Annotated in this window: 52 protein-coding genes (1 of these 52 running past the window's edge); 39 read left to right on the forward strand and 13 right to left on the reverse strand. The window is 43.7% G+C overall.

Annotated elements, in window-relative coordinates:
- Entirely contained in the window at positions 1-1,977 is a 1,977-nt protein-coding gene (locus tag QV280_RS12965; RefSeq protein WP_152820203.1) for a replication initiator protein RctB domain-containing protein, read from the forward strand.
- Between the two features lie 48 nt (positions 1,978-2,025).
- Here the strand turns inward: QV280_RS12965 and QV280_RS12970 are convergent, their stop codons facing one another.
- A complete protein-coding gene (locus QV280_RS12970; protein WP_023403247.1) occupies positions 2,026-2,499 on the reverse strand; it encodes a hypothetical protein in 474 nt (157 codons plus the stop codon).
- Positions 2,500-2,766: 267 nt separating this feature from the next.
- Here QV280_RS12970 and QV280_RS12975 point away from each other — a divergent pair, with 267 nt between their 5' ends.
- The 6 genes from QV280_RS12975 to QV280_RS13000 all read left to right on the forward strand — a co-directional run bounded on the left by QV280_RS12975 (position 2,767) and on the right by QV280_RS13000 (position 6,954).
- Complete coding sequence (locus QV280_RS12975) at positions 2,767-2,964, forward strand: PA3496 family putative envelope integrity protein (RefSeq protein ID WP_152820205.1); 198 nt, start codon at positions 2,767-2,769, stop codon at positions 2,962-2,964.
- Positions 2,965-3,292: 328 nt separating this feature from the next.
- On the forward strand, positions 3,293-3,517 hold the full coding sequence (locus QV280_RS12980; RefSeq protein WP_021714478.1) for a DUF3283 family protein: 225 nt from the start codon (positions 3,293-3,295) through the stop codon (positions 3,515-3,517).
- Between the two features lie 115 nt (positions 3,518-3,632).
- A complete protein-coding gene (locus tag QV280_RS12985; protein ID WP_023403249.1) occupies positions 3,633-4,349 on the forward strand; it encodes a YebC/PmpR family DNA-binding transcriptional regulator in 717 nt (238 codons plus the stop codon).
- A 156-nt stretch (positions 4,350-4,505) separates the two neighbouring features.
- The gene (locus QV280_RS12990) at positions 4,506-5,399 is read left to right on the forward strand and encodes an NAD(P)-dependent oxidoreductase (protein ID WP_152820206.1); all 894 of its coding nucleotides are present in this window, start codon (positions 4,506-4,508) and stop codon (positions 5,397-5,399) included.
- Between the two features lie 132 nt (positions 5,400-5,531).
- On the forward strand, positions 5,532-5,888 hold the full coding sequence (locus tag QV280_RS12995; protein WP_152820207.1) for a YibL family ribosome-associated protein: 357 nt from the start codon (positions 5,532-5,534) through the stop codon (positions 5,886-5,888).
- A 100-nt stretch (positions 5,889-5,988) separates the two neighbouring features.
- Positions 5,989-6,954 carry a M23 family metallopeptidase gene (locus QV280_RS13000; RefSeq protein ID WP_023403252.1) on the forward strand — a complete coding sequence of 322 codons (966 nt, stop codon included), beginning with the start codon at positions 5,989-5,991 and terminating at the stop codon, positions 6,952-6,954.
- Between the two features lie 60 nt (positions 6,955-7,014).
- On the opposite strand, the gene QV280_RS13005 is transcribed toward QV280_RS13000, so the two are convergent.
- Positions 7,015-8,004, reverse strand: coding sequence for a hypothetical protein (locus QV280_RS13005; protein ID WP_152820210.1), 990 nt, complete (start codon positions 8,002-8,004; stop codon positions 7,015-7,017).
- Between the two features lie 172 nt (positions 8,005-8,176).
- Between QV280_RS13005 and QV280_RS13010 the strand changes: the two genes are divergently transcribed.
- Positions 8,177-12,913 carry a response regulator gene (locus QV280_RS13010; RefSeq protein WP_152820211.1) on the forward strand — a complete coding sequence of 1,579 codons (4,737 nt, stop codon included), beginning with the start codon at positions 8,177-8,179 and terminating at the stop codon, positions 12,911-12,913.
- A 49-nt stretch (positions 12,914-12,962) separates the two neighbouring features.
- Here the strand turns inward: QV280_RS13010 and QV280_RS13015 are convergent, their stop codons facing one another.
- On the reverse strand, positions 12,963-13,493 hold the full coding sequence (locus QV280_RS13015; RefSeq protein WP_152820213.1) for a DUF3332 domain-containing protein: 531 nt from the start codon (positions 13,491-13,493) through the stop codon (positions 12,963-12,965).
- A gap of 314 nt (positions 13,494-13,807) precedes the next feature.
- Here QV280_RS13015 and QV280_RS13020 point away from each other — a divergent pair, with 314 nt between their 5' ends.
- From QV280_RS13020 to QV280_RS13040, 5 genes are all read left to right on the forward strand, one after another.
- A complete protein-coding gene (locus QV280_RS13020) occupies positions 13,808-14,140 on the forward strand; it encodes a helix-turn-helix domain-containing protein (RefSeq protein WP_023403256.1) in 333 nt (110 codons plus the stop codon).
- 3 nt (positions 14,141-14,143) lie between these two features.
- Positions 14,144-14,266 carry a hypothetical protein gene (locus QV280_RS13025; RefSeq protein WP_301539986.1) on the forward strand — a complete coding sequence of 41 codons (123 nt, stop codon included), beginning with the start codon at positions 14,144-14,146 and terminating at the stop codon, positions 14,264-14,266.
- A gap of 20 nt (positions 14,267-14,286) precedes the next feature.
- Complete coding sequence (locus QV280_RS13030) at positions 14,287-14,643, forward strand: HipA domain-containing protein (RefSeq protein ID WP_240432779.1); 357 nt, start codon at positions 14,287-14,289, stop codon at positions 14,641-14,643.
- 11 nt (positions 14,644-14,654) lie between these two features.
- Positions 14,655-14,837 (forward strand): hypothetical protein, encoded by a 183-nt coding sequence (locus QV280_RS13035; RefSeq protein ID WP_253912537.1) that lies wholly within the window; start codon positions 14,655-14,657, stop codon positions 14,835-14,837.
- 143 nt (positions 14,838-14,980) lie between these two features.
- Complete coding sequence (locus QV280_RS13040) at positions 14,981-16,096, forward strand: Fic family protein (RefSeq protein WP_152820215.1); 1,116 nt, start codon at positions 14,981-14,983, stop codon at positions 16,094-16,096.
- Between the two features lie 85 nt (positions 16,097-16,181).
- On the opposite strand, the gene QV280_RS13045 is transcribed toward QV280_RS13040, so the two are convergent.
- Together QV280_RS13045 and QV280_RS13050 are read right to left on the reverse strand one after the other, a co-directional pair.
- Entirely contained in the window at positions 16,182-17,207 is a 1,026-nt protein-coding gene (locus QV280_RS13045; RefSeq protein ID WP_152820218.1) for an HD domain-containing phosphohydrolase, read from the reverse strand.
- A gap of 107 nt (positions 17,208-17,314) precedes the next feature.
- Positions 17,315-18,382 carry a sensor domain-containing diguanylate cyclase gene (locus tag QV280_RS13050; protein ID WP_152820220.1) on the reverse strand — a complete coding sequence of 356 codons (1,068 nt, stop codon included), beginning with the start codon at positions 18,380-18,382 and terminating at the stop codon, positions 17,315-17,317.
- Positions 18,383-18,683: 301 nt separating this feature from the next.
- Between QV280_RS13050 and QV280_RS13055 the strand changes: the two genes are divergently transcribed.
- The 3 genes from QV280_RS13055 to QV280_RS13065 all read left to right on the forward strand — a co-directional run bounded on the left by QV280_RS13055 (position 18,684) and on the right by QV280_RS13065 (position 21,159).
- Positions 18,684-19,691, forward strand: a complete 1,008-nt coding sequence (locus QV280_RS13055) for an AraC family transcriptional regulator (RefSeq protein WP_152820222.1) — start codon at positions 18,684-18,686, stop codon at positions 19,689-19,691.
- Between the two features lie 127 nt (positions 19,692-19,818).
- Entirely contained in the window at positions 19,819-20,475 is a 657-nt protein-coding gene (locus tag QV280_RS13060; protein ID WP_152820224.1) for an HAD family hydrolase, read from the forward strand.
- Between the two features lie 255 nt (positions 20,476-20,730).
- A complete protein-coding gene (locus QV280_RS13065) occupies positions 20,731-21,159 on the forward strand; it encodes a bactofilin family protein (RefSeq protein WP_023403263.1) in 429 nt (142 codons plus the stop codon).
- A 97-nt stretch (positions 21,160-21,256) separates the two neighbouring features.
- Here QV280_RS13065 and QV280_RS13070 read toward each other — a convergent pair whose 3' ends face one another.
- Entirely contained in the window at positions 21,257-22,216 is a 960-nt protein-coding gene (locus tag QV280_RS13070) for an ATP-grasp domain-containing protein (RefSeq protein WP_152820226.1), read from the reverse strand.
- Positions 22,217-22,468: 252 nt separating this feature from the next.
- Complete coding sequence (locus QV280_RS13075; RefSeq protein WP_152820229.1) at positions 22,469-24,820, reverse strand: fatty acid cis/trans isomerase; 2,352 nt, start codon at positions 24,818-24,820, stop codon at positions 22,469-22,471.
- Positions 24,821-25,244: 424 nt separating this feature from the next.
- Here QV280_RS13075 and QV280_RS13080 point away from each other — a divergent pair, with 424 nt between their 5' ends.
- The 4 genes from QV280_RS13080 to QV280_RS13095 are packed head-to-tail and all read left to right on the forward strand — an operon-like array spanning position 25,245 to position 29,907.
- Positions 25,245-26,633, forward strand: a complete 1,389-nt coding sequence (locus QV280_RS13080) for a TolC family protein (protein ID WP_052029579.1) — start codon at positions 25,245-25,247, stop codon at positions 26,631-26,633.
- A complete protein-coding gene (locus QV280_RS13085; protein ID WP_152820231.1) occupies positions 26,623-27,603 on the forward strand; it encodes an HlyD family secretion protein in 981 nt (326 codons plus the stop codon). The genes QV280_RS13080 and QV280_RS13085 overlap by 11 nt, the downstream gene beginning before the upstream one ends.
- 4 nt (positions 27,604-27,607) lie before the next feature.
- Positions 27,608-28,747: an ABC transporter permease gene (locus QV280_RS13090; protein ID WP_152820237.1), complete on the forward strand. Its 1,140-nt coding sequence runs from the start codon at positions 27,608-27,610 to the stop codon at positions 28,745-28,747.
- Entirely contained in the window at positions 28,744-29,907 is a 1,164-nt protein-coding gene (locus tag QV280_RS13095; RefSeq protein ID WP_152820239.1) for an ABC transporter permease, read from the forward strand. Before QV280_RS13090 ends, QV280_RS13095 begins: the two co-directional genes overlap by 4 nt.
- Positions 29,908-29,982: 75 nt before the next feature.
- On the opposite strand, the gene QV280_RS13100 is transcribed toward QV280_RS13095, so the two are convergent.
- Together QV280_RS13100 and QV280_RS13105 are read right to left on the reverse strand one after the other, a co-directional pair.
- Positions 29,983-30,540 (reverse strand): VC2662 family protein, encoded by a 558-nt coding sequence (locus tag QV280_RS13100; protein WP_023403270.1) that lies wholly within the window; start codon positions 30,538-30,540, stop codon positions 29,983-29,985.
- 393 nt (positions 30,541-30,933) lie between these two features.
- A complete protein-coding gene (locus tag QV280_RS13105; protein WP_152820240.1) occupies positions 30,934-31,896 on the reverse strand; it encodes a LysR family transcriptional regulator in 963 nt (320 codons plus the stop codon).
- 130 nt (positions 31,897-32,026) lie between these two features.
- On the opposite strand from QV280_RS13105, the gene QV280_RS13110 reads away from it, so the two are divergent.
- The 3 genes from QV280_RS13110 to QV280_RS13120 all read left to right on the forward strand — a co-directional run bounded on the left by QV280_RS13110 (position 32,027) and on the right by QV280_RS13120 (position 34,809).
- Entirely contained in the window at positions 32,027-33,514 is a 1,488-nt protein-coding gene (locus tag QV280_RS13110) for a DUF1254 domain-containing protein (protein WP_152820243.1), read from the forward strand.
- Positions 33,515-33,848: 334 nt separating this feature from the next.
- On the forward strand, positions 33,849-34,508 hold the full coding sequence (locus QV280_RS13115) for a hypothetical protein (protein WP_152820245.1): 660 nt from the start codon (positions 33,849-33,851) through the stop codon (positions 34,506-34,508).
- A gap of 28 nt (positions 34,509-34,536) precedes the next feature.
- Positions 34,537-34,809, forward strand: a complete 273-nt coding sequence (locus tag QV280_RS13120; protein WP_152820247.1) for a hypothetical protein — start codon at positions 34,537-34,539, stop codon at positions 34,807-34,809.
- Positions 34,810-34,889: 80 nt separating this feature from the next.
- Here the strand turns inward: QV280_RS13120 and QV280_RS13125 are convergent, their stop codons facing one another.
- The 4 genes from QV280_RS13125 to QV280_RS13140 all read right to left on the reverse strand — a co-directional run bounded on the left by QV280_RS13125 (position 34,890) and on the right by QV280_RS13140 (position 42,799).
- On the reverse strand, positions 34,890-36,650 hold the full coding sequence (locus tag QV280_RS13125) for an ABC transporter ATP-binding protein/permease (protein ID WP_152820249.1): 1,761 nt from the start codon (positions 36,648-36,650) through the stop codon (positions 34,890-34,892).
- 43 nt (positions 36,651-36,693) lie between these two features.
- Positions 36,694-39,486, reverse strand: coding sequence for a M16 family metallopeptidase (locus QV280_RS13130; RefSeq protein ID WP_152820252.1), 2,793 nt, complete (start codon positions 39,484-39,486; stop codon positions 36,694-36,696).
- A gap of 81 nt (positions 39,487-39,567) precedes the next feature.
- Positions 39,568-42,018 carry a TonB-dependent receptor plug domain-containing protein gene (locus QV280_RS13135; RefSeq protein ID WP_172972801.1) on the reverse strand — a complete coding sequence of 817 codons (2,451 nt, stop codon included), beginning with the start codon at positions 42,016-42,018 and terminating at the stop codon, positions 39,568-39,570.
- A 466-nt stretch (positions 42,019-42,484) separates the two neighbouring features.
- Positions 42,485-42,799 carry a hypothetical protein gene (locus QV280_RS13140; protein ID WP_253912538.1) on the reverse strand — a complete coding sequence of 105 codons (315 nt, stop codon included), beginning with the start codon at positions 42,797-42,799 and terminating at the stop codon, positions 42,485-42,487.
- Between the two features lie 537 nt (positions 42,800-43,336).
- Here QV280_RS13140 and QV280_RS13145 point away from each other — a divergent pair.
- From QV280_RS13145 to QV280_RS13220, 16 genes are all read left to right on the forward strand, one after another.
- Entirely contained in the window at positions 43,337-43,999 is a 663-nt protein-coding gene (locus QV280_RS13145) for a potassium channel family protein (RefSeq protein ID WP_152820255.1), read from the forward strand.
- Positions 43,996-45,363 carry a TrkH family potassium uptake protein gene (locus tag QV280_RS13150; RefSeq protein ID WP_152820258.1) on the forward strand — a complete coding sequence of 456 codons (1,368 nt, stop codon included), beginning with the start codon at positions 43,996-43,998 and terminating at the stop codon, positions 45,361-45,363. Before QV280_RS13145 ends, QV280_RS13150 begins: the two co-directional genes overlap by 4 nt.
- Positions 45,364-45,666: 303 nt before the next feature.
- Positions 45,667-46,950 carry an urea ABC transporter substrate-binding protein gene (gene urtA, locus QV280_RS13155; RefSeq protein WP_023403277.1) on the forward strand — a complete coding sequence of 428 codons (1,284 nt, stop codon included), beginning with the start codon at positions 45,667-45,669 and terminating at the stop codon, positions 46,948-46,950.
- A gap of 152 nt (positions 46,951-47,102) precedes the next feature.
- Positions 47,103-48,731: an urea ABC transporter permease subunit UrtB gene (gene urtB, locus QV280_RS13160; RefSeq protein ID WP_152820260.1), complete on the forward strand. Its 1,629-nt coding sequence runs from the start codon at positions 47,103-47,105 to the stop codon at positions 48,729-48,731.
- Between the two features lie 10 nt (positions 48,732-48,741).
- Positions 48,742-49,917, forward strand: a complete 1,176-nt coding sequence (gene urtC, locus QV280_RS13165; RefSeq protein WP_152820263.1) for an urea ABC transporter permease subunit UrtC — start codon at positions 48,742-48,744, stop codon at positions 49,915-49,917.
- Positions 49,914-50,765: an urea ABC transporter ATP-binding protein UrtD gene (urtD, locus tag QV280_RS13170; RefSeq protein WP_023403280.1), complete on the forward strand. Its 852-nt coding sequence runs from the start codon at positions 49,914-49,916 to the stop codon at positions 50,763-50,765. The genes urtC and urtD overlap by 4 nt, the downstream gene beginning before the upstream one ends.
- Position 50,766: 1 nt before the next feature.
- Complete coding sequence (urtE, locus tag QV280_RS13175; protein WP_023403281.1) at positions 50,767-51,462, forward strand: urea ABC transporter ATP-binding subunit UrtE; 696 nt, start codon at positions 50,767-50,769, stop codon at positions 51,460-51,462.
- Positions 51,459-52,406, forward strand: a complete 948-nt coding sequence (locus QV280_RS13180; protein WP_152820265.1) for an urease accessory protein UreD — start codon at positions 51,459-51,461, stop codon at positions 52,404-52,406. Before urtE ends, QV280_RS13180 begins: the two co-directional genes overlap by 4 nt.
- 25 nt (positions 52,407-52,431) lie before the next feature.
- The gene (ureA, locus tag QV280_RS13185; RefSeq protein ID WP_023403283.1) at positions 52,432-52,734 is read left to right on the forward strand and encodes an urease subunit gamma; all 303 of its coding nucleotides are present in this window, start codon (positions 52,432-52,434) and stop codon (positions 52,732-52,734) included.
- Between the two features lie 80 nt (positions 52,735-52,814).
- Positions 52,815-53,159, forward strand: a complete 345-nt coding sequence (locus tag QV280_RS13190; protein WP_152820267.1) for an urease subunit beta — start codon at positions 52,815-52,817, stop codon at positions 53,157-53,159.
- Between the two features lie 107 nt (positions 53,160-53,266).
- Positions 53,267-54,970, forward strand: a complete 1,704-nt coding sequence (ureC, locus tag QV280_RS13195) for an urease subunit alpha (RefSeq protein ID WP_152820270.1) — start codon at positions 53,267-53,269, stop codon at positions 54,968-54,970.
- A 20-nt stretch (positions 54,971-54,990) separates the two neighbouring features.
- Positions 54,991-55,443 carry an urease accessory protein UreE gene (gene ureE / locus QV280_RS13200; protein WP_152820272.1) on the forward strand — a complete coding sequence of 151 codons (453 nt, stop codon included), beginning with the start codon at positions 54,991-54,993 and terminating at the stop codon, positions 55,441-55,443.
- A 47-nt stretch (positions 55,444-55,490) separates the two neighbouring features.
- Positions 55,491-56,096: a HupE/UreJ family protein gene (locus QV280_RS13205; RefSeq protein ID WP_253912539.1), complete on the forward strand. Its 606-nt coding sequence runs from the start codon at positions 55,491-55,493 to the stop codon at positions 56,094-56,096.
- Positions 56,097-56,135: 39 nt separating this feature from the next.
- The gene (locus QV280_RS13210; protein WP_152820274.1) at positions 56,136-56,828 is read left to right on the forward strand and encodes an urease accessory protein UreF; all 693 of its coding nucleotides are present in this window, start codon (positions 56,136-56,138) and stop codon (positions 56,826-56,828) included.
- 18 nt (positions 56,829-56,846) lie between these two features.
- A complete protein-coding gene (gene ureG, locus QV280_RS13215) occupies positions 56,847-57,470 on the forward strand; it encodes an urease accessory protein UreG (protein ID WP_023403289.1) in 624 nt (207 codons plus the stop codon).
- Between the two features lie 197 nt (positions 57,471-57,667).
- Positions 57,668-57,671, forward strand: the 5' portion of a protein-coding gene (locus QV280_RS13220) for a DMT family transporter (RefSeq protein ID WP_172972802.1). The gene runs 890 nt beyond the window's last position; 4 of the gene's 894 nt are visible here — the first part of the coding sequence; the start codon lies at positions 57,668-57,670; the stop codon falls past the right edge of the window.

Consider the following 57,671-nt stretch of genomic DNA (forward strand, 5'->3'; position numbering starts at 1 on the left):
ATGACCAAAGACACTAAGATCTTGATTAAACAACCTAGAAGTCACAAAGATGGCCATTTATTTGAAGTCAATGATGCAGCAATCGAATGGATTGAGCAGTATCAACATTTCAAGGGTGTTACCAAAAGCATCATAGAATTGCTTAATCTCATTTCGCTACGTGGAATGAGCAGCAAAGACGGATTGGTTTCGACCACTGAACTCATCGATGCAACAGACGGTCAAATTACCCGTGCAGCTATCCAACAGCGCTTACGAGCGGCAGTGAACATAGGTTTATTTGGCCAAACTCCAGTACGTTTTGAAACAGGCCTTGCTGGAAAAACCATGCTGCATAAGTTTGTAAACCCATCTTTGCTTATCACAACTTTAGGTACCGGAAGTTTACAAACCGAAACTAGTAAAAAAACCGCGAAGAAGAAAAAAACCCAGGCACTTGCTCAAACTCACGTTAATAAACAACTGCTCAGCGAACACGGATTAAACAATCCACCCGCAATGTTAGACGAAGCCGATCAATTTGTCGTGTCTCCAACTAACTGGGCCGGTATTATTGATCAAGCATTAGCGCCGCCAAGAACCCGTAAAAACTACCAAAAATCAATGGTTTCAATTTCGGGGACACGTGCAGTAATCGAAACTCGATCTTCCAAGCACATTATGACCGTGGATGATCTCATGACTTTGTTTGCGCTGTTTACCCTAACCGTGCAATACCACGATCATCATCAAGATAATTATCACATCAATGCTCAGATTGCGCCGAATAAAACCCCATTGTACATCACTGATATCCTGTCTCTTAGGGGCAAAAAAGACAGTGGTCCGGCGCGTGATTCTATTCGTGACAGCATAGACAGAATTGAATACACCGATTTTCAATTACATGAATTAACAGGGCAGTGGTTAAGTGAAAACATGCCTGAGGGCTTTAAAAGTGATCGTTTTCGTTTCTTGGCTCGAACAATCACCGCCTCTGAAGAAGCGCCAACCGAGAACGAAGCAGGTGAGATTAAAATCAAACCTAATCTCTATATTTTGGTTTGGGAGCCGTCGTTTTATGAAGAGCTGCTAACACGTGATTATTTCTTCTTGTTCCCACCAGAAATTTTACGTCAGCACACCTTGGTGTTCCAATTGTACTCGTATTTCAGAAGCAGAATGTCACGTCGCACTAACGACAGCATGTTGCTCAGTGAGTTAAATCAGAAACTGGCGAGAAACATAGAATGGCGTCGTTTCTCGATGGATTTATTACGCGAGCTGAAGAAGCTGTCTAACGGTAAAGGCAATGATGAACTGTTTGTGGTGAACTTGTGGGGCTATCACCTAACACTGAGCGTCTTAGAAACCAAAGGCAAAGTGAAAGACTACCAAGTTGATATCAAATGTAACGCGGAAGAAGTGATTCGTTATGCTCGAGCTAGAACCACCAATGCCGGTAAGCGCAACATGGCGCCGACCTTGCCTAACCCATTGCGCCACGAAATGGTTTCTAAGAAGAAACTCGATGAGTTAGCGGAAATCATCGATGGCGAGTTTGAGCCAATTCAGCGTAAGAAAACCTCTCCAAGAGGGCATTTAGGCCGCCGAGTTAAATTACGTAAGCACTTAGTAGAGATCAACGCTGAAGAGATCACCATAAGTTTAACTAAATATACCTCTTCAGAGGCTCTTGAACGCAGTATAACGGCTTTGTCAGCAATGACTGGTCATTCACCGGTATCTATTCGGGAAGAGTGTCAGGAGCTATTAGAGAAGCTAGATTGGTTAAGAGTGGAAGACAAAGTGGTGAGTTACGAAGCCCTTAGTCGCACCATTGAGTTGTACAACCAAGATTCTGAAGGTGTGCACCTTTCGATCGAACGCTTGATCTTAGGTTTAGCGGTGCGACGTAAAGTGTGTCGACAGATCTTTGAAGGGCATTACGATGAAACGGTTATGCGAGTCCTTAGAGAGATCGCTTCAGGCTCTTGATCATGCTTCCGCATAGATCGTGATTAACATAAGATCTATGCGGGGTTTTTAGTTCGCAGACGGCTTGAGCACAGGGATTGGAGATTCATTAAAAGGGTAGTGGGTTAAAAATTTAACATGCGTTTCTATTTGATTTTGCAGTTCTACTTGCCACTTTGGATCGGGTTGTTTTTTGCAAAACTCAAAGATCAATACCATTATCTGCTCTAATTTACGACAGCAACTGCAGCGAATATTTTGATCCACTTCAGCTCGACACACCACAGATTCTAAACGAGCTTGCGCCAAACATAGATACGAGTAGGCACCGGCGGTATTCCCTTGCTCTAAATGGTGCTGATAAATACGTGCGCAGCCATCTAACCAATATCCTAATCCCTGACTTTGCTCGATCGATAATTCTGGCCCCCATAACTCTGACGGAGCATTATTGATAAGTCGGGCAAGCGTTTCTACTTGATCATGCTTCCGCACTTTATGCCAATGCGACACTTGCTGTTGCCACTGATCCAGCTGATTCACGAAAACCTCCCTCTTCAACTATATTCATAATAAGTGTAAATCAAAAACGGTTAAAATGTAGTCAAATGCAGTCTATGCCAATAAATCAAAAACACGCTTGATAACTGCATCACATTTTAGTTCTAAAACTCTTAACAGGGAGGGGTTAGGTTGATATCAATATCGAGGTCAGAAGAACTCAGCTAAATTACTAAAATAGCCAAGGGTTCTGTTATTAAGCAGTAGGGTAAAAACCCTATAAATTATTGTTATTCTAGGAGCAAAGCGATGTCTATTAATTCTATAAGCCGAGAAGAGATGCAAGATCTCGCGGGTTCGTGGGATGAATTGAATGCAACCCGCGCCACTACTTCGAATAAACAGTTAAAATCTGCAGAGGCAAGACGCCGAATAGAACAAATGCGTGAAATCAGGGAAAGTGGATTGACACTGGAAGAAGCTCGAGAGTTGGGGCTGTTGCATTAATTTTACCCCGTCACCAGGTCGGTACTTAATTTGATTAGACGCGTATTAGATTAAGTACACAGTGGTGACAAAGTGTTCCGTAATTAGTGATCCAATATTAATTACGGTCTTGAAATGCATACACTATGTTTAAAACGGTGTATGCATTTTTGTTTATATATCAAAGTATTATTGTATAGATTGCAGTGGTTTGTGTGCGAGCGAAAGCAATTTTCGAATGCTGTTTTTGCCTATAAATTCAGCCACTTTACAGTGTAAATTTTCTCGTTTTTTCATCCTCTGAAAATGTGTTATATTACGCAACACGAATTCGTATAAAAAACCTCACATGTCGATAAATCTTTCTAAACTTCCTGCTGAAGACAAATACCGCGTTGAGTTAGACAAACAAGCATCTTATTTGGTGTGGAAAGTCAAAAACTCGCAGGGTACTGAACTCGATATTTCAGAGCAACGCAGCAAGCTTAAAAGCGAACAACACGTGCTTTGGTTTGATGAGTCTGTTGCGAAATATCGACAGATGATGAATTTAAAGCCAATCACGGCAGTTTAACCCGCTAGAATGAGCAGTTGATTGCTAGGATTGGTTAAGGTAGTTTTTTGGATTACCAGCTGCGTGCTGGTGACTGTGACTTTTTCTGAGACATAGAATTAGAGAGTAGATCCCGATGGGAAGAAGTTTTGAAGTGCGCAAGGCCTCAATGGCCAAAACAGCTGGCGCAAAAATTAAAGTATATTCTAAGTACGGTAAAGAAATTTACATGTGTGCAAAGAACGGTGGTTCAGATCCAGACATGAACTTGTCGCTAAAGCATTTGATTGCGAAAGCGAAGAAAGACCAAGTTCCTGCGCACGTTATCGATAAAGCCATTGATAAAGCGAGCGGTGGCGGTGGTGAAGATTACCAACCAGCACGCTACGAAGGCTTTGGTCCTGGCGGCACAAGCGTTATCGTTGACTGTCTAACAGATAACGGCAACCGTACTTTCCAAGACGTTCGCCAATGTTTTGTTAAAGTAGGCGCTAAAATCGGTGTTGAAGGTTCTGTTTCACACATGTTTGATCATCAAGCTGTATTCCAGTTTAAAGGTGAAGACGACGAAGTGATTCTAGAAGCTCTTATGATGGAAGACGTTGACGTAACTGACGTTGAGCTAGAAGACGGTGTGATCACTGTATTCGCTCCGCATACTGAGTTCTTCAAGACTAAAACTGCGTTAAACGCTTCTTTCCCTGATATTACTATGGATGTGGAAGAGATCACTTTTGTACCTCAAACTCAAACCCCAATCGCGGGTGAAGACGCAGAGAAATTCCAGAAGTTCCAAGATCTTCTTGATGACTGTGATGACGTACAACAGGTTTACCACAACGCTGAACTGTAATAGTTTAAGTAAATCGTCTTTTGATCTAATGTAATGGGATCGGAGACTGTGAATTGTAGAGCAAGCTATTGGCTTGCTCTTTTTTTTGCATCAATTTTATTGATACGCGTGGTACCCTGAATAGAAGCACACTATAGCGATAAGCAGGAGCAAATTATGAGAGTCAGTTTTCTAGGTTTAGGGGTCATGGGATACCCGATGGCAGGTCATTTAGCGAAAGCCGGTTTTGATGTGCGTGTTTATAACCGCACCACCAGCAAGGCTCAGCAATGGGTTGCTGACTATATTGATGAAACTGATTATACAGGGCAAGCATTTACCACTGTTGCTGAGTGTGTTGATGGCGCGGATGTTGTTTTAGTCTGTGTCGGCAATGATGACGATGTACGCAGTGTCACTACCTCGGAAATTGGCGCTTTGGCGCACATGAAAGCTGGCGCCATTCTCGTCGATCACACCACTACTTCTGCCAACCTTGCTGAAGAGTTGTTAGAAGCTTGTACTAAAGCGCAATTACGATTTATGGATGCTCCTGTGTCTGGCGGTCAAGCAGGCGCAGAAAATGGCGTTCTAACCGTGATGTGTGGTGGCGAAGCATCAGACTTTGATGCGATGCAATCCGTGTTTAAAGCTTATGCGAAATCATCTGTATTGATGGGTAAAGCAGGGCAAGGTCAGCGCGCTAAAATGGTTAATCAAATCTGTATTGCAGGTGCGTTAACTGGGTTATCTGAGGGCTTATTGCTTGCTGAGAAATCAGGTTTGGATGTACAAACGCTGGTGGATTGCCTGAAAAATGGCGCGGCAGGTTCATGGCAGATGGAAAACCGAGCGCAAACCATGGCGCAAGATAAGTTTGATTTTGGATTCGCCATTGATTGGATGATCAAAGATCTGGGTTTCTGCTTAGAAGAAGCAAAGCAACATAATTTGACGCTTCCTCTTACTCAAGCTAGCACTGACGCTTATAAAGCGCTATCTGAAGAAGGGCTAGGGCGTATGGATACGTCGGTTTTACTGAAAGCAATTCGTAAACAAGCGGAATCTTAAGCGCGGATTTGTCATTACCCAGTAATCAATTTGTCGTTTCATCGGCAAACACTATATACTTCAGGTATTACTTCCATTATCAAATTTAACGTGCCGTCCTAGGACGGCACGTTTTTTTACTAGGAGCGGCAAATGTCTGCAAAAAAAGAAATCCAAAACCTGAACAACCGAATCGATAAATACAAACATAAACTTGCCGCGGCAGTTGAAAGACGCGACCAATCTATCATTCAACAATTTGAAAGAGAGATGGCGAAATTAGAAAAGCAAGTTGCTCAACTTAAACACAAAGAAAGCTACGATCTCAACAAAGAGCGTAAAGAACTTTCTGACAAACCATTTTCTCGTTCTATCACTAAGCAAGAGCAGGCCGATATGGGTCAACTTAAGCGTCGTGTGAAAGGACTGGTTGTCGTGCACCCTTTAACTAAACTAGGTAAAGCATTACGTGTGGATGAAGTAACCGGTTTTGCTGATAAAGAGTTTTAATCACTGCCAACCTATCAAAAATGAGATTTAAACTTGCTGATTTCGTTGGTTCAAGTAAAATACGCATCCGGTTAAAAAATAATCAGATAGCAAGGTATCAATGAAAGAGCATGTGATAGTCACCGTCTCCACTGTGGATGGTACGCGTCATTTCCAGTTAGGAAAAATATTACAGCGTTGTCTTAAAACCTTCGGTTATTTCATGGTGGCAGCAATTATTGCTGCCTGTGTGTCTATTTATTATCTCAATAACGAAGTTGAATTTGCGGTTTCTAAACAAACAGAGTTGCAGAACCGCTCTTTAAAACTCAGTGAAGAAGTCGAACATTTACAAAATCTAAAACTGGAACTCGAAGGCGACCTTGGTGCTCGTGAAGAACGATTACAACAAGTGTCTGATAGGCTAGGGGATTTAGAAGTTGTTCTTGGGGTATCTGACAAAGACGGTGAGCTGGAAAGTCGCTTAGATGCCGCCGCTGTCACTTCATCTGTTCGTCTTAATATGCTGAACAATATTCCTAACGGTTCGCCTGTTGGGGATGTGCGAGTATCTTCACACTACGGCTACCGTATCCACCCTAAAACGGGCAAAAAAACCTTACACCGTGGCATTGATTATGCGGTGAATACAGGGGCTCCTGTGTATGCCTCCGCCGATGGTGTGGTTGAAGTGGTTAGGCCAAGTGATGTGGGCTCGGGTAATTTCTTGAGATTGCAACACTCATACGGTTTTTCCAGTTCATACTCTCATTTACAAAAATTCAAAGTAAAATCGGGTGATTTTGTCGAAAAAGGACAGTTGATCGCTTATTCGGGCAATACTGGTTTTTCAACGGGTCCACACCTTCACTATGAAATTCGCTTTGTGGGACGCGCTCTTGATCCGCTAGCATTTCATGAATGGAGTGCCGACAACTTTGAATCGCTTTTTGAAAAAGAACGGGGCATCCGCTGGGATTCTTTGGTGGCAAAAATAGAAAGTCGAGCTAGCAATCAGCTTAAGCTCTCTTCGAATAAGGCCTATAAAACGAACTCAGAAGCTACTGACGCAACCGCAGAGCAATAAACCGCGTTCTTATGTAATTGTGTGTTTTTAGGTCTTACAGGCTTTCCTGTGAGACCTTTTTTAGTGCTTGCGAGCAGGCAGGTGCTGCCAGTAGTGCTTCTTCTCTATCGGGATGGTTTTTAACAAGTCAGGGATCGCCACTTCAAATACAATGGATTCTTGCCATTTATCTAGAGGGTAGGCCGATTTTGTGACTGGATGGGTTTTCATCAACTGTTCCACCAGCCCTTTTTCATTGGCGCGGATCAACCCCATTTCTATGCGATAAGCCAATAAAAAGTTTTTATGACTGGTGAAAAAGAACAGCGGCACAGTGTAGTGCAATAATACTTTATCGAATGCCAGCAAAGGTTTATCAGGATTGGCTGCATTGTAAGCTTCTAGCTCTCCGTAGCCTTCGGTAATGGCACGAGGAAAGTAATCACATCTGCCATTGATCAAATAGTCGAACATGGTTTCAAATTTATCGACTCGAATGACGTTATAACCTTGATCTTCGAGAATTTTAGAATCTGGCCACGCCGACCCCTGACATGCCTTTAATGTTTTGAGTTGTTCTGGGCGGCTAATGGCTAAAAACTTAGCTTCATCTTCTGGGCGAATCAGCATCATGCGATACCCAAGCAGTCCCATCAGCAAAGGAAATCGAGCCGCGCGAAATTGCACTTCTCGCTTCACGGTTGGCGCTGAAGCGACAGTATCTAAAATACCTTCAATATCCAGCAGTGGCAGAACCAAATTTTGACCTAACTGTATTGGCATAAAGTCTAATTTAGCAGGGCCAAAATCATGTTCAGTTTCTTTGATAGCAATTTCTAAAAGTGACACTAGATAGCTATGTGAGACATCTTCTGCGGATTGTTTAGGCGCCATGCGTATGATGCGTGGCTGTTGAGTGGACAGTTCGCTGGGCAGGGCTGTGTCGGAATAAGCAGGAAAACTGAGGGTTAATGTAAACAGTGATAGCAATGCGACTACCGACAACACCAATGTCGAAAATTGAAACCTTGTTAGGGCCAATGTCTGCGTTAATGTTAGCGTAGATGTCACTAGGTAATCCTCTTTGATATATGCAATCGCAATCCATGTGTTATTAGTGTAGCAAACCTTTGAAAATTAACATGAAAGCTCATGCCTTACCGATTTTGAACTAAGCTATATTGAGTTGGTTTATGGATGAAATGAGTACGCACATTGTCGTGCTCAAAGAAAAGGACTGTTCGTGGCGAAATATGTTCAATGGATTGTTTTAATTGCTTGGCTCGGGTTTTCGTTTCCAGCACTTTCAGACGCTCAGGTAAAAGTTGCCGGAGCTCGTGAAAGCGCAGAATTGCCAGCGCATTTAGTGGCGTGGGTAGAAAAACATCCTGTGGTCAGATACAGCCCTTCATTTGATTTGCATCCGGATGATTTTATTAACGCGCAGGGTCTGCACAGCGGTTTTGCTAGCGAGCTTTATGCAGCATTAGACAGGGTACTGCCAGTGCGCTTTATTGCTGATAATACTCGTAACTGGAATCAACAGTTGGTGGCGTTGGAGCAAGGGCAGACCGATATTTTAGCCGTATGTAGCCGCACCCATGAGCGTGAAAGTAAATTTTTATTCTCAGAACCCATCGCCATGCAAGCCCCTGGTTTTTTGATTAATAAAGACTCGCCGCAGCTTGCGGATATCAACAATTGGAATAGCGCTACCATTGTGGGCACGATCCAAGGCAGCGCGCTACAAAATCACATCAAATCAGCCATAGACCGAATTCAGCTCACCTATACCGTCGATAATGAACAATCGGTGAACTTAGTCGCTAACGGTTCTATCAATGTGTTTCTTGCGTATCAATCAAGCATGCACTATTGGGCCAAAGTCGGCAGTTTGGATTCAGTGCAGTTCATACCGTTTGCCAATACATTTCCCGATGTCAGCACTGTGTGTGTGCGTAAAGATGCCCCTGAGCTCGTCGAATTGATCAATTGGGGGCTTAAACAAATCGGCCCGGCAAAACTAGAAGAAATGAGAAGTAAATGGTACTCGAATAAACTGGGTGCTTCCGAGCAATTGTTTGAACAAGCCATTGATCATGAAGAATCGTTGTGGCGCGTTGAAAAGATGCGCTGGACTTTCTTTATCATGTTCGCCTCCATTGCATTGTTCGTTTTAATATGGACCGTTTGGCTGCAAAAAAGAAAGCTGTTTCATGAGTTCTTTGGCTCAGCAAATCAAATCAAGATTTTTATCAGTTTGACCATTTCTATCTGTATCGCTTTTATCGTTTCTATCTCTTTGGCTTTAAATACTTTAAAACAAAGTGAAATAGAAAATTATCAAATCCAGCTCGATCTTGCTCAAGATGGTGCTAAAAACCTGTTATATGAATGGGTTGCGGAAAAACGTGCCTTAGTTAAGTTGATACTGACTGCGGAGTTCTCGGTTTTATCTGAGATTATGGGGCAGCTATCTGCCATTAGTGATGATCAAGTTGAGCGCGCTGCATTACTCCAAGAAACGCCGGTGCTGACTAAGATTCGCCAGTTTGTGCATGACCGAGCTTTATTGTCATCTAATTCGGGTTTCTATGTTATTGGTGAGGGCAATATCACCCTAGCATCAGACAGAGATAGCGATTTAGGTACGCAAAATTTACTGTTTGAGAAAGCGCCTAATTTACTGGCGCGAGTATGGGATGGTGAGGTGGTGTTAGTGCCTCCGGTACATACACAGGTGCGATCTATGACTGGAGGCATAGAAGGGACTCCTGATGCTGCGATGTTTTTGCTAAGCCCGATCGCCAATAGTGCGGGGCGGGTAGTGGCTATTTTTGCGCTGGGAATTGACCCAAGAGCGGGCTTTTCTAACTTGTTTCGTATCTCCAATATTGGGCGTACGGGTGAGCAATTTGCTATTAGCCGAGAAGGGATCATGCTTAGCCGAAACCGCTTTGAATCTAAGTTATTAGAAGATGGCATTTTAGGCGATAACCTGACCTCCATTCTTTCTATTACTATGGATTCTAAGTTGTTAGAGCAGACTTTTGCACAGCATCCACTCGATGTGGAAAACGATACTAACCTTGAGAATTACCAAGATTACCTAGACAAGCTAGTGATGGGATCATGGCGCTGGATCCCTGATATTGAGATAGGCATAGTGGCACAAATTGATATGGATGAAGTGCTTAGTGATTATCGCGCCACTCGAGAGGTACTGCTGGGTCTGTTGATCATCGCCCTGATTGTGATTATTGCGATTGCCTCATTTATGATGTTTGTCGGTCGTCGATCCTATCTGCTTTCGCAACGATCTAAGTCAGAGCTTGAAGCGTTGGTCCAAACCCGCACCTCAGAGCTTGAGCAAAACCAACAACTGCTTTCTATTTCCGAGAAAAATACCAAAGCCATGATGCAAGAAGCGCCATCTGCCATTTTAATGGAAGATGATAAAGGGGAGATCATTCAGGTCAACCTTGCCGCCAGTCAACTTTTGGAAAAATCCGAGCCTGAGCTACTTAACAGCAGTTTCGCGCAGTTGTTTTCTGCTGACATTGAAAAGCAAGTCAAAGAAGCGATGGATAGGTTTTGGTTAAAAGATGAGCCCATTGAGCTACTAAAAGACCAACAACTGACCTTAAACTCCTCTAGTGGTGAATTAGTCTACTTAAAGGTCATGCTAACGCCTATTTTGCTGTCTAGCGGGCGTTTTACTCTGATCTCGATTCAAGATATTACCTCACTCATTAGCGCCGCCAACGCCATGAAAGAGGCCAGCAATGCCAAATCTAATTTCTTAGCCAACATGAGCCATGAAATAAGAACGCCGATGAATGCCATTATCGGCATGTCTTATCTGGCCTTGCAAACCGAGCTCAATGATAAGGCGCGAAACTATATCAGCAAAGCTAATGGTGCGGCTGAATCACTGCTGAGGATCATTAACGATATTCTTGATTTTTCTAAAATTGAAGCGGGTAAGCTGGTGGTTGAAAGGGTTAATTTTAATCTCGATAACACCCTAGAGAGCTTAGCGGACGTACTTTCACTTAAAGTGGAAGAGAAGAAACTAGAATTGCTGTTTGATGTTGATCCTCACATTCCTAAAGAGATAGAGGGTGATCCATTGCGCTTAAATCAGGTGCTGCTCAATTTAGGTTCAAACGCGGTCAAATTTACCCACTCAGGAGAGATTTTGATCTCGGTGAAACTGCTCACCTGGCAAGGCAGTCGCTGCCAACTGCAATTCTCGGTGCAAGACACGGGGATTGGCATGACGGCAAAACAGCAATCGCAGTTGTTCCAGTCTTTTTCGCAGGCGGATGCATCGACCACCAGAAAATACGGCGGTACTGGGCTTGGGCTGAGTATCTCTAGTAAGTTGGTTGAGTTGATGGAGGGGAGTATTAGCGCCACTAGCAAGCCTGATCAAGGCAGTTGCTTTACGTTTGATATTTGGGTCGGGGTCAATCAAAGCAAACCGGACAACAAAGAGCGTTATGGGCTCTATGGTATGAAAGTACTGGTGGTCGATGATAACCCCGTCGCTCTTGGCGTGATCCGCGATTTGATTAAAAGTTTGGGAGCCAATGTGTCGGTTGCCAGCAGTGGTTCGCAGGCGCTAGAAACTTGCAACAAAGAGGGCGGCCGGTTTGATTTGGCGATTATTGATTATGACATGCCACAACTTGATGGTGTGGATACCAGTCAGCAACTTAAATCAATCAATGATAAGAAGTTAAATACCTGCCTGATGGTGGCTGCCAGTGTGACAGAGGATAGCTCTGCCTTGCAAAATAACCCTTATGTTGATTTTGTGGTGCGCAAACCCCTAACCGCATCGAGTTTATTTGATGCCATTGTTGATTTGCCACAAACCGATAGTGACCTTCCTATGCTTGAGCAAACCTCGATGCTTGGGTCTCAAGCAAAAGCATCATTGTCAGGGATTACACTATTGCTTGTTGAAGACAACGATCTTAACCAAGAAATTGCCGTCACCTTGCTTGAAGCAGAGTCAATTAAAGTTGAAGTGGCAAGTAACGGTAAACAAGCCTTAGATAAAGCCCAACAGGGTAGCTTTGATGGCATTTTGATGGATATACAAATGCCCTTAATGGACGGTTATTCAGCCACTAAACATCTGCGAGAGATGGGAGTGACCGTGCCTATTATTGCGATGACCGCCAATGCTATGTCAGGTGATAGAGAGAAAGCCCTACAAGTAGGAATGGACGATTATATCTCTAAGCCTATTGATGTCGCAGAGATGTTCAAAGTGCTCACGCGTTGGTTTGCGAAGGGAAATAGCACCAGTGTTGAGCCGGATATCAATCAGGATAGTTGCGATAACGTTCGTATTGATAGTAAAGAACAGCGTGTGACGCTTTCACAACAAGCAGGGCTTGCCTACTGCAATGGAAACCAAGAGTTATATGGACGAATTTTATTGCGCTTTACTCAAGGGCAGGGCGATTTCTTAAATCAGTTCAATAATGCTTGGTCAGAACTTGATTGGGAGTATTCAACCCGCCTTGCGCACACACTAAAGGCCAATGCCGCCAATATAGGTGCACAGCAGTTGCAACAGCTCGCCTCCGAGTTGGAAACATCGGCTGAGTTAAAGGCCGATAGCGAACGAATAATGAGTCAGCTCGATGAAATTACCTTAGAACTGGCAAAAGTAATGAATGAGATTAAGCCTCTGCTAGTAACGCCGCACACAGCAGAGGTAATCGCTGAGGATTTACAAACAGAGGTGATAGATAATAGTGCCGAAGTAGCGCAAGGGATAAAACAACTGCAAACACAGCTATTAGCATTTAGTAGTGAGGCGAAAACTCAGTGTAAAGACTTACTTGATATGAGCTTACCTGCCGATGTACGACAGGTGCTGATTGAAGTGGATAACGCGCTAAATGGGTATGACTTTATCTCGGCAGCTGAGCTGATTAAGTCGTTAAAACCGGAATAAACCGAATGTTGAATAACAAACGCTCCCCTAAAAAGGGGAGCGAAATAGCTTAAGAGTGGAAGCTTTCAAGCTCCGAAATCGTGGTTTGTGATACCAAAGTGCCATCCATATAAAAGCGCACATTTTGCCCTTCTTTGATGCCAGTTAGGGTTGCCGTATCTCCGTTTTGGTACAGAATATCCATTTGCACTGTATTCTCGTCAATTTGTACCATCTCGCCTGTTTCGATAGTTCGAGTATTAGAGACTGGTCCTATAGGCGCATCAGTAAGGCTTGGGTCTAGCTCATCGTTCATTTCAAAGTGAGTCTCCACTTTTGAATCAAAGATGTGTGGCGAGCCACTAATCGGGTTTTTACCTGTCCAGAATTCCAGTGAGTTGAACACCACATAATCGGCGGCAGTGGTAATGCCATAAACTGGCGCTAGTAAAAAGTTCACCCCCGCTCTCGCATATCGGTTATCAACAACTTCAACGTTAAATTTCATTACTTTCCCTGTAATGGCATTGCTACCAATACAACCAGTGAGTGCTGATGCCAAAACTGTTAATCCAATTACTTTAAGAGCGATTTTCTTCATTACATTACCTGTTTTAATTAAAAGTGTTTGTCGTCGGAACAGGTGTAGTATCGGCCAGATTCGCTGGTGGCTTTTACCATATTATGCCACTTGGTGTATTGGGCGGAGTTTTTGTTTTTATTGCTTTGGAGTCTATTGAATGTTGTTTTTATGAGCGTGATTTGAACGTAATTTGAATGTAGAAACTGAAATAAATGATGGAAACATAATTTAAGTCAGCATCTTAATATTTATAATGTATATTACTTTGCCTTTATTTTATTGTGAAACTATAATTTCCTTTATCAGTGGTTAAGTGAAAAAATAGTTTTACTATGAATGCAGATACTAAGAGCTCTATATCCTTAGATAAACGCAGTGCGGTTGTCTTTCCCAAGCATTTAAAGTCTTTAGAGCGACTAGGTGAAAACATCACACTTGCGATCAAGCGGCGAAAACTAACACAAGACATCATGCACAAGCGAACAGGTTTATCAAAGCCAACGCTACGCAAAATTTGTAAAGGCGATCCAACGGTCTCTATTGGGCATTATGTCAATGTGCTTGCAGTTCTGGGGTTGGTAGAAGATGTTGAGGTAGTGGCTCGTGATGATGCTCTAGGAAGAAAGTTACAAGATATAGAGCTTCTTCGCTCAGGGAGAAAGTAATTAATGGAAATCTATGTCTACGCAGATTGGGTTGAGACGAACACACCTGTTTTAGTGGGTACTTTGAGAAGTGAAGTGGTGCGCAAAAAGAGCATTTTAGTTTTACGTATGATGAAGAATGGTTAAAGTCTCCTATCGTACATCAAATCGACCCAGAGCTTCATTTATACCCTGGTGAGCATCATGTATTCTTAACAAAGCGATTTGATAGAACTGCAGATAACCGTCGTATTCACTTCACTTCTGCAATGACTCAGCTTCAATATTTTGATGGTAATGATGACGGAGCGAGCTATTTAGAGTTAGCTGAATTCCTGATTAATTATGGTAGCAATACTAAGAGTGATTTGAAGCAACTATGGACAAGAATGCTGTTTAATATAATGGTCTCTAATAGTGATGATCATTTGCGTAATCATGGGTTTCTTTTGACAAAGGGGGCTGGGCTCTTTCTCCTGCCTATGATATTAATCCCACTCTATATGCTACTGGTTTACATCTAAATATTGATGATATGAGTAATGAATTATCACCAGAACTCGCACTAGAAGTGGTGCCGTATTTTCAACTTACTGAAAAAGAGGCTGTCGACATTCATCAAAATTTGGTTCGCGTTGTTTCTCGTTGGGAAAAGTATGCGGTAGATGCTGGAGCTTCTAGAGGCGAAAGGCAAACGATGGAAGGTTGTTTTATTTAGCGCTGTAGGTAATATTTTTGGCCTAATTTGAGTCAATGATATGAATACACACCTTAAACAAATCACATTGTGATTTGAATATTAAGTTTATTCGAATCATAATGTGATTCGAATATGTACTATTTTCGAATCAAGGAGCTTTTATGTGGATTTGGCAACAAGAGTCATGGCCTAACTTTAAGTGGGATAAAAGTGTCATTGAACCTCTTGTAAGAGATACTCGGCTCAATCAAGGTGTTTTGCTTGGCAAGATGCTTTGTCAGCCGCTTGATAAAACTCAGAATCAACTTGATACCTTGTTAGCTAATATTATTCATTCTAGCGCAATAGAGGGAGAGAAATTAAATGCATTTTCAGTGCGATCCTCTCTTGCAAATAGATTGGGCGTTACGGAAGAAAAGCCATTTCCAACCACTACGCAAACGGATGGTCTTGCAGAGATAATGTTGGATGCGGTGAATAATCTAGATACCCCATTGACCCTCAAACGAATCTTACAATGGCACTCATTGCTGTTTCCTGAAGGATGCACTCTTTTTAATCCTGTGCTTGGTGGACAGTTAAGAGGTGACGCTCCCATGCAAGTCGTATCTGGACGTATAGATAAACCCGTTGTACATTTTGAGGCACCCACAAGAGATATTCTTGATAATGAACTTTGTAAATTTATTGAATGGTTTAATGAGTCAAAAACGGATGTTTCGCTCGACCCTTTGTTGAGAGCTGCGATCACACATCTGTGGTTTGTAACCTTACATCCTTTAGATGACGGTAATGGCAGAATAACCAGACTTCTTACCGATCTTGCTTTGGCTCAAGCAGAGCAGCAGTCAGTACGGTTTTATGCAATGTCAGTAGCTATTCTGGCAAACCGAAAAAGTTATTATGAAATATTGGAGAAAACTCAGAAAGGCGGAGTCGATATAACGTCTTGGCTAAAATGGTTTCTTATTACGCTGAATGAAACATTTGATGCAGCGTCAAGGGAAATAGAACAAACCGTATTTAAAACGAACTTTTGGAGAAAAACCGAACAAAGTAGACTTTCTCAAGAGCAAACCAAGGTACTTAATAGCATGCTAGATGGGGATTTCCCTGCTGGAATAAATACTTCTCAGTACCATAAAGTAGCGAAGGTAAGTAAACCAACGGCGACACGGCATTTAGCCACTCTTGTGGAGCTTGGTTGCCTAGTGAGATCTGAGTCTGGGGGGCGAAGTACACGATATTTGTTGATGGATATAGAAGCTAATTTATGAAGAGGTTTTATATACTAGAGGGTTTCCTTTGATTACACCAAGTGCAATCAAAGATAAATGATTAACCCAAGAGATAAAACTAACACTACTGATCTTGATACTGCTCTTTATACCGCAAAATCTCATCAAGGTTTTCGATGAACAGATCCACCAGCATAGGGTCAAAATGTTTGCCTTTTTCGCTGCGGATCAGTTCGATGGCTTTTTCAACGCTCCACGCTTGCTTGTAAGGGCGGGCTGAGGTGAGAGCATCAAAGACGTCGGCGATAGCGGCAATTCGACCCACTAGAGGGATATCAGTGCCTGCGGTTTGATTTGGGTAACCCGTACCGTCCCATTTCTCATGGTGGTTTTGCGCCACATCAATGGCCACTTTAAGTAGCTCTGAGTGGCTGTATTGCCCTAGAATTTCTACGCTAATATTGACGTGGCTTTGCATTATCTTCCACTCTTCAGCATTGAGCTTGCCGGGCTTTAACAGCACTTCATCTGGAATGCCAATTTTGCCTACATCGTGCATAGGTGCAGCGTCACGTAAGGTTTCCGCATCTTCTGCTGTCATACCTGCCGCCAATGCGAGCACGTAGCAATAATGGCTCATACGCATCACATGCATACCCGTTTCGTTGTCTTTAAATTCAGCGGCGCGGCCAAGGCTTTGTATGGTTTCTAATTTACCTTCGTTGATCTTTTTAGTTTGCTCTTTTACTTTTTCAAACAAAGCTTTTTGTTGATCGTGCAATGCCAATTGAGTTTTGATTCGGCGCAGTGCAACCGCAGGTGTGACCGGTTTAGTTAGGTAATCGACAGCGCCTAGCTCTAACCCTTTTACTTCATCTTCTGGGGCAATTTTGGCGGTGACAAAAATAACAGGAATGTGCGCTGTATTAGGCTGAGATTTGAGAATTTGGCAAACCTGGTAGCCGTCCATCTCTGGCATCATAATATCGAGTAAAATGATATCTGGCTGTGGCTGCATTTGCGCAATATTGATTGCCAGTCGGCCGTTGATCGCAACACGCACTTGGTAGTCATTTTCCAGCACGCCAGTCAGAACATCCAAATTGTTTGGTGTATCATCAACCACAAGCACTATAGGTTTGGAAGTCATTCTTTCCTCATTTAACTCAATGAAATTACGATACTTTTAGTATAGAAATAGAAGTGTAGAAACAGATTGCTTATCTCACCACTGTGTAAGCGTAGAACTTATGTGGATCAGCGTGTTATTTGCTTTACACTGGCTGAATTCATGACTCGGTTTCGCCCAGCACGTTTAGCGCGGTATAACGCTTGGTCTGCTTCGCGATAGGTTTTTAGCTCTTGCTCTAGCACAGGAGATACTCCGCAACTGACGGTCACACCTAGGTTGTGGTTGTTGTGAATACTGGCTTTTAATCGATGCGCAGCATCAATGGCATCAAGCATATTTGTTCTGGGCATGAGCACGGCAAATTCTTCCCCGCCAATTCGGCAAACTAAATCACTGTCTCGGCTGTTATTGGCTAAGGTATTGGCGACTTCAATCAACACTCTGTCCCCTTCATCGTGGCCATGTAGATCATTGATGTCTTTAAAATAATCGATATCCACAATGATCAAGCAAGCATGAAATAAAGGATCTTGTTTTACCTCATTACTGAGCTTGCTAAGGGCGCTATCAAAGCGACGACGATTCCAGTGATTGGTGAGAGGATCTTTCTCGGTTAAGGTCATTAACCTTTGCTGTGTTCTTTTTAAGTTACTGATATCGGTACAAGTAATGATGACGCGCGTTGTTTCACCCATTTTATTGCGTTGTTTGTGAACATATAGCATCACGCTAAATGGTTCACCAAATTGGCTGATAGCACTAAACTCACCGCTCCAATAGTCACTTACCTGCAATTGTGCCATTACAGTGTTGATTAACTCTGTGTGTTGTACAAAAGGTAGCTCTGTTACAGAAAGAGTGTTGAGTTGCTTTCTTGCATAGCCAGTGATGCGACAAAACTGCTTATTGACATATTCGGTCTTTAGCGATGGATCTAAAATGAGTACTCCCATCACTTTATCAGTCGCCGCTAGGGTCAGGGTTTTATAGTGATGTTGACGTTCAAGGCGATAGATAATAAAAGCTGTCACTAAACTCAGAGCAATGGCTGTAAATACCTCTAAGTTAAGGCTCACCGTCTTTTCTGTCGTTGCGCTTAATGCGATCATCAAACAAGCTAAAATGAAAAGCAGACTAAATAAGCTCGCTTTCCATTTTTGATTTGCTGAGTCGCTAACCAGTAAGTCAGACATGCTCAGCCTTACTTTTGTGTATCCAGTGCTGCGAGTTGCTCTCTAATCATAGTGGCCAAATCGATGTGCTCGGGTAATTCTTGAATGTCTTGGATTTTTGAGTGTACGGTCATCTTTCTTTCCTCTTGATTGGTGAACAAAAAGTATGCATGGCCGGCAAAGAAAGTGCTTACCACTTTACGCCAACCTCAATAAAGAGCTCTGCGTTATAAGTTTTGATGTCATATTACGTGTTGGGTTGGCTAGTAATTTAATGTATTGAATCTATGCTGTATAAGTCACTATATAAAAAGGGAATTTTATGAGTTCGACTGCATTTAATGTGCCTGTATTGCAGACTAATTACGCTAAAATTTTGGTGGAAGTGTGCAGTGAATATGGCGTTGATCTGCATAAATTATTGGAAGACTCCGGGCTGCCCGCGGATTTACTTCAGTCTGAAAGTGACTTTATTCCTTCAGAGTCCATTAAACGGCTACTGTTTTTAAGCTCGAATCAGTTAGGAATGACCAAGTTTACCGAGGTGATTGCGCTAGCGATTAAACGTCGCATTCTTCCCTATATTCTGCACCAGTTTAAGCCGTACAAAACCATTGGTGAGGCACTACCTCATATCAATACCATTTTTAGCAGCGACACTCCTAGTAGCAATGTGTTCTTTAAACAAGAACATGGTTTGAGTTGGTTTTGTGTTAAGTCGGTAGGCAAAGATCGCAAATATTTTCAGTGGGCTGAGGTATTTGCCATTCTTTATATTATTGAGCTAATGAGCCTGCTAACTCACTCTCGTTGGCAGCCCGATAATATTAAAATTCAGGGTACAGAGACTGATATTATTCAATCTATTTTGCCAACAGGATGTAAGCTCTTTATCGATCAGGAATACAAAGCCATTCGCATCCCGCAACAGATCCTTGAACAGCCTATTCATCTAACCTCAGGTTCGTTTAGCTCTAAACCTGCGATTGTGGAATGGCATACTAGTTTTACTGACAATGTGTTTGAGGTATTAAAACCCTATGTAAAAGAGAAAGATCTCAGCGTTGAGTACGCGGCAGAGCTACTCGATTATTCAGTCAGAACCTTGCAAAGAAAGCTAAAAGCCGAAAAAACCACATTTAGACAACTGAAAGAAAACCTAATGCTGTCCGTTGCTTGTGAGTTATTGGAAGAGGGGCACTCTTTAACCTATGTTTCCAGTCAATTAGGTTATGCCAATTTGTCGCACTTCTCTCGTGCATTTAAGCGAGTGTCAGGTTTAACTCCCAAAATGTATAAAGATTCGGTGACGGAGAAGCCGAAGATTTGAATACTGCACCTTCTTTAAAAGAGCAATAGATCGGTATTACTCTTTTCTTAAGTCGCAACGGCACTGATTTGTGATAAGTTAGCCATCCATTTAATGAGTAAAATTCACAGATAGGCAAGAAAGCTCGATGACGTTTAAAGCAGTAATTTTTGATATGGATGGGCTGTTGTTAGATACAGAGCGCGTTTGTTTACAAGCCTTTGAGAAAGCCTGCCATACTTTAGGTATCGAGTTTTTAGAGCCTGAATACTTAGCCATTATTGGGCAAAATGAGCAAGGGATTGAGCGCACCATTCGAGCGGGCTACCCCAAGGATATTGATTATCCTAAGCTGCGTAAACAGTGGATGCAGTATTATCATGCCGTGTCAGAGCATCAAGCTATCCCAGTAAAAGAGGGCGTGATTGAACTCCTTGAATGGCTTAAAAGTCAGCAAATCCCAATGGCTGTTGCGACCTCTACCGACAAGCGACTTGCGCCGATCAAACTTAAGCTCGCCGGTCTATATGATTATTTTGATAGTTTGACTTGTGGCTGTGAAGTTACTTGTGGCAAACCCGATCCTGAAATTTATTTATTAGCGGCTAAGCGATTGAATATTGATCCTATGTATTGTTTAGGGTTTGAAGATTCAAATAACGGCGTACGCGCTGGAGTTGCAGCAAATTTACAGATGGTACAAATTCCTGATTTAGTAACCCCAACCGATGAGGTCATTGCATTAGGACATAAAATTTTACCGTCGTTAAATGAGGTGCTATCAGAGCTAAAACAAAGCTTATAGCAGTGAACTAGTTGTTGTTAAGTAGTTGTAAAATAAGTTATTTATTTTGTGTGGCTGTTAGTTGTGTTTCGGGCTAGGGTTTTAGGTATTATTCTTCACTATTGTTTCGTTTTTGATCTTAGGTCACCTTTTAGTGGTTCCAATGCTGTTAAAAGTTGTTCATCTGGCAGTGATCGAGGAAAATACCGCACTTCGTTCACATTGGTTTGGTGAATGTTTCAAATAACACTGCACAGCATAACCAAGAGGTAAATAATGGGATTGTTTGGTCAAAGTAACGGTAAACCTAGTAAACATTCAGCCACCACGCTCATCGCGAAAGGCTGCCAAGTTGAAGGCGTGTTTAAACTAGAAAGTGATATGCATGTCGATGGCATTGTCATTGGGCATGTTAGCGTAGAGCAAGCACTTATGGTTACTCAATCTGGACGAGTTACGGGTGATATCTTTGCTGGTAAAGTGATCGTCAATGGTATTATCGAAGGCACTTGTCATGCTACTTCGGTTGAAATCCTTGAAAACGGTCAGGTGAAAGGCACAATCTTTACTGACGACTTGAGCATTGAGCGTGGCGGTAAGTTTAATGGTGATATTAAACCTGCTGAAAAAGAACAAGTGGTTGAGCTTGCTTCAAAAGAGAAAAAAGCTGAGCCGATCAAAGCCAGCAAAGCATCAAATAGCTAAATAGAAACAACGAACATCAATGAAAAAGCCATTTTCCTGATAAGTGAGGGGAAAATGGCTTTTTTAGTTTTGGGCTATTGGCGGTGTTGGCGGTGAATTAAGATTTATCTGCTAACTGCACCAGATATTCAGCGATAGCTTGCATACCTGATTTTGCCACGCCCGCTTTAATTTCGGCTTTTGAGTTGTAGTTGGTGTTGGTATTCACATCATAAGAATACCAGTTGCCGTTTTCATCACTGATGACTTCGATGCCGGCGATATCAATGTGGTTATCGGCTAAGAACTTTTCATGCAGTCCTATCAAGGGTGAGTCATCCAAAGCTGTGGTGATTTCAAACTTATCTTTTTCTTGGTTGTCAGCAGGTTGACTGTCTGCAAATGCAGGACAGAAAGCATCTTCAATAGAGCAACCATCCGCAGGGCAGAGTTCAAATCCACCTTCGGTTGAGACTTTAACCGCGTATAAGAACTTACCACCGACATATTCACAGCGGATAATGTAAGGTTGAGTTGATTTTACGTATTCTTGCAGTAACCAAATGCCATCAAGAGGCGCGTCGGCTTTGAGTCGTCTAAGACCGAGTTTTACATCATCAAGGGTGTTGAATTTCTCAACCCCAAGCCCTTTACCGCCACGGTTTGGTTTGATAATAAGAGGCCAAGTGTTAAATTTTTCTGCAGCGGCAACGATTAAATCGCTCCCCACTACCGCTTGAGTTTTTGGCGTTGCGATGCCGGCTTTTTGTAAGGCGGCGTATTGTGAAATCTTACACACTTCTAAATCGATAACGCCATTACCGTTGACTACAGTCACGTCATGCAAACCAAGCCATTTATCAATAATGCGAGTCAACTCAGGCGCATAACGATGCCCACGGGTATGTGAAGAGGCGCTCATGCGATTGTAGTAAATGGCATCTTCCGGAGCGCAATCAAACTCGATATGGGCTTCATTGACGAACCACTCTTTGGCGGGGACGTTTAGCTTTTTAAAGGCTTCATGAAGTGGAGCAACCCATTCTGCGTTCTCATGTAAAATATAGATTGGTTTCATAACAGCGTTTCCTTCGCTCACTTTTTATCGAATGATTTAGATAGTGCCAAATCCTCACCTGAAAGCCAGTACCAAGTGGCCGATTGCGTATATGAAATGGATATAGCTTATAACATGCAGGCAGGCACGAATGGTTAAAGTAGGGTTGTCAGTTAGAGATACCGTTTTAACTGATTGTTTAAACAAGGTATTAGAGAAATGCCCAAAGCGCGTTATTTTCGGTATTGGCTTTGGGCATTTGCTTTTTCTGAGTTATCGATTTTCAAAACGGTTGTAGTCGAGTAGGCCGTTTTCTATCGGTTGATCTTTGGCATACCATTCATGAATCTTGTCGCTAAATGGCCAAAACCTAAGATCGGTACGACGAATAGCGAAACGATCCAGTAATTCTTCATAGTCATCATCGTCATCCACTTCTCGAATGCGTTTTAGTAGCTCTGGGATTTCTCGCTCTTGCAGGGTCAAGAAAGCCGCTGGATAACTGCCCAGAATACCGTTTACTAAGGTGAGGGTGTCTTCTTCGGGTTTGCGGTTATCTTCTTCGGCAAATAAGCTGGAGATATTGGTGTGTGCGTTGCTGTGCACTAAGGTAAATACGTGCTGTTGCCCGTTGTCTGCTTCTATGTTGATTGTCATTAGTTGTGGAAAGTTTTCGATGCCTCCACCCACTAAACTGTTGATTTGTTGCAATAACAACTCACTTTCTCGCTTGAGCGGTGTATTGGCGATTTCATAGCGCGGCTCAAGGATTGACGAGACATGCTCAGTCAGCAGTGTCAGCAACTCAGTCTTAGGGTCGTTGGTGCGATATTCTATGCCTGATTCTTGATCAAAAGGCTTGGCGTTACGCGTTAGGTAATCAGTAAATTCTATAGATTGGCCTTCATACCAACTGGATAAAATATCGTGGCGAGACTCTTTTGGTAGCAGCGCAATAAAATTGGTTTCTCCTTCAATTCTCAGTAAATCCATATACATGCGGGTAATGAGCTGGTGGCCAAAGTTACCGTAAATATCAAAGCCAGCTACGAGCAAGTAATGAATACGCTCTAACAATGAATAGTCGATAACCCAAGCGGTTTTGGGTTGATTGCCGACTAAGCCTTTTGCCACTGTTGCACTGTCGAAGTGGCGGAAAATTGTTAGGGCTGCGTTAGGGTTAGTGCCGTCCCCATTCCAGATGATATCAATGTCTAGATGCTCACCATTTTTAAAATGGTCATTCATGAAATTCATCTTCTCTGTCAAATAGATAGACTGAGATTTAGAGAATTTGACCCAGTTAAACAGTGGTGTGGTATTGCTGTCTAATTGCCCCGGCAATGCCATATTTTCGGCTTGAGATCTAAGGAAATCAGTCGCCACTTTGTTATCCATGCGGCCTGGGTTGGTAAAGAATACCCAGAAGTGGTCATTAATTACGTTTAGGGCCAATTGTCCGCGACAAACAGGTCCTTTAATAAAGGCCATTATGGTGTTTTGCGCTTCGTCTAAAAGGAAGTTGTAGCGAGAATCGACAGGAATATCGGCAAAGGCGAGAATGGGGTTAGATGCCACTTCAATGTCGTAACTTGGCAGTTTTTTAATGGTGTAATCGGCTTTATCAAACCATGTTAGCCATTTTTGCATGCGCTCTTGGTTTAGTGCGTATGGCATGTGGGTTTTGTCGACAATGGTTTCGCGCTCTGCAATCAAGCGGTAGTAGACACGTGAAACTTGAGGATCGCCATAAGGTCGGCGCGTCGCAATACGTTTTACTGGTTCACCGGGAGGCGTTGCTGAGCGTACTAGGCTAAAGAAGCGCGTTTGTTCATGCTCAGAGAAGTAGATATGCGAAAGAAACAGATGCTCGTATATATAACGACTGGTAATTTGACGCTTTAGGTCATCTTGGTTGAAGTACGCCTCCCATTTAGCCACCTCTGCAAGTTGCGCTTTGGTGAGAGGCGTTGGCTCTGACATGCTTGCCCCTTGGCGTAGCCATGCAAGCAAGGTTTGTTGTTCGTCGTTAGCAAGTGCGGGCATGCCATAAGGCATTCCGGCGAGCGGGTATTCTTCTTTATAGGCTTGAATAGAATCTGAAGTGGGACAGACAAAGGCGCGGTCGAGGCTAAAATCAAAATCGTCATCATCTAAAATGACATCTTGCGGAAGAGGAAACTCTTCTTTTTGAATTAACAACTGCGCCATTACTCCCGCTTCTATATTGGCATCTGCGCGTTGCAGGCGTTCATTCAAAACAGGATAAAAGCCATGTTCACGCCACTCTTGGGTGGAAAACGCATCTTCATATAATCGAGTTGGAGTGGTGGCAGTCAAGCGAGCACCTTGATACACCATCGCCGTGGTTGCGCCTCGGTCTATGCCTTCTGGTGAGGTCAGTTTGAGTTGGCAGGGGGCGTCATAACAAGCGTGGCAGACAACACATCGTTTATCGAGAATAGGTTGCACCTCTTCGATAAAATACTGAGCTTGCGAGAAGTCGTGTGAGACAGTTCTATCTTGAACCTTTTCGGGGCCAAACAGCGCTTCAAAATTTAATCCTACGAAGGTACTACAACCAGTAAATACAATGATGAAGGCAATCAGTGCGTACTTTTTCATTTAACATCCATATCCTCAATAAAAGCGACTCTTTTATGATGGTCGCATCTGCAATTCGTGTCAAAGAATATGAGTTCATAGTGAAGGATATTAAAGAGAATATATCTTTGATAACACACTGTAATTAATAGAATTACGAACTTATGGAGAGAAATTGTCGGTTAAATGCTGTCGGATATTTATCTTGTTTTAATAGAGAGTATTATCGTAGCAGGCGACTTATTCGTATTTGAGTATGCCAAATCGTGTAATTTTTTCTAATTGTATGAAAAATCTATCTTTTAAGTCAGTGATATCACACTACACTTGTAGTCTGATTGTTTTAGTATCCGAGATAAAATAGAGTATATATTCTAATTTTTAATCGACAGATATCGCCAAGGAATAGAACAAGGTGAAATTTAAACGTATTGTCATTGCGTTGATGTGTGGGTTTGCGCTACCTGCTGTTGCTCAACCTGTGACCTTCTCTCAAGCGTGGGCATTGTTACAGCAACAAAACAACTCTCTGGCGGCTAGCCAAGCCAATGTTGACCGCTATCGAAACCTGCAAAGTGCCAAACAGAGCTTAAATTTGCCGTCGGTCACTTTAAATGCCAACTACACCCGTCTGGATGATGACATTAAGCTTAGTGGACAACAGATTGCTGATAGTATTTCGACCCCTATCGCACTGCCGCCTATTTCTCTGCCAATCTTAGCCAGCTCTTATTCAACTATTGCAGAAAAAGACGTATTTACCTCTTCTATTCGAGCGATTTGGCCCATCTTTACTGGGGGTAAAATCATTTCGGCACAATCTATTGCGTCTGCACAAACCGACGAAGCTCGTGCACAACTAGAGATGGAGCGACAAGCCCGATATGAAGATTTAGCCAAGTACTATTTTGGGGTTGTACTGTCTAAGCAAGTGGTTGAAACCTACAAAAATGTAGAGAAAGGCTTGGAGCAACATGCCAGCTTTGCCGCCAAGTTAGAAAAGCAAGGGCAGATTGCTCGAGTAGAAAGATTACAAGCGGATGCATCGCTTGCCAAAGCTAAAGTGGATAGAAAAAAAGCAGAGCGAGATTTAGAAATTGCCACCAGTGCATTAACGCAAATTTTAAATCAGTCGCAAACCGTGACCCCTGTTAGCCCCCTCTTTATCAATAAATCGCTTCCTCCTTTAAGTGCCTATACCAACGAAACGTTAGTGACCTATCCGGGCTTGTCTATTTTGGATGCCAAAGAGAAACAAGCCAAAGGGTTAACGGATGTGCAAAAAAGTAAATACTACCCAGATGTGTATTTATACGGAGATTACAACCTGTATGAAGATGACTCGTTAGCCTCGCAATTAAAGCCAGACTGGTTTGTCGGGGTAGGGGTCAGTATTCCGTTACTTGAAACCAGTGGCCGCTCTAGCCAACTCGACGCCGCTCATAGCGCAGTATTGCAAATCACTCATTTGCGCGCTCAGGCGAAGCAAGATCTTTCGGTATTAGTACAAAAAACGTATTTGGAAGCCGAGCAGTCGATGGAAGAGGTCAAAGGGCTAGAGACCAGTATCGAGCTCGCCGAAGAAAACCTACGCTTACGTCGAAAAATGTTTAGCCAAGGGTTATCTAACTCGTTAGATGTGGTGGATGCGGAGTTATACCTTGCCAGCATTCAAACCCAGCAGCATGTTGCTCGTTTTAACTACTTAATATCACTGAATAAACTGCTCGCACTGAGTGGCAAAATGAACACTTTTAATCAATATGAGACCCGTCCTAACAAGGCTATCAATGAAGCTAGCGTAGGCACTAAAGGAGAAGTCAATGTCAGCTAAAACCCCTATTGCTCTAGTCGCAGTAGTCCTTATTGGTCTTGTTGGATACGGTTTTTATCAAGCTTACCAACCACAGCCTATTCGCATTCAAGGACAGATGACCGCTCAGCAATACAGCATCTCTTCTAAAGTTCCAGGTCGCATTGAAAGTATTAATGTGAAAAAGGGCGATCAGGTTAAGGAAGGTGATCTTATCTTTACTATCTACAGCCCAGAAATTGATGCCAAATTAGAGCAGGCGCGCGCAGGACAAGAAGCCGCCGGTGCATTAGCTCAAGAAGCGGAAAACGGTGCTCGTACTCAGCAAATTTCTGCTGCTCGTGATCAATGGAGTAAAGCGAAAGCAGCGTCTGAGTTGATGGAGAAAACCTATCGCCGCGTGGATAATTTATATCAAGACGGCGTACTCGCCGAGCAAAAACGCGACGAGGCCTACACGCAGTGGCAAGCGGCTAAATACACAGAAAATGCCGCTCATCAAATGTACTTGTTAGCCAAAGAAGGCGCACGCTCTGAAACCAAAAAAGCCGCCAGTGAAAAAGCGCGTATGGCCGCCGGCGCAGTGGCAGAAGTAGAAGCCTATGCAGCAGATACCCATATTGAAAGTTGGTTTGATGGCGAAGTCTCACAAGTGCTACTGCACAGCGGCGAGCTTGCTCCGCAAGGTTTCCCGGTAGTGACCGTTATCGATACCTTAGATTCTTGGGCGGTGTTTAATGTGCGAGAAGATCTGCTTAAACATTTCCAAAAAGACTCAGAAATAAGTGCGTTTGTTCCTGCATTAGATAAAACGGTTCGTTTTCGTATTTCGCATATTTCAGTAATGGGCGACTTTGCTACATGGCGATCAACGGACAGCAGTCAGGGCTTTGATTTACGCACTTTTGAAGTGGAAGCTCGTCCACTGCAAGATTTGGATAAATTCCGCATTGGTATGAGTGTTGTGTTAACGCTAGACGAAAAAGAGTAATCGTATGTTTCGTTTTATAGCGGACGAATGGCAACGATTGTGGCGGGATAAATGGCTATTAGCCTCCATTACTTGGGTGCCGATTTTGCTGGCGGTGAGCCTATGGTGGATCTTTTCACAAGGCATCGCTCGCGCACTGCCGATTGCGGTCGTTGATCATCAGCAAAGCCGTTTATCGCATGAGTTGGTTCGATACCTTGATGCCAGTGAAACCCTGCATGTTAGTACTCACTTTCAAAGTGAATATGATGCCAAAAGGGCGCTCAGTGGTAGTGATATCTATGCCTATGTGGTGATCCCGAGAGATTTTGACCGCGATATTTTCTTGTCCAATCCACCGCAAGTCAGCGTGTTTTATAACAGTCAGTACATCTTAGTGGGGAAACTGGTCAATTCATCGGTATTGCGCTCAGTGGGAACATTTGATGCGAAGATACAAACGACGAAAAAGCTAGCCTCTGGTAACTCAACCATTAAAAGTGCGTTAGGTAAAGCGGTTACGGTGCGCACGCAAATTACGCCGCTGTTTAACTCAAACAGCAACTACGCACAGTTTTTGGTATCAGCGATTGTGCCAGCTGTTTGGCAAATAGTGATTGTGGTGGGTACAGTGCTGACATTAGCAATGCACAAGCGACTAGGCACTATGGATAAGTGGCTTGAGCAGGGCGTAGTGGGCGCTATGACGAAGATGTTAGCCTGTTACATCCCGATTTATTGGACGCTGGGTGTGGGCTTTTTACTGTGGTTTTATGCCTACTTGCAGTGGCCGATGCAAGGCGGCTATGCGGTGCTTATCTTTGCGCAGCTTGCCACAGTGCTGGCGTGCACTTTAGTCGGCGCAGTATTCTTCTTTATGACCTTTGATGCAGCCAGAGCCTTGAGTTTTGCCGGTGCATTTACTGCCCCAGGTTTTGCCTTTATGGGGATCACTTTTCCGGTAACGGATATGGGGACGCTAGCACAAGGTTGGCGCAGTTTGTTGCCAATAAGCCATTATATCGAGGCGCAGGTGAGTCAGGTGTCTTATGGCGCTTCTACTTTGCAAACCTTAGGTTTTCTCGTTCCTATGTTGGGGTATTTAGTTCTGCTACTGGTGCTGGCTAAACTGGCTCCGAAAAAGATAAAAGGGGCGTTAGCATGAATTGGCTGTCCATCTTTAAGCTTGAATTAAAAGCCATTTTAACCAATCCGGTGGTAGTACTTACTATCTTTGGTGGCGTGGTATTCTATTCGTTTTTGTATCCACTGCCTTATGCAAAACAAATTCCGAATCAGCAACATATTACGGTGGTGAATCTAGACAAAAGCAAGGTGAGTTTTGATTTGGAGCGCATGGTAGATGCTACCTCTCAAATTCAGATTGTAGAGCGAGCGCACAGCATTGCACAGGCGAAACAGCAGTTTTTAAATGGTGATGTGCGAGGGATTTTGGTCATTCCAGAGCATTTCTATCGCGATCTATTGCTAGGCAAGAGTCCGACCCTATCCTTTGCTGGTGATGCCTCCTATTTTCTTGTATACGGCACCATTGTGGAAGGGTTAGCCCGAGCTGGTGGTACTTTGGCCGCTAAAGCAAAAGTGGCGCGTCTGGTTATGGAAGGGGAGCCTTTAGTGAGCGCTACCAAGCACCACGCGTCAATTGATGTGAACATGAAGCCTACCTTTAATGTGACTGGCGGATACGTTAATTATGTGGTTCCTGCGGTGTTTGTGTTGATTTTGCAACAAACCCTAGTCATGGGCGTTGGTATCGTAGGAGCAACCATTACCCAGCCAACCATAGCCCAGAATGCTAAAGAACAGCGCGAGTCGTGGCAGAGGTTACTGGCGAGAGTGGTGTGCTTTACTGGGTTTTATTATGTATTGGGCGCTTATTATTTTGGTTGGAGCTTTGATTTTTATTCGGTGGCTCGCTTAGCGCATCCATTGCAATTGTTGATCTTCGGTACACCCTTTTTATTGTCCGGTTGCATGATAGGGCTATTGCTAGGCATGCTAGTACCCAGACGTGAGTTAGTGACTGTGATTGTGCTAATGAGTTCAATGCCGTTAGTCTTTAGCGCCGGTTTTATCTGGCCACTTGAGGCAATCCCGACTCCGTTAATATGGTTGTCCAACTTATTCCCAAGCACTCCGGCCATTCAAGGCTTCTTAAAGCTGAATCAAATGGGTGCTGATTTTTCTCAAGTCACGCCTCAATATTTCTTATTAATTGCGCAGGTGATTGGTTGGTCAATACTGGTGTATGCCCTAAGAAGGCGTAAGCAGGCAATGAAATTGCAAGAGGGAAAGGTATTGTAGAAAGAGACCACAGGTCTGAGTGGTTTAGACCTGTGGTGATATCGAACGTTGTAATTGCTATAACGTCATCTTTGCTTATTTAGGGAAGTTGACGATTGGGAAACATTTAAAGAATCCGTTATCGGCACAGTTCACTAAACCCACTTGTACCGCGTCAATGTGTTTAGTTTTGTTGAAGATACCTACCTGTACAGTAGATTTGTTTGAAAGGCTTACAAGGCCCACATCGGCCACAGTTGTGCCTGTTGAGTAGTTTACTGCTGACCAGTTAAGACCATTCACATCATGAGTAATGTTGGCTAAACCTAAGTTAGCACCTGTCGCTTTACCTGTGTTCCAGTTAAACCAACCAAGAGAGACACCAGTCATTTCTTTGTTAATTTTGTTTGCACCAAAGGCGATGCTGAAGTTTGCACCGGTAGTACGATCGGATTCAGACATACCAATTAAAGAGAAATCAACCCCTTTAACTTCAGATACTTTACCGTGTAGAACCGCTAAACGTACGCCGTGAACCACATTATCGTGCGGTGCGTTCAGGTTGATTGAGGAAAACATAACAGGTGTTTGAGCACAGGCAAATGAAGAAGCAACGCTAGCAGCAAAAGCTACGGCAACAAGTCTTTTTTTCATACAGAATCTATCCTAACGGTGATTAAATTTAATTTGATGCCAAGCAAACAACGAAGCGAAAATTAAGGAAAATGGCTAAGTTGCTATCGTTATTGACATAATTTGTAGGCTTGATGATAGTCGTGCGAATGGTTTGATATAACTAGCAAAAATGGAATGTAATGTTTACCAGTATGAGTTTGGAAATTAAATTTTACTTAAGACACTGAATTTAAACGATTTTATTTTTGGTGTCTTATTGGTGTCTTATTGGTGTCTTATTGGTGTCTTATTGGTGTCTTATTGGTGTCTTATTGGTGCATATTGTTTTGTGATTGGGGAATATCATCGCCAAACTCGAGAATATGGAGCTCTCACGCGATTTGGCTTTAGTTAGCAATGTACAATTAAGCATCAAATATCACGTAAGTTGCTGTTGTGTGGCAGCAATGCGCTCAACTCTTCTATCAATATCGTTTGCATCCATAGGTGCGCCACGCTGCTGGAACACCTTTGATGGTGAATGAGGTATGCCGGAACCGCAAGCGCCTCTTTTCCATCTAACTCTGGCGATGGTAATTGAATAAAGTGCTCGCCGAAATCGGGGAGGGCTTGGATGCTGTTAGTGCCAAATAATATGGCGTCTGTTTTAACCAGCACATCGACCAACACTTGAGTCTGAGAGCTTCTCAATATAGGGCGATTCTCGTGCATCAGATCTTTGTAGACTTGTAAAATGGGTGCATTGAAAGAGTGATGCTGATCCTCATCGACGACCATGCCAATCATAGGAAATGCTATCGTATCTTGCAGCGTCACCTCTTTATTCTTACTCAAAGGGTGAGAGTTGCGTACGAATAACTGGGGTCTCAATGAACCCAAGTGTGTCGCCACATATTTTGCATTGGCAGGTTGGATAAAGTGCAATGCAAAATCAATATAGCCTTGGTCAATAGCAGGATACGGGTTGGCTTTGGCTGAGTGTTCTGTGATGGTCACTTTAGGGGCGATATTTTGCAGTCTTAATACTAATTTGGGAAATAGAGCACTAGATAAAAAAGCAGGCATAGAGATAGCAAAACTATTGTCTGCGACATAGGGGTCAAACTGTTCTGAACCGAACACTTGTTGCAGTTGAGGGAGTAATACCAGTAGCTGTTTTTCGATAAGTAGCGCTTTCTCGGTAGGTACTAGCCCTGTTGATACGCGAGTAAACAAAGGATCGTCAAAAGTGGCGCGTAGACGTGCCAGCGCTCTACTGACCGCAGATTGAGAAACAAACAACACTTCAGACGCCCGAGAGACATTTCTTTCCCTTAACAACACATCCATTGTCACCAACAGGTTTAAATCCACTCTAGCCAAGCTTCGGTTCATAAATTCGAGCCTATTATTCACTTCAGTCATAATCAATTATAAGCATAAGTCGTTAGACGCAAATAAGGCAAGTGCCTATTCTTTACGCAACAGCAAATACTTAGACTTAGTTGAAATTACAGGTGGATATATGAAAAAAACACTTATTACTACGATCATGACTCTGGGTTTAGTTGCATCTGCGAATGCTGCAACTTATGAGGCCGACGTACCCGCTTCAATCATTACTCCTAATCAAGTGGAGTCAAAATATTTAGGTGAGCTTTCGTACACAGATGGTGCACCATCTCTTGATACGTACAATAAGGCGAGTGATTTTGTGGATACAGCCGACGCGGTTCGTGTTTTCCTTTCAGGCATCCCTGTTGCTTCGATTCAAGGTTTATTGGCCGGTCATCAAAGTATCGGTATGGAGGCAAACCGCACTATAGGTATTTCTGAGGACTTATTGGATGCAAAAAGTATCTGGTTAACCGCCAACACAACCACTCCTTATGTGTCAGGTGAGATTGACTTAAAACAAGGGCCAGTCGTTCTTGAAGTCGGCACTCCCGTCCTCGGTTTAGTAGATAACGCAGCCTTTAAGTTTGTGGCACGTGTTGGAGCAACTCATCCACAAGACCAAGGTAAGGGCGGAAAATACTTCTTCTACCATTCATCGTATCAGGGAGAGTTGCCTGAAGGGTATATTCACATTAAATCAGAGGGTTACCGTCACTGGTTACTACTGCGTGTGATCACTACACCGCAAACGATGGACAGTGATATCGCAAAGCTAAAAGAGACCATGAAGTTGTACCCATACGGTGAGCAAGAACGTACTAATTTTAAAAATTTCTCGGGCGTTAAGTACAACACAGTGCACGCGATGGATGAGTCTTTTTATTCGGAAATCAATGAGTTGATCCAATACGAGCCGTCAGCGGTGTTTGATGCAGAGTGGTTATCTATGGCAAAAAGTTTAGGCATTGAAAAAGGTAAGCCATTTGCACCGGATACACGCATGCAAGGTATTTTAAAAGAAGCCTCAAAAATTGCGACCGCCGAAGCGCGCAGTTATTACTTCCATCCAGACGAGTCGGTGACTCGCTATCAAGATAGAAAGTGGTTTACGCCATTGGTAAATGGTCATGAGTTTATCGACAATGAAAATGGCGTGATTAACGCCGATGATCGAGCATTGTTCCACTTTATGGCGACGGGTATCACCCCAGATATGGTGACCAAAACCGAGGGTAAAGGTTCTGATTACCTTCTAGCGACTCGAGATCAAGACGACAAGCTGTTTGATGGTTCAAAACACTATACGGTCACGCTACCAGCAGGCGTGCCTGTAACTAAGTTCTGGTCGTTTATGGTGTACGACAATCAAACCCGCTCTATGTTAGAGACAGATCAAAAAGCGGCCGGGGTAGACGGATTAAGCCAAGGTGTGAAGAAAAACGCGGACGGTTCAACCACTATCCACTTTGCACCCAAAGCTCCGCAAGGCGCTGAAGGAAATTGGGTTCAAACGGTGGATGGCAAGGGTTATAACGTGATTTTCCGTGTTTATGGTCCAACGCAAGCATGGTTTGATAACTCATGGAAACCTAGTGATTTTAAACTGGTTAAATAACTCAATAACGTGACGTTATAAAGTCAAATTAAGGCCTGACTCCCATACACTATTGGAGTCAGGCCTTTTCATGTTTGTATATAGTTCATTAAAGACTAATAAAGTGACTTGATAGGAAAATATAATCTAATCTATATGTTTTTAGTCTATGTAATAATAAGTATTAAATCATTTTCTATTCAGTGATAACCATTAAGAAATAGGTTGTATAAGGTAGTGATTTAATGTTTTATAATTCACTTTAATCAATATGAAATTAATTACCTATGCTTGGTGTTACACATTATTTTAAAAGCATTTGTGATATTAAACTAAATAATAATAGGTGTTGGCTATGGAGTTAACTTTAGAAGAACTATATGAAAATAATATTAAACGTTTTAATAGTACTTTAATTGAACATGAACAATATTCTTTAAATGGACCATTGTTGATGAGCTTAGATAGTTATTACAAACAAAAAACTAAGCTCATGATTGTTGGACAAGAAACTCATGGTTGGCTTCAATCAAGCAATATTGAAGAGCAGGTCGATGCTTATAAAAACTTCAATGTAGGTGAAAATTATAGTCAAACACCATTTTGGAACATTACACGTAAGATTGAGAGAGTATTAGGTATAGATCGCTGCTCTGTTGCGTGGAGTAACCTGAATCGATTTGATCAAAACAGCGGGACTCCTACTGAGAATGATGTTATTGCAAGTATTCTTGAGTTTGATGGACTTGTTAAAAATGAAATCGAAATTATAAAACCTGATGTTCTAGTCTTTTTTACCAACCATAAAAATGATGATCGTTTAGTTAATTTGTACAAAGATGCAAAGTTTGAAGAGATCCTTGGTTTACCAGATAAGCATTTTAAAAGAGTGATTCACCCAGAGTTACCTAAAATAACAATTCGAGCACCTCACCCAAAAACAATTCGTATCCAAAAGTGGGAAGATGCTTTTATCGATCATATAACAAATGTATCAAAAGATTTGGATATGTAATTGAAGTAAATCTTTTAAGAGACTCCTAATGTCAAAATTAAAATGTAAACACTGCGGTTATCTAGAGGAAGCAAACAAAGAGTTTTTCTTTAAACTACTCGGCGGTGGAATAGTCGGATTTGGTGGATATTCTTGGGTAGCATATCTATTTGCAGGAACAGGTTTTGCTTTTGCTATTTGTGTTGCAATAGTCGCCGGTGGGGTGGCTATGCTTGCTTTTTCCGATGAAATTACAAAATGGGTTTCTGAGCGATTCGATTGTCCACAATGTGGCAATAATGAATGGGATCTAATTAAATAACCTCAAAGGCCTGACTCCCATACACTATTGGAGTCAGGCCTTTTTCATGCCAGTTTACTTTCTTTATTTAGCTAGTGGATCTAACTCGCTGAAAGCAATGGTGTTGTGGTGTGCTTGTCCGTACCTAGCTCCATTACCCGTTCAAACAGCTCGGTTAGGTGGCTTTGGTGACTGACCATCAAGATGGTGCTATGCGGCAATAGAGTACGCAATTGCTCAATCAGGGCGTAGGCACTTGGTTCATCAAGGCTACTGGTGGCTTCATCTAGGATCAGCAGTTGAGGTTTTTGTACCAAAGCACGCGCTAGAGCAATTTTTTGTTGTTCGCCTCCCGAGAGCTTCATTTGCCATTCGGTTTCATTGTCCAAGTCTTCTGCCAGTGCGCTAAGTCCAACTCGCTCTAGAGCGGTTTGATAGGGCGCATCGTCTGAGCTTGGTGCTTGCGGGTAGCTTAAACATTCACGCATACTGCTTTTTGGCAGATAAGGCTTTTGAGGAAGTAGTAACACGTTGTGATCATCGGTGTGGAATTGACCTTGATAAAATGGCCAAATGCCCGCCAATGTGCGCAGTAGTGTCGATTTACCTAAGCCACTGGCCCCTCTGATCATCAACGACTCTCCTGACTTCACTTGCAATGAAATATTGGAAAGCAGTATCTGACCGTTTGGTTTTTGTATGCTCAATTGCTCGCAAGATAAGCCATAAGGTGTAGCAAAAGGCTTGTCTGCTGTTACTGGATGAGGCGTAGACCCTTTGTTTGGTGCGGTTTGCGAGAATGCTTCGCACTTATCCATAGCTTCAATAAATTGGGTTAAACGGACAACGGTGGCACTCCAATAAGTTAGGTCGTCATAACGGAAGATAAACCAACTTAGTGAGCTGTAAACACGCATAAAGGCCATACGTACTTGGAATAGACCTCCAACGGTAATCACGCCTGCCATCAGTGCAGGAATAGCAGCAAAGTAAGGTACCATAGCCGCAATTTGATGATAGGTGTTGATGACCATGCCTAGCTTTTTCTCACGTCCCATTAGGGCTTTCCAGTTGAACGAAATATCGTCAAATGTGGAGTCTAGCTGGGATTTCTCTCGCTGTTGACCATGCATTAAAGCAATTTGTTCGGCGCTATCGCGGCTACGCAGCAGTCGAGCACGAAAGTTTGCTTCTCGCTGTTGTTGTTGATAGTAGAGTTTATGCAGTTTATGGCCAAAAAAGTGCGTAACGCCGGCGCCGACGAGCGAATAAATTATGGCGAGCCACAGTAAGTAACCCGATATTTTAACGTCATCAAATAGAGGCAATAAAAAGTCACTGGAAAGGTTCCACAAGATGACACTAAATGCGGATATAGTCGCCACACTTTGAATTAAACCCAAAATCAGGGTTAAGGTATCAGTGGTGAGTAGTTTAATGTCTTCAGCAATACGTTGATCTGGGTTATCAGGCTCTTCGGTAAGCGTGAGTCGATAAAAGTTTTGGTTGCTTAACCAACGACCGACAAGGCGCTCGGTAAGCCAAGTACGCCAACGAATTTCCACCCATTGTTGTAGCCACTTTGCGTAGACTTTCATCACTACGATGATGGCCACAAAGCCAATAAATTTAAGTAGCAGGTCGTAAATTAGCGGACCATCTAATGCGGCCAAGGCATCAAAAAATTCTTTATTCCAAACGTTCAGTTTCACCATCACCTGAACAAGCAATAAAGATAGCGCAACGGTGGCGGCAAATAGCAGCCACGACATGATACTGGCTTTGCTAGACCAATAGGGTTTTGCTATAGCATAAAATTGTTTAAGGATTAACATACATTCCCTGATGTGACTAAAGCACATACAGCGTATAAGCCGTATGTGCTTGTATTAAGGTCGAAATTTATTAATCTTCTGCTTTTTCAGCAGGCATTAAACTGGCATCGATCCAATTGTTAGTGACCAATATTTGCTTTGCCATTTCATCCATTTGAGCTGGAGTGACACTGTCTACCCATGCCAAATAATCAGCAACAGAGGTTAGGCTATCTCCGTATTGCGCTGCGTCATTAAGATAATTTAGGCGCTGACGATCCGAGATATTGTCTGGTGCGAGTGAGTTCTTTGTTTGCGCAATGACTTCGGAAAGCTCTTTTTGGGTAACACCTTGCTCTAATACTTTGTCTAGCACAGCCGTTGCTTTGGTTCTTAGCTCTTCAACACGCAGTGGATCATGCCCATAACTCAGCATGCCAAAGGCTTGGTTGCGGTTTCTGTCTAGTCGAATGGCAAAGCGCACCGAATACACGCCGCCCGCCTCTTCACGCAAAGATTCACGTAAACGATTAGAAATAATGCGGCTTAATAGATACGCTTTATCACCACGTTGCGTGCTGTAAGCAAAGTCCTGATTGAACAGCAAGCTTGTGATTGCCATAGGCTCTTCGCCGGCGGCAATTCTAACTTCATGCTTGCCACTGCCTAGAGGCGGAAGTTCGATTTGAGAGTAAGCTTCTGCACTTGCTGGCAACGAGCCGATATAACGCTGCGCAAGTTCAATCACTTGTTTTGCATCGGCATTACCGACCACAATCAAGTGATGCTGGTTAGCGTTGGAAAACAGCATGTTCCAAACGTTGAACAGATCTTTAGTCTCAATCTTGCTTAATTGCTCTTTGGTTAAACGCAAGCGCTCAGGGTTGTTTACATAACGAATTGCATCGATTGCAGTGTTAAATTGACCATTTGAGCTTGTTTTTTGGTTCTCAATACCACGTTCCATCAAGCGTTTAGAGGCTTGCCAAAGCTCCTCGTCTACTTGCGGTTGTGTGATTTGTAGATAGACGTTTTGTAACCAGTTTTCTAGTGATTTCGGGTTCGAAGTACCCGAAAAACCATGCATACTTTGGTTTACATAACTGCTGATGCGGTTTGAATAAGGAGCATTTAGCATTGCCAGTTGGTCAGTGCTAAAGCCGCCGTAGCCAAACTTACTCATTTGACGCAGTAGCAGTGCAATTGAACGTTGCTCAGCAGGAAGATGCTGACTGCCACCCCAACCGCGATAATCTAAGCGCAGTTCATTGCTCGACTCATCACTGTATTCAAACCAAACTTGAGCGCCGTTTTCTAGCGTCCACATTTTTACGCCTTGTTGTTCTTTGTAAGCGACAATTTTGGCAGCTTCAGGCACATCAGAAACTAGCTTTTTGCTCACGGTAACCGGCGCAATGGCGGCAGGAGGATTGGCCTTGGCGTATTCCCATGCTTGTTGTAATTGGGCAACGCTTGGTAATTGCGCTTGGTTGTCTACTTTTACTTGCGCAATAACTAATGGATTAAGCGTTTGTACCATGCGCTTTAGGTGCGCATTGATTTCGTCAAGGGTGATGCTATTTGACAGTTTTTCAATCACCACAGCGTATTGATCTGAATCGATCAGTGGCGATTGTGAGCGCAAACGGTTAAAGATAGACATCATTTCGCGGCGGTTGGTGGTGTTGCGTAGTGAGTCAGCCATTTGCGAATAGCGATTGATCATGGATTGACGTTCGGTATTCAGATCGTCTTGATTAAAACCATGTGCGGCAAAACGACTGAGCTGTTCAAACGCTTCTTCAGTGCTCGCAAGGTAGTTTTTACCTGTCAAAATCACCATAAGACGGTTGTTGCGATAACCGGCAGCCATTGGACGTGTCATCATCATCAATTTACTGATGTTGTCACTCTCTACTTGGTATTGCTCACGCAGGCGCTTGTTGAGCACTTGCATGGTGATATCGTTAACCAGTTTAGCGCGCAATTCCGATTCAGTATGCGGCGTCACTTCATAGTCTCTAAAGTTAAAAGAGAGTACTTCAGTGGTGATTTCTTTGTCGGCAATCACTTTTAGATCAAGAGTATTGTCTAAAGGTACGTTTAATTGTGGGCGTTGTGGAAGCTCTTTGGCCGGCAGAGGTGCAAAGTAGCGATTAAGCATTTTTTCCACTTCAGCTTGGTTGGTTGAACCGACCACAATCAGGGTCATATTATTTGGATGGTACCAATCGTGCCAAAATGCTTCTATGCGACTTGCATCTACATGACGCACCAGATCCATATCGCCGATAGGCTCACGATCACCAAAGCGGCTACCTTCAAGTAGAATTTGGCGATTGGCTTTGCCTAGGCGTGCCATCATACTCAAAGTGCTACGCCATTCTTCTTCGACAACAGGACGTTCACGTTCCAGTTCATCTTGATCAAAGACCAGAGCGCTCGCTTGTTGAGAAAGCATGTTAAAACCTTCACTTAGCATCTCTTCTGAGCTATTTGGTAAGTGTAGGAAGTAAGAGGTGGTGTAATATTCGGTCATGGCGTTGACATCACGCCCAAATACCATACCGAGTGCTTGTTGATGTTCAATTAGGGTGTTGGCAGGAAACTGCTCAGTCCCGTTAAAGGCCATGTGTTCAACCAAATGAGCAATGCCTTTTTGGTCATCGTCTTCATCTAAAGAACCAGCGTTAACAACCAGTTGAAGTGATACGCGATCTTTCGGGCGGTTATTTTCCACTAAGATATAACGCATACCGTTATCAAGTTCGCCTTGGATCATATCTTGGCGTATTGGTAACTGAGGATCTTCAATGTTTGTTTTGTTTTGTTGGCAGCCAGTGATGGCAATGCATGCGGCTATCAAAATGGGAATATATTTCATACGATAGTGGCGCGCAAAGCGCGCCAACTCCTGGTTATTTATTAGGTGACTCAAAAGAGATGAAAATAGATGGCATTAGGTTTAATTACGCAGATTGACGTTTAGCCATATTTGTCGACCTGAGTTGTAGTAATCGTCTGGAACAACCAGACCATCAACGTGAATACCGGAAGTAGAGATAACTTCTTGAGTATTTAGAATGTTGGTTACGCTCAGACCCAGGATTAGGTGGTTATTAAGCTGAGTTGGAGTCCAGTTAATGGCCATATCCCACGTCACAAGATCGTCGAGTTCGACAGACTGCAAAGAATTGACTGTTTCTGGTTGTCCATCAATTTCAACTGATTCAACACCTAGATACACATTGTCTTTTTTACCTTGCTGATAGTTCACTCGGTTGTTCCAAACCACGCCAGCGTTTGCCCAGAACATATTCAGATCTAAGCTGCTTTTTATTGGAGATTGGTAACCACTCACATCCATTTCGCTATAGCGAACTAACTCGCCGTCAACCATTACCCACTCATCTTGGTAGCCACCGTTTAGGTTATTACCCGCACCATAAGTGCCTTTTAAGTCACCGTGACCACGGCGATAGTTGTAGGCAATTCTCCAGTTGGCACTAAAGTACCCCCCTGCAACTTCGTATGGTTTACGAGTGGCAACTTCAAGGCTAATAATGTGGTCGTCACTTTCGATATTGTTGTGGATCGTCGCTATGCCTAGGTCCGAGTCTTCAGAGAAAGTAATGCCATCTCTTTGCATACGGTAGATGTATGTCGTATCGAAAGCGAAGTTACTGACATTGATATCCCAAGATGCAGTAAGTTCATCAGAGTAAGGCACATCTGCTGAGCTGAGTGCTGCGCCATCGAATGTTTCAGTTGATGCACAAGTCAGGTTACTTTCATCTAGGTTGTTCCAATCACCATCGTTTGGCGTACAGCTACTAGAACGAGAAAGGTAGTTGTCTTGTTCTGCTTGTAGTGCGAAGCCAAGCATATTCGAGCTGTAGTAACGGTTAGCACCCAAGGTAATGCGGTTAGTGTTAACAAGATCGAAATCCCAGCTCGTGGCAATACGAGGTGAGAATACGGTTTGCTCAAATACACTCATGTGGTCAACACGACCACCTAAGTAAAGCCCCCAACGATCCCATTGCATTTTGCTGTCAGCAAATAGGCTGTATTGCTGAGCATCAACGTCGTAGTTTGAGGCATTGTAGCGAGTTAAGGTTGAAATGCTTGGGCTACCAAAATCAAGATATTGGTAGGCAACAAAATCATTGGCGCGATCAACGGTACTTTGCTGGTGGGTTGCTTCTATACCGATACTAGGTTGAAGCTCTACGTTACCGATGTAAGTTGGATCAGAATAATAGACTGATTTAACTAAGTACGAGTCTTGAGATTGCTTCAGGTTGCCGTAGCTTCCCTGATTGTACATTTCTAGACCATCCGCTCCGAAAACAAAGAACGAGCCAAAATAATCATGATCAGATTCACGTTCATCGATTAAATGATCGTACGCCAGCGTGGTTTGCCAGTGACCACTGTCAAACATGTAATCGAGTTTAAATGTACCGCCCATGCCTGCGTGAGTAACAACTGAATCACTGCCTTCTTGAACAGCATCATTGCTGTTTGCGTCATTTAAGAAAGTGTTTTTATGGTGACCGGTATAGCGAAAATCTGTGGTTGTCTGCCATGCGCCAGATTCCCAAATATGGGTAAGGAATAGGTTGTCCATGGTTTGGTCAGAATCTTTGCCATTCGCCATTGGAATATCCGATGCCTGATGACTGACGTTAAGCGCTAGCTTTTGCGTCTCACTAATAGCGCCGCCAATATGTAAGGAGTGCATGCGCTTTTGGTAGTTAGGTTGGTAGTAGCCTGAACCATCGATAGGGGTACCATAATCGTCTGCAAAGTTGATCCCCACTTTCTGCTTGGAGTTCCAAGAACTGTCATTCATGCGATAGTTATAATCAATCACAAATTCATCAGTTGGTTTACGCACATGTGCGTTGACGACACCACCGGTAAAGCCGCCGTATTCCGCGCCAATGTTATGGTCTAAAACCTCAATGCTATCAATAAGGTTAGTGTCAATGAAGTAACCTGAAGTGTGTCCTGAGCTTAGGCTCCCAGGTAAATCATTAGTGCCACCAAAGGTAGTATTGTTGTTTACGCCGACACCATCAATGGTGTATTTGGTTTGATGGGGTCTAGCTCCTGATAAGGAGATTTCTTCTGGTGTTAGATCGCCACCTTGCAGTGAACTTTGCGCATCATCAACACCCACTCTAGGCTCATGCTTGATCGCCTCAGATAGCGTTGGATTATCTTTGGGTGATTGCTCTAATTCCAAACGGTCAATGGTCAGTGCTGTTCCTGTAACCACGATGACTTCGTGGTCGCCTTTTTCTTCAGTTGTGGCTGAATTAGTTTGAGTCTCTGCGATAGCATATCCGCCATATAAAGCGGCAATTATCCCTAGTGCTAGTGGGGTTATTTTGTTAGAACGATCCATAAATCCTACAATTTTTAATCTAGACAGTGTGATTGATAGTGATTTGCTAACAAAGAAGGACATTCTGTTACTGCGGAATGTTTATGCGAATCATTATCATTAGCGTGTATATCATCCACACTCAGAAATTAAAAACAAGCTTTCATTCATGAAATTAATGGTAAGTTCAAGTTTTTATTGGTTTTTGTTATGTTTGTACGGGGTGGAAAGAGTAGGTGGTATAAAAAGTAACCATATTTATAGTGTGGATTAAATGCTATTTGAACAAGCTAGAATGAGCAGATATTTAGTACGATTGGTATTATTGCTTTGATTGGTGAGTATTAGTGCGTTGCATGCCAGTGAATGGTAAACGTGACAAAAATTGGCAAGTAATACGTGAATGGTTACACGTAATATTTGGCGTAGAAAGCAATTCATCCCCGCAAGGGGAGTCATACTGTATAGGGTATGAGGGGGCGTAGGGTTATGAGTTAGCGCATTTACCTGAGTAGTAGTCACTGTTGGTGGATTGCGGCGCTAATACAAATAGATCGCCTTGCCACATTTTAAAATCAAAACACCACTTGGCAAATTCTTCGCGCTTTGGCTTTGCTATCTGCATGTCAACACAGTGTCTCTGACAAAACACTTCCCAACGGCTTGCTTCTAAAAAGTGTTTAGGCTCAGTTTCTGTTAGGTACTTCTCGATAAACTGCTGGCGCTTCTTTGCTTCGGCTTGTTGATATTTGGTTAAAAGTAAAAATCGTTGTGACGTTTGGGTCATTGAATCATTCTGCATATTAGTGAGTTCTTTGTTAGATTAATGTTATCTACACAAAAAGAGCAAACTATACTGAAAACTATCGTTCAAGATCGTGATGGAGTAGACACTAAAATGCAGGTTGTTTTCAGCAATTAGGTGCATTTTATTAACATTTTGTATCATTTATAGAATAATAAAAGGCTGATTTTTCAAGGATGAAAAGCGCTTAGTTTGGTAAGTGTTAACTCTAAATACAACTTTGGCTATTGGAATATTATTCAATGTCACGCATAACAATTTTCAGCGTACACTCGTGTTCTTTTGTTATTAAAACGTTTCTTTTTTATTGGTCATGAGGGTAATGGTAGAGGTCGCGGTGGTGGCTAATTAACCATTTACAACCCTGTGAATAGGGGGCATCTTTACAGTGTAAATTGGCCCTATTTTTAAAACTGCAGAACTTTGATAACTATCTTTTAATTATTCAATATTTCGTTATGTAAATCAGATGTTTACTATACTGAAAATCGCAAGGATTGTAGTTAAACCAAACAGTGTCATTGGAGGAAGTAAATGAGATCGGCGAAAAAGCAGTATGCAGTGATAGGTTTGGGACGGTTTGGCTTATCCGTCTGTAAGGAATTAAGCCGAGCAGGAGCACAAGTGCTGGCTATAGACGTTGATGAAGACCGAGTAAAAAGTGCGGTTGAGTTTTCAACCGAGGTGATTGTGGCTAATTGCTCTCAAGAAGAAACGGTCGCGGAATTAAAGTTAGAACAATATGACATGGTCATGATTGCTATCGGTAGCGATATCAACGCCAGTATTTTGACCACCTTAGTATTAAAAGAAGCGCACTGTAAAACGGTGTGGGTAAAAGCTAACGATAAGTTTCATGCCAGAATACTGCACAAGGTTGGCGCAGATAGAGTCATCATGCCAGAAAGAGAAATGGGCATTCGTATTGCAAACCAAATGATAGACAAGCGGGTGAAGGACTTCCATCCTCTAGGCAGTGGTATTGCATTAACCGAAGTGATTGTTAGCGCGAAAATGCTGGGTAAATCTTTAGCCGATATGTCGCTATGTCGTGAAGAAGGGGTCAGTGTTATTGCCCTCAAGCGTGGGCCAGAAGTAATCTCTTCACCAAGCTATAAAAAAAGCTTAGAGATTGGTGATGTGATTATTATTGTTGGCCCTGAAGCCATACTTGCACAAAAACTACGTACATTATGATACCAAGAATTCATCAAAGCCGAGTCTATAGCCTAGGGCCTGAAAGAAAGGGTGGCAAAGGTGGTGAGCCGAGAATTATTGTTCTCAGCTTTCTTATGATTTTGTTTCCATCTGCAGTGCTACTGACGCTTCCTGTATTTTCTGTTTCAGGTTTGTCGATGACTGATGCCCTGTTTACCGCCACCTCTGCCATTAGTGTAACGGGCTTGGGCGTGGTGGATACAGGTCAACACTTCACTCTCAGCGGCAAGATATTGTTGATGATCTTGATGCAGATTGGCGGACTTGGTCAGATGACACTTTCTGCTGTATTGCTTTATATGTTTGGCGTGCGCCTATCTTTGCAACAACAAGCGTTAGCCAAAGAGGCGCTAGGACAAGACCGACGCATTAATTTGCACAGCTTGGTGAAAAAAATCATTATTTTTGCTCTAGCCGCAGAGTTTGTCGGCTTTGTGATCCTCAGTTACCGCTGGGTGCCGGATATGGGTTGGAGCACTGGCATGTTTTACGCCTTATTCCATTCCATTTCTGCCTTTAACAATGCTGGCTTTTCGCTCTTTTCAGATAGCCTAGTAGGCTTTGTGGGCGACCCGATTGTCATCAGTTGTTTAGCATCGCTGTTTATCCTTGGCGGATTGGGCTTTACTGTGGTGGGAGATTTATCCGCGAACTTACACAAAGGCTTTAGGCACCTACAACTGCACACCAAAATCATGCTATTGGGTACGCCAATTCTGCTTATTGTGGGTACGCTGATGTTTTGGCTATTGGAGCGTAACAACGCCGCCACTTTAGGCAGTTTATCTACGTCTGAGCAATGGTTTGCCGCTTTTTTCCAATCGGCAACCGCGCGTACCGCCGGTTTTAATAGCATTGATTTATCCTCGCTGACTTCTCCTGCGATGCTATTTATGATGCTGTTAATGCTGATTGGTGCGGGTTCAACCTCTACCGGTGGTGGTATTAAGGTATCGACCTTTGTTGTGGCAACCTTGGCAACGTGGAGCTTTTTGAGTCAGAAGAAACATGTGGTGCTATTTCATCGCACTATCGGTAGTCAAACGGTGACTCGCTCTTTAGCGATTATTGTGGTCAGTGGTATTTTGCTGTTCTTTGCGATGTTTGGACTCATGATTACCGAGCAAGCGCCATTTAAAGTGATTATCTTTGAAACCATTTCCGCGTTTGCGACGGTTGGTGTCAGTGCCGGGCTTACCGCTGAACTTTCAGAGCCAGGAAAACTCATCATGATCGTGGTGATGATTATTGGTCGTATTGGGCCTTTGACCTTAGCCTACATGTTGGCTAGGCCTGAAAAAACCTTAGTTAAATATCCAGAAGATCCGGTCTTTACTGGTTAACAGCATAACCTTTATCAGCAAACGTTCCGCGTGATGCAACTGGGCATACTTCTCTATTAAAAAATGAGTGTGAAACTATTTCTCATTTAGGTGGATAAGTATGCTCTTTTATTGTTCAATCCTTTCTTTGTTTGCACCGTTATCACCCATCCAAATATTCTGCTATTGCCCACTTATTGTGCGTTAAGATTTTATCTACTTAAAAATCAACCGTTTAACTTGCTTGTTTTATTGATGCAAAACTTGGCATCAATCTTGGATATTTTCATATGAGTTAATAATCATAATATGGAGATGTTCACTATGAACAAGGCGTTCAACACTAAATTAGCCGTTTTATCTTTAGCACTAACTTTGGGCTCTGGCGTGGTGCAAGCCGCAGATACCATCAAAGTGGGCGTATTGCACTCACTGTCAGGCACTATGGCCATCAGTGAAACCACATTGAAAGATACGGTTTTGATGCTTGTTGATGAGCAAAACAAAAAAGGGGGCCTACTAGGTAAAAAGCTAGAAGCAGTGGTCGTTGATCCGGCTTCTAACTGGCCTCTGTTTGCCGAAAAAGCGCGCGAGCTTATCGAAAAAGAAAAAGTTGATGTGGTGTTTGGTGGTTGGACTTCGGTATCGCGCAAATCAATGTTGCCGGTATTTGAAGAGCTCAATAGCATTTTATTCTATCCAGTGCAGTACGAAGGTGAAGAGTCGTCTAAAAACGTCTTTTACACTGGCGCCGCGCCAAACCAACAGGCAATTCCGGCTGTGGATTACTTGATGGACGAACTTGGCATTGAGCGCTGGGTGTTGGCGGGAACGGATTACGTTTATCCGCGTACCACCAATAAAATTTTGGAAGCCTACCTGAAAAGCAAAGGTGTTTCTGATAAAGACATCATGATCAATTACACCCCGTTTGGTCATTCGGATTGGCAATCTATTGTATCGGATGTGAAGAAATTTGGCTCTGAAGGCAAGAAAACAGCGGTGGTTTCAACCATCAACGGTGATGCAAACGTGCCGTTTTATAAAGAGCTAGGCGCACAGGGGATCTCATCAGAAGATATTCCAGTGGTGGCATTCTCAGTGGGTGAAGAAGAGCTTTCCGGGATGGATACCTCCGCATTGGTGGGACACCTTGCCGCATGGAACTACTTCATGAGTGTCGATACTCAAGCTAACGAAGAGTTTGTGGAAGCGTGGCATAAATTTATCAAAGACGATAAACGCGTGACTAACGATCCAATGGAAGCAAGCTACATCGGATTCAACATGTGGGTGCAAGCGGTAACTAACGCAGGCACAACAGACCCTGAAGCGGTGCAAGATGCCTTGATTGGTGTTGCTGTGCCGAACCTTTCAGGTGGCTATTCAACTATGCTGCCAAACCATCATATTACTAAGCCAGTATTGATTGGTGAAATCCAAGACGATGGTCAATTTGACATTGTTTGGGAAACAAAAGGTCTAGTAGCAGGCGATGCGTGGTCAGACTTTTTACCTGAATCAGCCAAGTTATTTTCAAGCTGGTCAAAACCTTTCTCTTGTGGCGCATTTAACGTAGAAACCAAAAAGTGCTCTGGCGGAAATTAATCATTCTGTGAGGCTTTCTTTTGCTCTTTTTCGTAGCGTTAGTTCGGGAAAGAGCAAAAGGAGGTGATTTTTAACACCTTTAGTGAGCGCATATTTTTTTGGTGAATGATCACCTTTGATTATCAGCCTCATTATTTTATAGGACACAGTTCATGAGACATTTTTATCATGGGTTGAAAGTTGTCGTGTTCTTGCTGATTAGCATTAACTTTGCAATGGCCAGTGTGAGTGATTCAGACAGTTTTACTCAAGCACTGAAAGGTCGCGATACGCAAAGTAAACAAGAAGCGATTGCTTGGCTGGTATCAAGCCAAACTCCAGAGACTTCCACTCAAATATTGAATGCATGGCTACACGGTGATTTATATTATTTTAACGATAAGTCGCATTCTAAATACCTTTCTTTATACACAATTTCTAGCCACAAAGTAGGCTCAACTGCGATCTCGGTTTGGGATGGTGAACAGCGAGTTGTAGAAAAGAAATCCTTATTTAAAAAAATTCGCGTTAACAACCGTTTTCGCGGCGCAATTCGCGCAGAGCTTGCCTCCCTTGGCTTAAACGACCCTAACCCAGTGACACGTCGCAGTGCGGTGGAGTCCCTGCTAGGTCAAACAGATGACCACATAATCAATGCCTTGCAAACTCGTTTAGCTACTGAGAATGACAGCCAAGTGATTGAGCTGATCCATTTTGCTTTAGCAATTGATACCGCATTAGATGTAAATGCGGCGACGGATAAACGTGTGGCAGCTATTCACTCTTTGAGTGATGAAAAACACGCTATTGTGTTTAAAACCATGCAAAGCGTTTTAGCGTCATCGGATAATCAGCAGATTATTGAGGCGGCAAACTACACCCTCGCTCAGTATCAACAAAGCCAGGCTTTGTACTCTGGGGTTGAGACGCTGTTTTTTGGGCTTAGTATGGGTTCAGTGCTGGTGCTAGCGGGCATAGGTCTAGCCATTACCTTTGGCGTAATGGGCGTGATTAATATGGCGCATGGTGAGTTGATTATGATAGGTGCTTACACCACCTATGTGATGCAACTGTTGCTACCAAATAACACCGCTCTGGCGTTGCTGCTGTCTATTCCAATGGCTTTCATCGTGTCAGGGCTAGTCGGCGTGCTTATTGAAAGAAGCGTTATTCGTCATTTATATGGGCGTCCCCTTGAGACACTGCTAGCCACCTTTGGTATCAGTCTTATCCTGCAACAAGCCGTGCGCTCGGTGTTTTCTCCTTTAAATCGTTCAGTAAGCACACCTGATTTTATGTCGGGAGCTTTACAGTTAAATCCTATGTTATCGCTAACCTACAACCGCCTGTACATCATTATGTTTTGTGTGCTGGTGTTTATGGGACTGCTGATGGTGTTAAAGAAAACGCCATTAGGTTTGCAAGTTCGCGCTGTTTCACAAAACCGTGGTATGGCAAGGGCAATGGGCATTCGCTCAGAGCGCGTTGATGCCATGACCTTTGGGTTGGGTTCTGGCGTGGCGGGCATTGCTGGGGTGGCACTTTCTCAATTAACCAATGTTGGCCCAAATATGGGGCAAGCGTACATCATTGATTCGTTCATGGTGGTGGTGTTTGGCGGTGTGGGCAACTTATGGGGCACATTGGTTGCAGGGCTTAGCTTAGGCTTGTTCAACAAGATCCTTGAGCCTTGGGCTGGCGCCGTATTGGCGAAGATCATTGTATTGGTGTTTATCATTTTATTCATTCAAAAACGCCCTCGTGGACTCTTTCCACAACGTGGCCGCGCCGCTGATAGCTAAGGAGAGCGTCATGAAGTCAAGATCGTTTGTACTTTCCGCCATGAGCGGAGATAGAGCGGGGCAAATCACCATTCTTGCCTTGCTAGCGGCTGTAGTGTTGATTCCTCTAGCCAATACTCTTTTACCTGCTGGGCACCCTTTGCATGTAGAGACCTTCACTATTTCGCTGATGGGTAAGTATCTTTGCTACGCCATGTTGGCGCTGGCACTGGATTTAGTGTGGGGATATCTGGGGATTTTGAGTCTGGGGCATGGCGCATTTTTTGCTATCGGCGGGTATGCCATGGGCATGTATTTGATGCGTCAGATTGGAGATCGCGGCGTGTATGGCGATCCATTGTTGCCCGATTTTATGGTGTTTCTGGATTGGAGCGATCTGCCTTGGTTTTGGCAGGGCTTTGATCAGTTTTGGTTTGCCATGGCGATGGTGGTGTTGATTCCGGGAGCACTGGCGTATGTGTTTGGTTATTTGGCATTTCGCTCAAGGGTTTCAGGAGTGTATCTGTCCATTATGACGCAAGCCTTAACTTACGCACTGATGTTGTCGTTCTTCCGTAATGAAATGGGGTTTGGTGGCAATAATGGATTAACCGATTTTAAAGATATTTTAGGCTTTAGTTTGCAACTAGATGGCACCAAAATCGCGCTGTTTGTGTGCTCCGGCATTGCGCTCATTATCAGCTATGTGTTGTGCAGAACCGTAGTCACTAGTCGCTTAGGGCGAGTGGCATTGGCGATAAGAGATACAGAGTCTCGTACTCGCTTTATGGGTTATGACGTAGACGGCGTAAAGCTGTGGATCTTTGTGTTATCGGCGGTCATTGCAGGGATCGCAGGGGCGTTATATGTACCTCAAGTGGGCATTATCAATCCGGGAGAGTTTGCACCAATTAACTCCATTGAGATTGTGGCTTGGGTGGCGTTAGGTGGACGTGCCACTTTAGTAGGCGCAGTCGTTGGCGCTTTGATCATCAACTACGCCAAAAGCTGGTTTACGGTGGAATTTCCAGAAATTTGGCTGTTCGCATTGGGTGGATTATTTGTGTTCTCAACCATGTATTTCCCAAAAGGTGTGATGGGCTTTATCAGTGACAAGTTTGCACTTACTTACGCTAAAAGGGCGAACAAACAACAAGATGCAAAACAGAGTCAATCAGAGGCTAAGCCAGCGGAGGCCAATTTATGAGTGCGTTAGATAATATGAATACTCTCAAGGAAAACGTGCGTTCATTTACTCGTCGCGATCAAGTGTTTCCTTTTTTGATTCCGCAAACTCACCCGCTCATTGATACCAGCCATAACATTTTGCTGTACGCAGAAGGGGTGAACAAAAGCTTTGATGGCTTTAAAGCGATCAATGATCTGAACCTTTATATCCGTGAAGGAGAGTTGCGCTGCATTATTGGGCCAAACGGCGCAGGCAAAACCACCATGATGGATATCATCACAGGTAAAACCAAGCCTGATTCAGGCAAGGTTTGGCTTGGTTCAAACATCAATTTATTGGAAATGAACGAAGCTGAAATTGCCAATGCCGGCATTGGTCGTAAGTTCCAAAAACCGACCGTGATTGAATGTATTTCTGTGTGGCAAAACCTTGAGTTATCTATGGCGGGCGTACGTTCGGTATGGGGGACATATAGAGCCAAAATGTCATCGCAGCAGCGTGATAAGTTGGAATCGGTATTAGAGCTTATCCATTTGAAAGACAACGCTAAGTTATTGGCGGGTAACCTATCTCACGGGCAAAAGCAGTGGTTAGAAATTGGTATGTTGCTGATGCAAAACCCCAAACTGCTATTGGTGGATGAACCGGTAGCGGGCATGACGCATCAAGAGATGGATCGCACCTCAGAGCTACTTAACTCATTGGCGGGCAATCATTCCGTGGTGGTGGTTGAGCACGATATGGATTTTGTACGCTCGATTGCCAGTCACGTTACTGTGCTTCATCAAGGGCATGTATTGGCGGAAGGCACCATGGATCAAGTGCAAGCTCACCCTGAGGTGAAGCAAGTGTATTTGGGAGAATAAGATGTTAGAGATTAAATCGCTAAACCAATTTTATGGTGAAAGTCATACCCTTTGGGATTTAGATATCACTATCCCAGAAGGCAAATGCACTGTGCTGATGGGGCGCAATGGGGTGGGTAAGAGCACCTTACTTGAATGTGTGATGGGCTTAGTTAAGGTCAAAAGTGGCGATATTTTACTAAAAGGCGAGTCGATACTGGGCTTAGATGCGGAAGAGCGACCACGCAAAGGGATTGGCTATGTGCCGCAAGGACGTCAGATTTTCCCTATGTTAACGGTGCAAGAAAACCTAGAGGTGGGACTGCCGATTCGTGACAAGGGCGATCGCCAAATACCTGAGTTTATCTTCGATCTTTTCCCTGTATTAAAAGAGATGCTACATCGACGAGGTGGCGACTTATCGGGGGGACAACAGCAACAGCTCGCCATAGGGCGTGCGCTAGTGGTCAATCCAAAATTGCTGATCTTAGACGAACCAACTGAAGGTATTCAGCCCAATATCGTGCAAGAAATTGGCGATATTATTCGAATGCTTAATGAAAAAATGGGCTTAACTGTATTGCTGGTGGAGCAAAAGCTTCCATTTGCGCGAAAGGTTGGCGATTGCTTTTGTATCTTAGACAGAGGCAGACAAGTTGCGACCGGAGAAATACAAGAATTGAGTGAAGGCTTGATTAAGGAGTATCTAACGGTATGAGTGTTTCTTCTGCTTTGCACGATAGCGCGGATGCGCTATCGCCTTTGGGCGCAGAGATCAAACATCAAACAGAGCAGGGCTGGAAAGCTCAGCTCTGTTTGAGCTTTGTCGATAGAGGCGATAAAACGGTCATTAAGCACCGCAGTCAACAAGGGCCGTTGGCGATTCAGCGGCCTTTATACCCAGAAGGCAAGCCTTGCCATACCTACCTACTGCACCCTCCAGGCGGTGTGGTTGGCGGGGATACTCTTAATATTAACGTTACCTTGCACTCGGGCGCTCACTCTTTAATTACCACACCAGGTGCGACCAAATTCTATCGTTCAGACAGTAAATATGCGCACCAAAAGCAGGTGCTGTCGGTCAAAAATGGTGCTCGCCTAGAGTGGCTTCCTCAAGAAAATATCTTTTTCCCTAATGCTTACAGCCGTTTAGATACTGAAGTTCACCTTGAGTCAGGGGCGCAATTTATCGGTTGGGAAATGCACTGTTTTGGACGACCTGCACTGAAAGAGGGATTTGAGCTGGGTCATCTAGTTGGGAAAACTGAAATTTTCCAAGACGGGAAGCGTTTGTTAGTCGAAGGCATCAATTTTCATGGCGGAGATAACCTCATGATAAATATGGGGCTTTTAGGTCGCTCTATGCTGGGGACGCTGTATGTGAGTGAAGTTTCACAAGAATTATTGGAGTTGGTACGGAGTTTGCTTTTATCAATAGTAAGTGAGAACAACTCAAATGATGCCACCGATGCAAGGCAGACGACAAGCCATCAGCAACAGCCTTTGCTATTAAGTGTGACTCAGATTGATGGCTTGATGGTGGTGCGTGCTTTGGGTGAGTGGAGTGAAGATATCTTGTCTGCCTTCACTTTGGTTTGGCAACAAGTCCGACATTATTGGACAGGCGAGACGCCAACCCCACCGCGCATTTGGGCGACCTAAAAAAGAATTAGGGAAGAATAACGACATGGAATTAACACCGAGAGAAAAAGACAAACTGTTGATTTTTTGCGCTGGAATGTTAGCGCAACAACGTAAAGATAAAGGCTTAAAGCTTAACTATCCCGAATCTATCGCCTTGATCAGCAGCGCTATTTTAGAAGGTGCTCGAGAGGGAAAAACGGTGGCGCAATTGATGGATTATGGTCGCACTATATTAAGCAATGACCAAGTTATGGAAGGTGTGGCCTCTATGATCCCTGATGTGCAGGTGGAAGCGACCTTTCCTGACGGTACTAAGTTAGTCACTGTTCATGATCCCATTGTCTAAATCAGGCTTGTAATAAGCCGAGGCATCACCCCCATCATACTCAGGGACGAGTTCTGCAACACAATTTTAGGGACGGAAAAATGGCAGTAGCAAAATCAAAAGCAAAAACAGGCACATTAATCCCCGGTGAAATAGAGGCAGGCCAAGGAAGCATTGAATTAAATGTCGGCCGTGAAACGCTGTCTATTAAAGTGGAAAACATCGGCGACAGACCGATTCAAATTGGCTCGCATTATCACTTTTATGAAGCGAATAACGCCTTGATTTTTGCCCGAGAATCCACAAAAGGTTTCCGTTTAAACATTCCTGCAGGCACAGCCACCCGCTTTGAACCCGGACAATCTCGAACGGTAGAACTGGTGAAATACGCTGGCAAACTTGAGGTGTATGGATTTCAAGGAAAAGTGATGGGCCGTCTTGAGTAATAAAGTGTTGAGTACAAAGTGCTGAGTACTAACCGTATCCGTCACCTTAGCCGCGCGTAATCTTGTTAATAAAAACAGGCAGTTAATAGAGAAAGGTAGAGTAGGTCATGGCAAAGATATCCAAACAAGCGTACGCCGAAATGTTTGGTCCAACAATTGGGGATCGAATGCGTCTTGCTGATACCGAATTGTGGCTAGAAGTAGAAAAAGATTTCACCATTTACGGTGATGAAGTCAAGTTTGGTGGTGGTAAGGTCATCCGTGATGGCATGGGGCAAAGCCAAAGACCGAGCGCCGAAACTCCCGATTTAGTGATCACCAATGCTGTGGTGCTCGATTATTGGGGAGTGGTGAAGGCCGATGTCGCCATCAAAGACGGACGAATTTACGCTTTAGGCAAGGCGGGCAATCCAGATGTTCAGCCTGAGGTTGATATTGTGATTGGTCCCGGTACTGAGATTTTAGCGGGCGAAGGCTCAATTTTGACCGCTGGTGGCATCGACTCTCACATTCACTTTATCTGCCCGCAACAAATCGAAGAGGCCCTCGCCTCTGGCGTCACTACTATGATTGGTGGTGGCACAGGCCCCAATACCGGCACGAACGCAACCACTTGTACGCCGGGCCCTTGGAATATGCACCGTATGCTAGAAGCATTGGATGAATACCCAATGAACTTTGGCCTGCTGGGTAAGGGTAATGCGAGCCAGCCACAAGCATTGCGAGAGCAAGTAGAGGCCGGCGCAGTGGGGCTAAAACTGCATGAAGATTGGGGAACTACTCCGGCCTCTATTGATACTTGCTTGAGCGTTGCCGATGAAATGGACGTGCAAGTTGCCATTCATACCGATACTTTGAACGAATCAGGGTTTGTCGAATCCACTTTAGGTGCGATTGGAGATCGCGTTATTCACACCTACCACACTGAAGGGGCCGGCGGCGGTCATGCGCCCGATATTATTCGCGCCGCAGGTGAGCCAAACGTACTGCCATCTTCCACTAACCCAACCCGACCTTACACGGTCAATACGGTTGATGAACATCTCGATATGTTGATGGTATGCCACCATTTATCGCCTTCGATTGCCGAAGATGTGGCGTTTGCGGAGTCGCGTATTCGCCGTGAAACTATCGCAGCCGAAGACATTTTGCACGACTTAGGCGCCTTTTCTATGATTGCTTCCGACTCCCAAGCAATGGGGCGTGTTGGCGAAGTCATTACTCGCACATGGCAGACAGCACACAAGATGAAGGTACAGCGTGGCAGTTTGCAACAAGACTCTGACTACAGCGATAATTTTCGCCTAAAACGTTACATTGCCAAATACACCATCAACCCAGCTATTACTCACGGCATGTCCCACGAAATCGGTTCGATTGAAAAAGGCAAACTGGCAGATCTCGTGCTTTGGAAGCCGGCCTTTTTTGGGGTGAAACCAAGCGTAATTATAAAAGGTGGCATGATTGCAATGGCGCCAATGGGCGACCCGAATGCCTCCATCCCCACGCCGCAACCTGTTCATTACCGCGCTATGTTTGGCGCTTCTGGCAAAGCCAGCCAAAGTACCTCAATGTTGTTTGTGTCCAAAGCGGCCAAAGAGAACAAGATAGCTGAGCAATTGGGCTTAAATAGCTTAATTGGCGTGGTCAAAGATTGTCGCAACATCAGCAAGGCTGACATGAAGCTCAATGATTGGATGCCAAAGATTGAAGTGGACTCACAAACCTATCAGGTGCGAGCAGACGGTGAGCTATTACAGTGTGAGCCCGCCGAAGTATTGCCGATGGCACAACGTTATTTCTTGTTTTAAGCATGCAGTAAGGACAAATCATGATTGAACTGACCAAAATTAATTCGCAAACCGTCAGCAACCCCAATGGCTATCTTAGCTTACCGATAGATAGCCGTATCAAGAGCCGCTTAAAAGTTAACCTTGAAGATGGCCGAGACGCAGGGCTGTTTTTACCCCGTGGCCATATCTTGCGTGGTGGCGAACAGTTGCTCAGTGAGTGCGGCATGGTCGTGGAAGTGAAAGCTGCGCCAGAGACCGTCTCAACGGTGCATTGCTCGGACACATTATTGCTAATGCGAGTGGCGTATCACTTAGGTAATCGTCACGTTCCTTTGCAAGTAACCGCTGATTGGGTTCGCTATCAACACGACCATGTATTGGACGAGATGGTACAAGGGCTTGGCGCAACAGTGACGGTCGAATCTGCGCCATTAGAGCCAGAAAGTGGCGCGTATGGTGGTCGCTCAGGCGGCGGTCACCATCATCACTAATCATTTATTTATCAGTTAATTATCGGTTTAAAAGTAAGGATCACTTAATGAACACATTATTAAACATACGCGCGGCGGCAAACAAGTCTGCGAAATCAATAACCGCCGCATTAGCCATGACGCTACTTACCCCAATTAGCGCTTTTGCTCACCCAGGACATGCCGATCACTCTTTTTTTTCGGGTCTTACGCACCCGCTGACCGGCGTTGACCACTTGATTATGTTATTGGCGTTTGGCTTGTTAGTCGGCACGTTAAGTTTTAATAAAGGCAAGACATTTGCCCTGCTGGCGGCAGGTGTTGCGTCGCTAGTAGTGGGATTACTAGCAGGCAAAGCCTTAGGTTATGCCGCGTTTATTGAACCTATGATCATCGCATCACTGTTTGTGATGAGTGTCTGTTTGTGGCATGTGGTGACGCCGTCGGTGACTAAAGTCAATGCAGCGCTGAGCCTAGCGATTGGATTGCTGTTTTTCCACGGATACGCACATGGCGTGGAAGCGGCCGCCAATCTTTCTCAATTTGCGCTAGGAATGACCATGATGGCATGCATGCTATTAGGTGCAGGTTGTATGGCAGGTCGTTGGATTGGTTCAAAGTGGCTTTCTATCGGTGTGGCTTCGGCTAGCGTGCTGTTTATGGTGGCCGCTTAGTGTTGTTTGATGAACCATCAATGAATGCAGGGGTGAAGCATGGCGTTAGATAAAAACCTGGCTTGCTATCGCTTGTTTCAGTTGTTTAGCCCCTCATTACCTATAGGCGGTTTTACATACTCCCAAGGGCTGGAATATGCAGTAGAAGCAGGCTGGGTGAGTAACCGGCAAGAATTTGAAAGTTGGCTGATGAATGTGGTGATGTCGAGCATTGCTACTTTGGAGTTGCCGATACTGGAAAAATTCTATCACGCCACGAATCGCGCGGTGACGGATGAGGCTATTGCTTCTATCGAACACTGGAGTGAAGTGCTGTATGCCAGTCGCGAATCTAAAGAGTTACGAGCTGAAGAAGTGCAGCGAGGTAAAGCGCTAAATACCTTACTAAGACAACTCAACATGGATATGACGCTGGTGGACAAAATGACGCAATCACCCAATCAATTGATAGGTATGTGCATTGCCGCTCATCACTGGCAGATCAATTTAGAACAATTAACCGAAGGCTATTTATGGAGCTGGCTGGAAAACATGGTCACCGCGGGAGTTAAATTAGTTCCTCTTGGGCAAACCGATGGTCAGCGAGTGTTGTTATCGGTCACTGAGTGTTTTCCTGACGCCATCGCACGTGCTAAGCGCACAGAAGAGTGGATGATATCAAGCTTTACCCCTTCGCTTGCGCTGGCAAGTAGCTTACATGAAACCCAATACACGCGGTTATTCCGCTCATAATGAATAGGAAATAAGACAATGGAAAGTTATAAACAACCTCTTAGAGTGGGTATTGGAGGCCCAGTGGGTTCGGGCAAAACCGCGCTGTTGGAAGTCTTGTGTAAGGCGATCCGAGATAGATTGAATATCGCCGTGGTCACTAACGATATTTACACCCAAGAAGACGCAAAAATTCTGACTCGCGCAGAAGCGCTAGCGCCAGATCGCATCATTGGCGTCGAAACCGGAGGCTGTCCGCACACCGCCATTCGTGAAGACGCATCCATGAATTTAGCCGCCGTGGAAGAGCTAGCAAAACTGCACAAAAATCTTGATGTGGTGTTTGTGGAAAGCGGTGGTGACAACCTCAGTGCTACCTTTAGCCCTGAACTGGCGGATTTAACGATTTACGTGATTGATGTCGCCGAAGGTGAAAAGATCCCTCGTAAAGGCGGCCCCGGAATTACCCGTTCAGATCTATTAGTCATCAACAAAATCGACTTAGCCCCATATGTCGGCGCGTCCCTGGAAGTAATGGAACAAGACACACAACGCATGCGCCCTACTAAGCCGTATGTATTCACCAATTTAAAAGAGAGTGTCGGCCTAAATACCATCATAGATTTTATTATCACCGAAGGCATGCTGACGCCTAAAAGCTGATGATAATTGTCGATGGATTTCGATTTTTCTGTTTAGGAATCCATCGACCTTTTTCCACCCAATCTCCATATCTCTAACCTCTATTTCTTACTCACGCCTATCATTTTTACTTACCGCCTTTTATTGGCAGAGAATGGTGAACCAGCGCACATTAATATATGATTCGTTGTCTTCTTTTTTAACGGTACCTAAACACTATGC

This window comes from Vibrio sp. B1Z05, from assembly GCF_052955985.1.

Bases quoted from the DNA above. Each gene is read 5' to 3' on its own strand.
- QV280_RS12990 (WP_152820206.1), top strand. From the start codon at position 4,506: ATGAGAGTCAGTTTTCTAGGTTTAGGGGTCATGGGATACCCGATGGCA.
- QV280_RS13055 (WP_152820222.1), top strand. From the start codon at position 18,684: ATGAGTTCGACTGCATTTAATGTGCCTGTATTGCAGACTAATTACGCT.
- QV280_RS13045 (WP_152820218.1), bottom strand. From the start codon at position 17,207: ATGACTTCCAAACCTATAGTGCTTGTGGTTGATGATACACCAAACAAT.
- QV280_RS12980 (WP_021714478.1), top strand. From the start codon at position 3,293: ATGTCGATAAATCTTTCTAAACTTCCTGCTGAAGACAAATACCGCGTT.
- QV280_RS13060 (WP_152820224.1), top strand. From the start codon at position 19,819: ATGACGTTTAAAGCAGTAATTTTTGATATGGATGGGCTGTTGTTAGAT.
- QV280_RS13035 (WP_253912537.1), top strand. From the start codon at position 14,655: ATGAGTAATGAATTATCACCAGAACTCGCACTAGAAGTGGTGCCGTAT.
- QV280_RS13070 (WP_152820226.1), bottom strand. From the start codon at position 22,216: ATGAAACCAATCTATATTTTACATGAGAACGCAGAATGGGTTGCTCCA.
- QV280_RS13150 (WP_152820258.1), top strand. From the start codon at position 43,996: ATGATACCAAGAATTCATCAAAGCCGAGTCTATAGCCTAGGGCCTGAA.
- QV280_RS13085 (WP_152820231.1), top strand. From the start codon at position 26,623: ATGTCAGCTAAAACCCCTATTGCTCTAGTCGCAGTAGTCCTTATTGGT.
- QV280_RS13115 (WP_152820245.1), top strand. From the start codon at position 33,849: ATGGAGTTAACTTTAGAAGAACTATATGAAAATAATATTAAACGTTTT.
- QV280_RS12965 (WP_152820203.1), top strand. From the start codon at position 1: ATGACCAAAGACACTAAGATCTTGATTAAACAACCTAGAAGTCACAAA.
- QV280_RS12995 (WP_152820207.1), top strand. From the start codon at position 5,532: ATGTCTGCAAAAAAAGAAATCCAAAACCTGAACAACCGAATCGATAAA.
- urtA (WP_023403277.1), top strand. From the start codon at position 45,667: ATGAACAAGGCGTTCAACACTAAATTAGCCGTTTTATCTTTAGCACTA.
- QV280_RS12985 (WP_023403249.1), top strand. From the start codon at position 3,633: ATGGGAAGAAGTTTTGAAGTGCGCAAGGCCTCAATGGCCAAAACAGCT.
- QV280_RS13000 (WP_023403252.1), top strand. From the start codon at position 5,989: ATGAAAGAGCATGTGATAGTCACCGTCTCCACTGTGGATGGTACGCGT.
- urtC (WP_152820263.1), top strand. From the start codon at position 48,742: ATGAAGTCAAGATCGTTTGTACTTTCCGCCATGAGCGGAGATAGAGCG.
- QV280_RS13205 (WP_253912539.1), top strand. From the start codon at position 55,491: ATGAACACATTATTAAACATACGCGCGGCGGCAAACAAGTCTGCGAAA.
- QV280_RS13080 (WP_052029579.1), top strand. From the start codon at position 25,245: ATGTGTGGGTTTGCGCTACCTGCTGTTGCTCAACCTGTGACCTTCTCT.
- QV280_RS13210 (WP_152820274.1), top strand. From the start codon at position 56,136: ATGGCGTTAGATAAAAACCTGGCTTGCTATCGCTTGTTTCAGTTGTTT.
- QV280_RS13015 (WP_152820213.1), bottom strand. From the start codon at position 13,493: ATGAAGAAAATCGCTCTTAAAGTAATTGGATTAACAGTTTTGGCATCA.
- ureE (WP_152820272.1), top strand. From the start codon at position 54,991: ATGATTGAACTGACCAAAATTAATTCGCAAACCGTCAGCAACCCCAAT.
- ureA (WP_023403283.1), top strand. From the start codon at position 52,432: ATGGAATTAACACCGAGAGAAAAAGACAAACTGTTGATTTTTTGCGCT.
- QV280_RS13075 (WP_152820229.1), bottom strand. From the start codon at position 24,820: ATGAAAAAGTACGCACTGATTGCCTTCATCATTGTATTTACTGGTTGT.
- QV280_RS13130 (WP_152820252.1), bottom strand. From the start codon at position 39,486: ATGAAATATATTCCCATTTTGATAGCCGCATGCATTGCCATCACTGGC.
- ureC (WP_152820270.1), top strand. From the start codon at position 53,267: ATGGCAAAGATATCCAAACAAGCGTACGCCGAAATGTTTGGTCCAACA.
- QV280_RS13135 (WP_172972801.1), bottom strand. From the start codon at position 42,018: ATGGATCGTTCTAACAAAATAACCCCACTAGCACTAGGGATAATTGCC.
- QV280_RS12975 (WP_152820205.1), top strand. From the start codon at position 2,767: ATGTCTATTAATTCTATAAGCCGAGAAGAGATGCAAGATCTCGCGGGT.
- QV280_RS13190 (WP_152820267.1), top strand. From the start codon at position 52,815: ATGGCAGTAGCAAAATCAAAAGCAAAAACAGGCACATTAATCCCCGGT.
- QV280_RS13100 (WP_023403270.1), bottom strand. From the start codon at position 30,540: ATGAAAAAAAGACTTGTTGCCGTAGCTTTTGCTGCTAGCGTTGCTTCT.
- QV280_RS13025 (WP_301539986.1), top strand. From the start codon at position 14,144: ATGGAAATCTATGTCTACGCAGATTGGGTTGAGACGAACACACCTGTT.
- QV280_RS13095 (WP_152820239.1), top strand. From the start codon at position 28,744: ATGAATTGGCTGTCCATCTTTAAGCTTGAATTAAAAGCCATTTTAACC.
- urtB (WP_152820260.1), top strand. From the start codon at position 47,103: ATGAGACATTTTTATCATGGGTTGAAAGTTGTCGTGTTCTTGCTGATT.
- QV280_RS13110 (WP_152820243.1), top strand. From the start codon at position 32,027: ATGAAAAAAACACTTATTACTACGATCATGACTCTGGGTTTAGTTGCA.
- QV280_RS13180 (WP_152820265.1), top strand. From the start codon at position 51,459: ATGAGTGTTTCTTCTGCTTTGCACGATAGCGCGGATGCGCTATCGCCT.
- urtD (WP_023403280.1), top strand. From the start codon at position 49,914: ATGAGTGCGTTAGATAATATGAATACTCTCAAGGAAAACGTGCGTTCA.
- urtE (WP_023403281.1), top strand. From the start codon at position 50,767: ATGTTAGAGATTAAATCGCTAAACCAATTTTATGGTGAAAGTCATACC.
- QV280_RS13020 (WP_023403256.1), top strand. From the start codon at position 13,808: ATGAATGCAGATACTAAGAGCTCTATATCCTTAGATAAACGCAGTGCG.
- QV280_RS13050 (WP_152820220.1), bottom strand. From the start codon at position 18,382: ATGTCTGACTTACTGGTTAGCGACTCAGCAAATCAAAAATGGAAAGCG.
- ureG (WP_023403289.1), top strand. From the start codon at position 56,847: ATGGAAAGTTATAAACAACCTCTTAGAGTGGGTATTGGAGGCCCAGTG.
- QV280_RS13105 (WP_152820240.1), bottom strand. From the start codon at position 31,896: ATGAACCGAAGCTTGGCTAGAGTGGATTTAAACCTGTTGGTGACAATG.
- QV280_RS13040 (WP_152820215.1), top strand. From the start codon at position 14,981: ATGTGGATTTGGCAACAAGAGTCATGGCCTAACTTTAAGTGGGATAAA.
- QV280_RS13120 (WP_152820247.1), top strand. From the start codon at position 34,537: ATGTCAAAATTAAAATGTAAACACTGCGGTTATCTAGAGGAAGCAAAC.
- QV280_RS13140 (WP_253912538.1), bottom strand. From the start codon at position 42,799: ATGCAGAATGATTCAATGACCCAAACGTCACAACGATTTTTACTTTTA.
- QV280_RS13145 (WP_152820255.1), top strand. From the start codon at position 43,337: ATGAGATCGGCGAAAAAGCAGTATGCAGTGATAGGTTTGGGACGGTTT.
- QV280_RS13125 (WP_152820249.1), bottom strand. From the start codon at position 36,650: ATGTGCTTTAGTCACATCAGGGAATGTATGTTAATCCTTAAACAATTT.
- QV280_RS13090 (WP_152820237.1), top strand. From the start codon at position 27,608: ATGTTTCGTTTTATAGCGGACGAATGGCAACGATTGTGGCGGGATAAA.
- QV280_RS13065 (WP_023403263.1), top strand. From the start codon at position 20,731: ATGGGATTGTTTGGTCAAAGTAACGGTAAACCTAGTAAACATTCAGCC.